The sequence below is a fragment of the Psychrobacter lutiphocae DSM 21542 genome, from assembly GCF_000382145.1.
GTDB classification, from domain to species: Bacteria; Pseudomonadota; Gammaproteobacteria; order Pseudomonadales; family Moraxellaceae; genus Psychrobacter; species Psychrobacter lutiphocae.
The window spans coordinates 113,359-171,029 of sequence record NZ_KB907622.1; the positions used below are offsets into that span (position 1 = coordinate 113,359).

The following is a 57,671-nucleotide window of genomic DNA, read 5'->3' on the forward strand; positions in this document are numbered from 1 at the left end:
AGCAGTTCAATGCTGCTCCCGTTATGGCTACAGATTTACGCGCCTCTATGTCGTTGGTGATGGCCGCTGCTGCCGCCCAAGGGCAGACAGTAATAGATCGTATTTATCATATTGATCGTGGTTATGAAAATGTTGAAGAAAAGCTGCGTGGTTTAGGGGTTAATATTGAGCGTATTAAGCCAAATGGATAGATCTCAATGTGGTTCTATTTACTTTAACTAGGATTGCAGGCGATTCAAGTTTAAGGTAATTAAGATATGATGTGATTAGGGTTTGATGTGATTAGAATTTAGGATATTTCTGACCTAACTGCTTGATAATTAAAACACTTGCTCCCACCTATAATATAAGAGCTACTATAATATAAGACTGACTTATTATGATTGATAATAACGAACTACTTAATCAAGCCGATAGCAACTTTAATGGGCTAACATTGGCATTATCAAAGGGTCGTATTCTAAAAGAGACTTTGCCACTGTTACAAGCGGCAGGAATTGAGCTGTTAGAAGATCCAGATAAATCACGCAAATTGATTTTTCCAACCTCTCATGAGCAAGTACGGGTATTGATATTGCGTGCCAGTGATGTACCGACTTATGTAGAGCATGGCGCAGCTGACTTTGGTGTGGCTGGCAAGGATGTCTTGCTTGAGTATGGTGCTAAGCATGTTTATGAGCTTCTAGATTTAAAGATTGCCCGATGTAAGCTGATGACAGCTGCTATTAAAGGAGCAACACTGCCCAATCGTCGCTTACGTATTGCGACCAAATATGCCAATGTTGCACGTGCTTATTTTGCAAGTCAAGGTCAACAAGTCGATATTATTAAGCTGTATGGCTCGATGGAGCTTGCTCCTTTGGTTGGTTTAGGTGATTTGATTGTGGATGTGGTTGATACTGGTAATACCTTACGTGCTAATGGGCTTGAGCCACGTGAGCATATTTGTGATGTGTCTTCACGCTTGATTGTCAATCAGGTCAGTTATAAACGTAAGTTTGATTTACTTGAGCCGATTTTAAATAGTTTTAAGCACAGCATTGAGCAGATTGAACATTAAGCCCGCTTGCAACTTGCAAGTTGGCTTTACCCTGATTCTACTCTATTTTAAGGATTATCCATGCGCACGTTAATCAGTACCGATGCTAATTTTGATCAACAACTCACTGAGCTACTTGCCTTTGAAACGGTCAATGACAAGCAGTTATTGGCCACAGTGGACGACATCATTCATCAAGTCCGACATCAGGGCGATGAGGCGGTATTAGCGCTTACCCAAAAGTTCGATGCACATCCAGCGCAAAGTATGCAAGATCTGGTGTTGAGCACTGAGCAGTTAAAACAAGCTTATGATGAGCTTGATATAAAAGTACAAGAGGCCTTGAACACAGCAGCTGCTCGTATCGAAAGCTTCCATGAGCGTCAGCAACAACCTTCATGGGATTACACGGATGAGCTGGGCAATCGCTTGGGTCAAAAGGTTACGCCATTAGATAGCGTTGGCATTTATGTGCCGGGTGGCTTGGCCTCTTATCCGTCTTCGGTATTGATGAATGCCCTTCCAGCAAAAGTGGCTGGTGTAAAAGAGATTATCATGGTAGTGCCAGCGCCAAAAGGTGAGCTAAATCCTTTGGTATTGGCCGCAGCTTATCTGGCAGGAGTAGAGCGGGTGTTTACTATTGGTGGCGCACAAGCGGTCGCTGCCTTGGCATATGGCACACAGACCATTCCACAAGTAGATAAAATCACAGGCCCAGGTAACAAATATGTTGCCGCTGCCAAGCGTGCCGTCTTCGGTCAGGTTGGCATTGATATGATTGCTGGCCCATCGGAAGTACTGGTCTATGCAGAAGGTGAGGCAGAAGACAATGCGGATTGGTTAGCGATGGATTTATTGTCGCAAGCTGAGCATGATACAGTGGCGCAGTCTATATTTGTGACTACCAGTGAAGCGCAATTAAAAGCAGTAGATGCAGCCATTAGCAAGGCGTTAAGCATCTTGCCTAAAGCAGATATTGCGCGTGAATCATTACAAAATCGTGGTGCATTAATTCTGGTTAAAGATCGCCAACAGGGACTCGAAGTAATTAACCGAGTCGCACCTGAACATTTAGAGTTGTCGTTAAATAATCCAGAAGCCTTGATTGACGACATTCGTCACGCTGGTGCGATTTTTATGGGTCGTCACACGCCAGAAGCTATTGGCGATTATTGTGCAGGACCGAATCATGTATTGCCAACTTCTGGAACGGCTCGTTTTTCTTCACCATTAGGGGTATATGATTTTCAGAAAAAATCATCTTTAATTTACTGTACGCAAGCAGGGTCTAAGCCACTAGCAAAAGTCGCTGATATCTTGGCAATGGAAGAAAACTTAGAGGCGCATGCTCGTTCAGCACGCTATCGCAGTGGTGATGCCTAGCTAGTTACTATAATCTTAGCAAAAACTTTTGGATCTTAGCTAAAACTGTTGGATATGTACATAACTAAGACTAAGAACGATACTAAGATTAAGACCGAGACCAAAGCTGAGATATGAATAGGATAGTCATAGATAGTCGTCAGTAGAACAATATAAAAGGTGAACCAAAATAAAATGACAAATGCTATGGAATTTAAACCAGATACAAGACTGTGGTCTAATAGAGCGCGCAATTTAAATCCTTATGTACCAGGTGAGCAGCCAAAACATGATAATTTGTGCAAGCTTAACACCAATGAAAATCCGTTCCCACCCTCACCAAAAGTCGCTGAAGCTATTGGTAAAGTATTGGTAGATCAAGCTCAAGCACTGCGTTTGTACCCAGCCCCTGAGTCGGATGACTTGCGTCAAGCATTGGCTGACGCATATGGATTGACAGTCAATCAAGTCTTTGTTGGTAATGGATCGGACGAAGTTTTGGCCTTGGTATTTGCCAGCTTCTTTATGAAAGAGCGCCCACTACTGGCACCAGATATCAGTTATAGCTTCTATCCAGTATATGCGGATACTTTTGGCATTGAGTTGGCTAATATTCCGTTGCGTGACGACTTTAGTATTGAAACCAATGACTATCGTCAGCCTTGTTCAGGAATTATTATCGCCAACCCCAATGCGCCCACTGGTATTTTATTGTCGTTAGAGTCTATTGATAAGCTAGCAAGTGAGCATCCTAATGTAGTGGTAGTGATTGATGAGGCTTATATTGATTTTGCTAAAACTGAAGAAGGAGCTCCTGCTTCTGCGGTAAGTTTAATTAACAAGCATGATAACTTGTTAGTGACTCAGACATTTTCAAAATCACGCTCATTGGCAGGCTTGCGAGTGGGAATGGCCTTTGGTAATCCGTCATTGATTGAAGCTTTAACTCGCATGAAAAACAGCTTTAATAGCTATCCATTAGATAGATTGGCGCAAGCAGGTGCATTGGGCAGTGTGCAAGACAGCGCATATTTTGAGCAAGTTTGTGAGCAGGTGATTGAGCTGCGTGAGCAGCTGACTGCGCAGTTGACCGAACTTGGTTTTGAGGTATTGCCATCGCAAGCGAACTTTGTGTTTGCCCGTCCAGAACAGGGCAATGCCAGCGAGATTGCCCAGCAGCTGCGAGAGCAGGGCATTATTGTGCGTTATTTTAGTCAGCCTCGTATTGATGAGTATTTGCGTATTACGGTAGGCACAGCTGAGCAAAATCAGCGGTTGATTACTGCATTGCAGCAGTTGCTAGATTAGTTTTAAAGTTTAAGTGCTCCTAGAAAGAACAAAGCCTCGCTTTGTTCTTTTTTTGTTTTATTAGCTTTGAGCTAATCATTACTCTCAGAATCCAAAATCGCCAGTAGATTGCCCACTTTATCCAAGCACTCTTGATATTCTAGGTCGCATTGAGAGCCGACGGTAATACCGCCGCCTGCCCAAAGTGCAACATCACCGTGAGCGTTGGCTTGCAGTGAGCGAATAAGCACATTCCATTGACCAGTCCCGTCAAAGTTCAAAAAGCCCAAGCTGCCACAGTAAGCACCACGTGGTGCGGCTTCAAGCTCACTGATGATTTCAACAGCGCGCTTTTTTGGCGTGCCAGTGATGGAGCCAGCAGGCAAGCTGTCAAACAATACGGTTAACGGGTGAATCTCCGGTCGTATGGTGGCTGTAATTGAGCTGACCATGTGATGCACATTGCTAAAGCTTTCAATAGCAAAAAGCTTTGGCACTTGTACGCTACCGGTAGTGGCATATTTACCCAAGTCATTACGCAATAAATCGACAATCATCACGTTTTCGGCTTGGTCTTTTTCACTATTGGCCAGTTGTTGTTTGAGTTGCTCATCTTGTTCAGGTGTTTTTCCGCGTGGTAGGGTGCCTTTGATTGGCTTAGTTAGGATGCGCTGTTCGTTGTTGATGGTTTTATCAAACATCACAAACAGCTCAGGTGAGCAGCTGAGCAGTTCAAAATCTAGGCTCTGGTTATGGGTGGATGTCTCATTTATGAGCTTCTGATTTGCTGTTTTATCGCTGGGTGTATTAATCGCCAAATAACCAGCAAAGGGTGCTTGCGTTTGTTGATGCAAATTCGGCAAATAGTTGAGCAGATACTGTGGGTTTGGTGCTTGGCTTAATTGACCGTGCCACTTTTGCGTTAGGTTAATTTGGTAACTGTCACCTTGATACAGATAATGCTGGGTTTGAGCAAATGCTGTTTGATAATCATGCTGTGTCCAAGCGGCTGTTAGAGGAAGCTGTGGCAAGCGTGAAAACGAGCAAGCGGTCTTCTGCTTCGGACATTGCAGTTGAGCCTCAAGCTGCTGCAATAGCTTAACCACCAAGGACTTGGCTGCCGCTGAGGTGTCCGCATGTGTTTGCAACTGCCAGCTTTGGGTTGCTGCAATGGGGGTCAAGTAGATATCATAATGACCCAAAAAGGCACAAGGCTGATCGGCAACAGCAATCGCTGAGTTAGGCGACAGCACTTTGGCACCGATATCATAGCCAATAAAGCCCATGAGCCCGTTATGGTAGCTTGGCTGTGCTGTTAATGTTGGCTGTGGCTGACTGTTTTGCTGCGTGTGGTTTTGCTGCGTGTGGTTTTGCTGATTACTGTTTTTGAATAGCGGCTGGCTTTGTGTGTCGGTTTTCGTTTGCGCTTGTGCATAGCCCACCAGCTCATTAATCCAGTCATGATAGTTTAAGATCTCGCAACTTTGCTGTAAGCTTATAGCACAGTCAGTATCGGCAGCGACTGAGTCTGAGTCTGAGTCTGAGTCTGAGTCTGAGTCTGATTTTGAGTCTGATTTTGAGCCTGAGCCTGAGCCTGAGCCTGAGCCTGAGCCTGAGCCTGATTTTGAGTCTTGACGCTGGGTATTCACTATTTCAAACTTTAAGTTGCCATCTTCTAAATCCACGACAGAAGTATTGGTTGCAGGGTAGACCGTCCAAGCCACTTTCGGCAATAAGCCGATAACTTGCTGGCCGTCATTATTTAGCCAACATACCTGCCACGGTAATGATGCTACTGCTGGTGATGAGTGGTTAATCAGATGAAATAGATGTGGCAGCAACTGATGGGCTGGCAAATTATCAAAGAAAAAATTATCAATACTCATTGTTGGCGCTTATTTATTTAGGTGTTGGTTTAATGAACGATTAATGAATGCATAGTGTATGGTTTAGTTGTCATACTATTTTACATTGTGCCAATCACTGATAACACTGTTTAAACTGATATATGGTCATAGTTTACATAAAATGGACTTAATTGAAGTTGGCGTTGATTTCGCTTAACCTTAACCCTGTAACTTGCTTAACCTTCTAACTAAATTATGCTAACTAGATTATGCTAACTAAACTGTGCTAACTTGGTTGTATTAACTTAGCACTTTATAGTTGTAACCGGTTTTATGGTTGTGACTTAATTTATAGTTTTGACTTAATTTATGGTTTCAACTCAATTTACGCTTTTCACTTGGTTTAAGCTTTTCACTGAAAAGGTGCGGTCATCGCTTTATTAGATTCGCTGTTGTATTGTTTAAATTAATAAACTCAATTTACTTAGGAAGTATCTATTATGGATAAAAAATCAAAAAGAAACAAAGCCAGTAAATTTGTCGTAAAAGGCTTAGATACAGCTGGGCTGGTGGCACGTAATAATTTGGAGCGTTTTGGCTCGTTATTAGACAATTTAAATGCAAAATCTGGCAAAGCAAATCAGTTTAAAGCAGTAGATCTGTCAAATTATAAAACTGGCAATGCTAGCAATCTACTAAGCCAACAAACGCTTAAAACCTCACAGCAACTGCTGGGTCCACGCTTTGCTACTTATGGTAAATATGCCAAAAAAGTGGTGCCAGATAGTTTGGCGCAAAAGGCGGCCGACAGCGTGTTTTCACAAGTGGCTAAATTGGCGGCCAGTTGGAGTCAGGTTGACTTGCCAAATGAGCAACGTTTTGCAGGTATTCAGGGTCTAAGTGATCAAGAACGAAATGCGCTGGCACGTGATATTGCGAATCAAAACCGTGCATTGGCAACTCTAGGCGGTGTCACGGGTTTAGCTGGCCTGCTTGGTATGTTGGCTGATACCTTGTGGTTACTATTGGTGTCACTGCGTACAGTGTATCAGTTGGCGACAGTCTATGATAAGCCGCTGACGGGTAAGCAAGGTGTCAAAATGGCCTATGCGGTCTTGTCACATGCTGACTTAAGTAAGATGCAAGAAAAACAAACCATTCTAGCGGCGTTAGGAGTTGTAAAAGGCTTGGTAGCAAATGCTGATAATAGTGGCTTGCGTAATGAGCTGATTAAAGGTGTGGGTATTGCGAGCAGTAATGTGCAGTTTTATGCGCAACAAGTTGATAAATTAGCTGAGCAGTTTAACTTTGATTTGGATAATATCAATCTAAGCTGGTTATCAAGAGTGTTGCCGCTGGTCTCTGTTGCGACCACCGTTCACTATAATAGCTTCTTAATTGATCAGGTCATTGGTGTTGCAAAAGCAACCTTTGGTCCAGAGCCTATCACAGCAAAAGAAGCCATAGCCGACAAAAGTAATGCCAAAGCCGATGACGCTGAGTCTAAATCAGAGACTGAAGCGAAAGAAACTAAAGCTGAAGCCAAACCAGAAGCTAAGTCAGAAGCAAAAGCTGAGCAAAAATCAGCAGAGAAGCCAGTAGAAGACAAAGCAGAAAAATCAGCTGAAAAAGAAGCAGCCGCAGAAAAGTCAGAGGCGGATAAATCAGAAGCAGATAAAAAAGCATCAGCAACATCTGAGTCTGAAAAGAAAGACACAGCTAAGGCAGAAACTGAGTCAGAAGCAAACAAAAGTACAGCAGACTCAAAAGCTAAATAAGAAGGCTAAATAACAAAGCTAAATAACAAAGCTAAATAACAAAGCTAAATAATAGGTAATAACAGACTAATGCGCCCAAAATAATGATGAATAATGAAGGTGCGCCCTGATTTTTTCATCATTAATGGCTTGCATCACTGCTCATTAGTCGGTAAAATTACCGCCTTAACTTCCCGCTGAGGAAGGCTAGAATTGCAAATGGTTGGTATTTTGTGCTGGAATAAGCCAGTGACACGGTGGCCAATCATCAGATGCGCTAGTGCCTCAGTTACGTACAGCCCAGCTGTATATCGGACACAGAGAGACTATATTATGCGTAAAGATATCCACCCAGAGTACAGAGAAGTATTGTTCCATGACACTAATGCGGACGTTTTCTTCTTAACCCGTTCAACAGCTAAAACTAAGACTACTCGTGAGTATGAAGGTCAAGAATATCCTTACTATCCACTAGATATCTCTAGTGCTTCACATCCTTTCTACACAGGCGAGCAGCGTAAAACGTCTAACGAAGGTCGTGTTGCAAGCTTCAACAAACGCTTTGGTGCGTTTGGTGGCCGTAGCAAGGCTAAGAAAACTGACGCTGAATAATTCTACTGATGTAGATTGTTCTGCTGTTTGTTTTCAGCATAAAAAACCACTGCGCTCTGATGAGTTGCAGTGGTTTTTTTATGTTTACAGTATCTATTCTGATTAAATGTATGGTTATACCTTTTCTGAAAAATAACCTATCTTTGTCAAACTCGCTAAACCTACTACTTGTAGCGTTTACACTCTTTTTCCTCGATATCTTAATTTTCAGATTTGGTATTAATTGTCTGTCATATCACCCACACCAAAAAGCCAGCAAATGCTGGCTTTTTATATAAACAATGCGTCGTTCTATTATAGATTAGCCATGTTTTAGCTGACGTGGTCTAAAGCCAGAGGCCAATAGTACAGCGCCGTAAACTACCGCCCCCAACGCACAAATCAATAGCAGCGCAATCACTCTATGTAATTGTGAAGAATGGGTCGGGAAGTATGGCAATACCAAATATAAGGCACCGACCATCACCGCACTGGCAGCCACAAATTGTGCCAACAGCTTTTTCCAGTGAGGGCCAAAGCGGAATAAGTTGCGCTTATGTAGCAGATAATATAACAAACCTGCGTTCACAAAAGAGGCGCCTGTGGTTGCCAAAGCTAAGCCACCATGCAATGGCAATTTGAAGTAATAAAAAATACCGACAAACAATAAGCTAAACACCATATTGGCAACAACCGTGACAATACCAATTTTCACTGGCGTTTTGGTATCCTGACGCGCAAAAAAGGCGGGCGCAAAAATCTTAATCAGCATAAAGCCCAAAATACCACCTGCCATACTACGCAGCGCAAAGCCACTCATATTGGCATCTTCTAGCATAAACTCACCACGCATGAATAAGGTTTGCATCAATACATCAGACAGCACAAATAAGGCACAAGCTGCTGGCATGCCGACCACGATAATCAAGCGTGCTGCCCAATCCAGCGTTTTGCGGAAAGTAACGTCATCTTTTTTGGCTTCACTGGTTGACAAACTTGGCAAGATGACAGTACCAATGGCGACCCCAATGAGTCCCAAAGGTAGCTCAGTTAAGCGTTCAGCAGCATATAACCAAGATACCGAGCCAGTAATCATCAGTGAGGCCAAGATGGTATTGAGCAGTAAGTTAATCTGGGTCACTGACACCCCAAAGATGGCAGGCAACATCAGCTTTAAGATACGGCGCACGCCTTCATGTTGAAAATCAATCTTAGGAGCGACCAACAGCTTTTGCAGATACAGCTGTGGCAGCTGAATGAAGAACTGCAACAGACCAGCGATGGCGACCGCATAACCCAGTGCCATAATTGGCTTGTCAAACATAGGCGCAAAGATTAGCGCACCAGCGATCATACATAAGTTGAGCAGTACGGGTGCGACCGCAGGCGCAGCAAAGCGTCCGTAGCTTTGTAGCACACTACCGGCAAAGGCGGTCATCGAGATGAATAACAAATAAGGGAAGGTCAGGCGCAGCAATTCACTGGCGGTATTAAACTTCTCAGGATCATCAGCAAAGCCAGGCGCAAATAGAGTAATTACCCAAGGTGACGCCAGCATCACCACTATGGTGAGCATGGTCAAGATAGACAGCAATGCGCCAGACGTGCGACTGATAAGAATCTGCACTTCTTGTAGAGTAAAGCGTTCTTTGTATTCAGATAATACAGGTACAAACGCTTGGCTAAAGGCACCTTCGGCAAATAAACGGCGTAAAAAGTTTGGAATCTTAAAGGCGACCAAAAAGGCGTCCATCAAGCCGCCAGCACCAAACACGCCCATCAGTACCATATCACGTACAAGGCCTAGAATACGTGATAGCATGGTCATTGAGCTGACGATCATCGTCGAGCGAAACAGTTTACTTTTTGCCATGTGATCTTAATGCCTGTTTTAATCTTGTTTTAATCTGTCAGAAAGTGAACCAGAAGTGTCAAATAGCGCAAATTATAGCATTATCTGACAAAAAGAATGGCGCTGACGCATGAAATTATAATGAAAGAGGGTTCTAGTCGGCAGTGTTGGCATCGCAAAGATGGTATTGACTGTTAAGTTTTTGCTACATTGATGGCGATAACAATTGGTAGAATGGGTCAAAGTCTATCCGTTGATAGTAGCTTCGTTAAGGTTAAAAATAAAGTTAAAAAAGATAGAGTAGCGCAAACGCAAGGATAACAGCGACAATGGAAAATAAATTTTCGTCAGAATTAGAACAAAAGTTAGAGTCAGGTTCTATGCTGGAATTGGCACCGCGCAGTTGGATTTTTGTACCCGCTATGCGTTCAGATCGCTTTATCAAAGCGTTAAATAGTGGTGCGGATGCGGTTATTATAGATCTTGAAGATGCGGTAGATTCTGCCGATAAGCAGCAAGCGCGAGACAATGTGTCCAGCTTTTTGCTAGGATTGGAGCAAGACAGTCAGCAGCTGTCTTTTTTGCCTCATATTTGGCTGCGTATTAATAATATCTCTGATGAGCCTAATAACAAAGGGGTTGCCAATAACGAAGAGGCTGCCACTGATAAATCAGAGCAACGCCAGGCTGATATTGCGCTGTGTCAGCAGTTATTGCACACCAGAAAACTGGCTGGTGTGATATTGCCAAAAGTCACCACTGCTAAGCAGGTGCATGAGGTTAGCGAGCTACTTAATTGTCCAGTCATTGCACAGATTGAGTCAGCACTTGGAATGAGTAACTTGGCAGATATTGTCAAAACTCCAGAGTTAAAAGCAATCAGCTATGGGCGCTTAGATATTGCCAATGAGTTAAATTTGCGAGCAGGTTCTCAAGCAGAACATGACTTTTTTGTGCAGCTGCGGATACAGATGTTATTAGCGAGTAAGGTGCAGCGGTTGTTGCCACCGATTGAAAGTATTTATGCCAATTTTAAAGACACAGACGGCATGATGGCAGCCGCCCGTTATGCATCGGACTTGGGATTTTCTGGCATGCTGTGTATTCATCCCAGTCAGGTGGCTGTGGTGAATCAGGCATTTAATGCGACACAAGCGCAGTTAGCGTTTGCCAAGCAAGTGATGACTCATTATAAGCAGACGGGCGAGAGTATCTTTGCCATTGATGGGGTGATGGTCGACTTACCAGTGATATTGCAGTGCCAACGTTTGTTAGAGTCTGCAACGCCAGCCTAGTCCATCAACGCCAGCTTAGCTCGTCAATGTGTGCTTAATTTTCAACGTTTGCTTAAGTGCTTTGGCACTTGCTCAAGACTGTTGATTTCCAATTTCTAGTTGGTTTAGTTTAATCAAAAGGCGATTTAAGTTGCGTCTAGATTGAGCTAAGTGGCTAACTAGCTAAGCAATTGGTTAACTTGGTAACGCAGTCTTGCCCAGTCAAAATGTGCACCTGGATCCGTCTTACGTTCCGGTGCAATGTCACTATGACCAGCTAGATGACGGCGAGTCTTGGGATAAGCTTGATACAAAGCGATAATGACTTGTGCTAATGAATCATACTGCTGATCAGTAAAAGGCTGATAATCGGATCCCTCTAGTTCAATACCAATGCTATAATCATTACATTCAGGTTGACCTAGATAACAAGAGCGACCCGCATGCCATGCTCTGTCTGCAAAATTGACCAGCTGCGTAACTTGCCCATCACGTTCGATAAATAGATGTGCTGATACCTCTATGCCTTCAATGGTTTTAAAATAGGGATGCGCATCCCAATCTAAGCGATTGGTAAATAAAGCTTTGACATAGTGCTGACCATTGGCATCGACTTGACCAAACTCATTGGGTGGCAAGCTGATATTATGGATTATAATAGCGCTAATATCGGTATTGTCTGGGCGTACGTTGAAGTTGGGTGAGGCGAGCCACTGTGCTTGGTTTAACCGACCATTGGTCACGCTCATGTTTTGTTGTATCTTGGGCTGTGTCATCTGGTATGGCTCCATAATATGACAGGTCGTCTGTGGCCTGGCTAATTTTATACAGATCCTAATATTAGCATAAAACTTACCTATCAACTTGATAATCAATAAGGGTGGCTATGTTTGCCTCAAAATTTGTTGTTTTTAAAGGATTGCCACAAAAGATGCTGGTATTGGCAGTGGCAACCGCAATAAGCAGTATCACAGTATCAGTACAAGCACAAAACACGTCAAGTGCAGTGTTAAAGAGCTCAGCGGTACAAGATGTCAGTCACAATAATACGAATCAAAGCAATTTAAATCAAAACAGCCCAAGCCAAAGCCGCTTGAACAGTGCTGAGCAACAAGCCGCCATCAAGGCATTAGTTGACATCGCCAATAAAAAGCAGTTAGCAACTCACCCAACATGGCTACGCCTGCATTTTTATCAACACAAAGGGCAGGGGGATGGTGGTGTTACTTATGATAGCAAGGTAGATAGTCCCTCATTTTTTGTGAGCACACAGGGCAAGCACAATCCGCAAGCTGAGCTAGAGGCCTTTATTGCTGCCACGGTAACTCAGGGCATTGATGGTGATGACAGTGTGGCGTGTCGCTTTCCGGCTCGTACTCATTGGTTAAAATCACAGTTGGGTATTGAAGAGATTGTGCCAACATGTCCAGAGTTTGACACTTGGCTGCACAAGCTTGACCCACAGCAGCTGTCTGTGGTGCACGCTGAAGAATATCCAGATCGTCTGGTATCTGCTTTTGGGCATACCTTATTGCTGATTGATTCCACAGCAAGTTTGGCAGATCCTGCTGCCATTGATAAGGCACACGCCTTAAATGACACAGTGGCAGGCAATCCAGATGATTCATTTGTGAAATACGCGATTAACTCGGCCTTTGGTGGTTATCATAATGACATCACGATTGAACCGTTTCCAGAAAAACTGGCCGAATACTTGCAACGTGACAGCCGTGATGTGTGGACCTATGTGTTAGATTTAAACGAAGAAGAAGTGCAGCAAATTATCCGTCATGTGTGGGAATCAAAAGACTTAGAGTTGCCGTATTATTTTACCTTAGATAACTGTGCTTCTGAGATTTTGCGTTATATTGACACCGTCCGCCCCGAAGGCAATTTGCTTGATGAGTTTAAGCTGGCTGTGGTGCCATCAGATGTGGTGCGACTGCTGCATAAAGAAGGCCTGCTAAAGCAAAAAAGATTTTTGCCAGCAGACAATACCTTAGCGCAAGCCAAACTCAATAACCCACAACTGGTGGCCAATTTACCAGACAGTAGTATTAGCTCAGAGCATAAGTTGGTGAGCACACAGTTGGTGCCAACAGACAATAATCCAATCGATGCGCATGAGCTACAACGGGTAATGATAGGTACTGGCTCAACCGATGCAACAGGTTATTTGAGCTTAGTCTTCCGAGGAGGCTTTCACAGTCCACTGGATAATCCAAGCGGTTATCCACAAAATTTTCATTTAGAAGCAGGCTCTGCTGAAGTACGAGTATATGCGGATGATGACAAGCGCAAAGGCAATCATAATCGTGTTGAGCTGCAGCAGTTAACCCTTGTTCGAGGTCGCTCGTTTAACCCGATTAATACGGCGCACAAGGGCGATTCTTTGTTATCAAGCTGGGGCATTAACGTGCAAGCCACTCAAGTCAAAGACGGCTCACAAGCATTTAAAACCAGAGATAACAGCAACAAAGATCGCCGTCATTTAGTCGGTAATTTAGGCTATGAAAAGGGCGTGTCCATGGCATTTGGCTCACCGACCGCTGGCTCAGGTCAGATGCCACCACATTTGTGTTATGCCTTGGGTACTGGGATGGCGCAAGTGGGTAAAGGTTTGTCTAAAGGCTATCGCCTAGGGGCTGGCGTGAATCTGGGTTGCCGTTATCAAATGGGATCGAATGCCCGTGTGGTCGGCGAGCTACAGTTGCCGTATTGGTATCATGGCAGCACCCATTCATCGCAAGTTAGAGGTCATTATTGGCAGCCAATTTTAACGCTCGGTGCTCAGTATGATTTGGGTCAAAATAAAGCGATTCGCTTACAGGGCAGTTATGAGTTGCAAGATAGAATTGAGGGGCGTGAGGATATTCAGCTGGCTTACGTGACTTATTTTTAGCAATTAGCTTGAGTTTAATAGCTAACTTGAGCCCAACACAAAGCTTGGATTTAACTATAAGCTTGGATTTAACTATAAGCTTGGATTTAACTACAAGTTTAGATTTAACTACAAGTTTGGATTTAACTACAAGTTTGGATTTAACTACAAGTTTGGATTTAACTACAAGTTTGGATTTTAATGACAAGCAACACAGGGATGTTAAATGACTATAAATTCAGCCAAACTCAGCCTTGATCCTGATTCTAGGGAGGCGTCTCAGCATCCGTCTGATACTTCACAATCAAAGCTGATAAAGCCGCTGTCACCCTTGTCACTCAGTGACTTTGTGGCTGGTATAAGCCAGCTGACTGTCATCGGGGTGATGGAAACTACTGATATTGTTGAGGCGATACACCGTGACATTGTGCTGCGGCCATTGGGGCTGCTCAATCATAGGTATGGAAAGCTTTGGCAACACGGCATCAGTCATCGTGTATACGGTGCGGTAAAGGGCATTACCTCTTTAGTAGGGCAAAGCCTGACGCTGGGCATAAATCAATACAGTCGTTTGGCTCGGCGTCTGCCTGCTCAGTCATTGTCGCCACAGCTGATGAGTGTGGTGAATGTCATGAATGGGGTCATGGGTGATCATCTGGTTACTCATAGCAACCCATTGGCACTGCCCATGACGCTTTATCAGCAGCAGCTAGATCCGCACGACCCATTACAAAACTTACAGCTGATGCCCCTATTAAGTTTGTCGAATGAGTTTACCGATAGTGCTTTAGCGGACAGCAGGGTAACCAATAAAATCAGTGGTAGCGTTGTCATTATGCTGCATGGGCTATGCATGGGGCATCTAAATTGGCAGCCAGAAAATCAGCACTCATTAGGGCATAGAATTTTACAACAGATGCCGGACGCAACGCTGTTATATCTAAACTACAATACTGGCCAGCGTATCTCAACCAATGGTCAACAGTTTGCCAAGTGGCTACACAGACTTACCAATCAGAATCCCGATATCACCCGTATAAATTTGATTGGGCACAGTATGGGTGGGTTGGTTTCTCGTAGTGCGCTTTATTATGGTGCTCAAGCTCACTATGAGTGGGTGGATAAGGTGAATAAATTAATTACTTTGGGCACGCCGCATCATGGTGCGGTGCTAGAGCGTATCGGTGATTTTGTACAACAAAGTATCGCTAAGCTGCCGTTTGCAGGCGCATTAGCTAAGCTCGGTGATATTCGCAGTGTGGGTATTATCGATTTGCGTCATGGCAGTGTTCGAGACGAGGATTGGCAGGCGCTACAATCACGCAGCGTATTGCCAGATGAGGCACGCCACTTTACGCCCTTGCCTGAGCATATTAGCTGTTATTTTTTAGCAGGGAGCTTAAGCGAGGAGGGCGATGAGTCTGATATGGGTCATTTATTGGGCGATGGATTGGTGAACATTCCATCTGCCTTGGGTGAGCATACTGATGAACACACGCTAGATGTACCTGATGCGCATAAAGCAGTATTTTATGAGGTAAGCCATCTTGCTTTATTGACTGATGAGCGTGTATTGAATCAGACGCTTGAGTGGTTGCAGGAAAGTCAGTTAGGTTAACAGGTTTTACTGGGTATTAACAGCAATCGTTATATCGTAATTCCCCGTATTGCTTAGGTTCATATTCTTTAAATCAACACGTGCGCCCACACCAAGCCAACAGTATTTAGGCAGTAAGAATCCCGTGTTAAAAAAAGCGTCTGCCACATTTTGATTGGCATGATATAAAGTTACATCAGCGATAATTTTTTGGGCTGGGTTATTTTGGTTAATGAGCTGCGCATTTTTAAATACTACAATATCTTGTGGCGAGCTGTTTACTCTTTGCGGAGCAGACGACTGTCCGATAAGTGTAAATATATTAGGGTTGTCTCGTAAATAGTTTTTTAGTAGCTCATACTGATTGCCACCTCTTGGCGCAGATAAACAGCTACTGACATAAGCGATCTTGGTATAAAAGTTAAATAGGCTTGGCGAGTTTTTATATCCGCCTGAGTTGGGAAATAAGGCGGATAAATTGCCAGTATTTAAGTTTATATTTAAATTGCTGGGGGTAAAGCCTTGAAGTTGAATACTGCTCTGAATCGGAAACGTCTGAACTGTACTACCCATACTAATAGATTGGCTACCGCCGGGTAGGATGGTGTTAGGATTCGGTTTGAAAGTTAGGTTGGTAGGCGCAAAGTTTTGTTTGCAAAAAAATACAGTTTCTGGATAGCTTCCAGGAATACTAACTCTACCGACATTATTTGCAGGGTCACTGGTAATATTAGGGCAGGCCAAAGCTGTCTGGCTACAAATCCCTGTAAGAATTAGGCCGGCTAGCTTTAAAGACCATTTATGGGCTGCTAACAGTTGAAAGTTACTATTTAATTGCATCATGTTCATAATAAAATTATCTCGGATATTTTACTTGTCTGTGTATGAGCCAGTTTAAGCAATGAACCTATCATGAGTCAGTCAGCCGGTAACTCAGTCGGTAATAAAAGGAATTGCATCACAAAATCATCATCAATCACAACTTTCTGTTCTTGATAATCTGCTGACTTTAAAGTGTAGGTCGCAGAAGGTAACCCAAATATTTGGAAGTAGCCAAAGTTACCTGAGGTAGCGGATTGTATTAATTGATTGCCCTGATAAACACCTATTTCAACACCGGCCTTACCGTCCATAAGCTTACCTGATATACCGTATGTCTTTTGCAGCGCAAGCGGAACAGAAGTGGGTGAGTAATTGCTAACACGGATGCGCGGTGTTGGTACTTCACTGGTGCTGTATTCCAACGGTAAGTTTTTAGCGTCCATCTTCAAGGTATAATCGCCAGCTTTGATATTGCTAATTAAGTATTGGCTGTGTGTGTCATTTGCGCCAAGCAGACTGGCGTCAACTTTTTGATCGTTTAAAGTAAAGCGCATAGAGTTGTTGTCAATGCTGGGCTCAGCAGGATGCGCAATATCGACTACCACACTGCCCAGGTTTTGACGTGGATAATTGCCCAACTGTAAGCGTCGTTTTGGCGCTTTAAACATATCAAACGATAACTTAGCGTACAAATAGTTATTCTGTTGCCAAGCAGGCAGTCTATTATCACCAATTAGCCCATCCGTTGTCACCAAGCCGTAAAGACGCTCAGTGGGTATCGAGTCGACATAACGGTGCTTGTATCCCAAGCTAAAGTTAACGCTATTACGATGGGTCAGCTGCCAGTCAGCCTGCCAGCCCAAGTGATTGTCATAAAGGCTATATCCGATACTGACTAGGTTATCCAAGCCATTCCAGCGAGATAGCTGGTTTGGATCATCAGCATGAATAAACCGATAACTCATATCGCCCTGATATAAGGGTTTACTGTTGTGATGGTGGTAACTGATCGATTGTCCTAAGCTAAGTTGCTCATTTAAGTAATGACGCAGCGAAAATGTATCACTGTCATTATCACCAGACAGTCCAAAAGTGTTGTGCGTGTTGGCTGAATTTCGAGGGGTTACAGATAGGTTTTTATCTTGCCATAAAAGACGATAATTGTAGCGATCGCCTCGGGTATCCCAGTTGATATTGGCGTTTAACGATGGACTAAACTGATGAGACACGCTGGCATAGGCATGATATCTATCAAATGCGGTTGGTCGTGCCAAATCATCATGTCGTGCCAAATCATCATAGTATTGGTTAAGACTGACGCTGGTTTTATTATTAGGACGATAATTCAATAGAAGCTGATGCCGCTCATCACGAAGTTTTTTATTGTTCAATAAGCCACTGTTTGAGGCATCAAATTGACGATAATTATATTGGTAATTGGCCCACAGTTTGCGGCGCTGATACTGTAACTGCGCTTGCCAAAGCTGTTGATTTGGCATGTGTGCATGGCTGACATCAAGATTGGTATAAACTGAAGGGGTATAGTTGAGTCCTGCATGCCAAGATAGGGCACTGCTATTTTGTCTTTGATTATATAAGTTGTGATTTAAGCCACCACGTATGGCCAAGCGATTAGTGACCCCGTATTCTGCGTACACATGGGCAGCAGTATCGTGATGCTCGTTGTTATCTTTGTTAAACAAGTTGCCAGAGCGACCAATACCGGCCTCTATCAATAGTTCATCTGTCGCAGTGTTGGTACGTCGTTTGCCCAAAAATATAGGGCGTACTTCTAACGGCTGGCGAGCCAATGGATGAGCGAATATGGCAATCTCAATCAAGGTATCAGCTAAGGTCACTTGGCTGACATCGAGATTTAAAAACTCATAACGACCATCAAGACCAATCTGCACCCGTGCCAACGCTCGACCATCAATACGTAGCTCAGCCACCCCGCCGGGCTCACCAGTACCACTAATGTGTTGATAATCTTGGCTGGTATTTTGTAATAGGCTGTGACTGGTGTCATCAAAAAAGCTTAAATGGCGTTCTATATCTCGATTGCTATAAGCAACTAACGCACCAGTAAATTCTGAACTGGAAGTCTGAACCCCTTGTCCAAGTGAATTTGGTCGGTTAACACCCACTCGAGTCGCTATCTGCTGCCCTGATTTTGCCCAATATACATTATCAAGTTGCCAATCATCCCACTCAGAGGGTAAATATGAAAAACCATCAAACGCAGTTTTGCTAAAGCGTTGAGACGGAGTGCGAGAGAGGTCATCTCGCTGTGTCTTTTGTTCACTATGGCTGTCTATGCCCAGCGCGCGTATGCCCCATACACCACCTAAGCCATAGCCAAAAGCGCCAATATCTGCATACATTTGCCGATTGGTTGAAGATGCTTGTTGCGCATTGCCCACATTTTCTGAGGCGGTCAGTGAGCTATTAAATGACAACCCTAACAATCCGAAGCGATTAGGATAATAATCTACCTGTTGCTGCTTAGCTTGTGTCTTATCATCCGCTGACAGTTTCTGTTTTATTTTGTCAGGTTGCCAGCCCATATTTAGACTGACTGCCAAATCAGCTTGATTATAGTCAGCAGTTATTCCTAACTTTTTCAGGTGACTGAGAGCAAGATAGCGTTGATCTTGATAGACGATCACTTGATCAGCCGTAAGATGTGTATCGCCAATAGGCGTGCTGACTGAATAGCTGCTGGTATTGCCATTGGCGGCATCATTAGTCGGAGGATTGGCGGATATCTCGACACCGGTTAAGCGTATCAAATCATCTAATGACAGATAATAAGCGTCATTTTGCTGCGTGGCTGTATTGGTATGTTTTGTTGTTAGCTCTGTTGTTAGTTCTGTTGTTAGTAATGAGGACTCTCTACCACTGTCATACAGCACTTCAAGGGCATCTACCTCTTGACCATTGACATAGATGCCAACCAGACTGGGCGTTAGATATGTTCGTTCATCAAAGATAGAGCTGTGCAGAGTAGAAGGTGCTGTCTGTACGGATGGCGATGCGCTTAGCGCTGCATGTGCCATCATGCCGTAACCGCCACCAATCCCTGGCAAAGAAGCAAATATCATCAAGCGTAAAGTCGTTTGATTGTTCATCCGTAGCTACTACTCGATATGAAAGGTAATGGGCAGACCATAGCGTGAGCCAATCTCGACAGTAACGCCTTGACCGTCGGCATCATAAGTCAGCGCTTTATCAACTTGCTGCTCAATCGATAGCATGGCGCTATGAGTACCTGTCGCAAACTGTACGGGTGGGCGCAGTGACAGGCGCACTGTCTGATAGCCACCAGGTGCAATGGTAAACTCGGTGGGGTTGATGAGCGTCCAAGGTTTGAGCGTATTCTCATTAGGTGCAATCGGCTTACCGGTCGCTGTGTCGATATCAATTAAGTTTAAGCGGATGCTCTTAGGCTTACTGCCATAGTTATATAAAGTTAATGATTGGTTTAAGCGTGCGGTGTTCTTATTATTCGTTAAAGAGACAGTTTCGTTAATGCGAGCTGGAGAGATGCCCAACTGTGCTGGCGGCAGCTGCTTTTGTTTATCTTGGTTGACCACCATACTGGTTCTACCGCTGTCATCCTTTGAGGTATGAATGATCAACTCTGCCTGTGCAGACTGAGCTAACAAACTGACGATTGGTAACAGTGCAAGGCCAGCTAGGCGGGCAGGTTTTTGATTCATAGTAAAGCGGCGTAATAAAATAAACATGACTTACCTTGATAATAGCATCTAATGCTTACTGAGTTATTGGTACTAACACGCTGACGTTTTAGCGAAAAGCTTTTTACGTTTGCAGTGAGATAAAAATACCAGCATGGCGCTGGTATTTTTAACGGTTACTTATCGAAAAATCAAAGCTAATTTACTGAGCCTTGCCTGTTAAAGTTAACAAGAAAGTATCTGTTGCTTCATCATTGGTAGTCGCTTTTCCAGCATTACCACGAGTATTATATTCACCCGAATAGTTGGCACCGGTTAAGTCTAAATCAAACTTAATATCACCCATAACAGGCTCCCAACCGCTAGGAATGGTCATTGATACTGAGTCGCTTCCAGTAACTCCTGTGGCCGCAGAAGCCAATACCGCATTTTTCGTCTCAATAGTAACGTTATTATCGGTGACGTTTTTTAAAGTAGAGTTGGGGTTGGTTAAAGCTAGCGTCACATCACCAGTTGATAGGCTACGCACGGCCCAAGAGTTTTTAAGGGTTACATTAACCACACCTGAGTCAAAATTTGTAATCGGTGATGGGGTTTTAACGTCATTGCCTTGGAATACGGCACTGGTTTGTTGCAAATCTATGCTTAAGTCACGTGTTGTCTCATCACTAATTTCACGTAGATCACTGTCGTTATCTGGTGTGGTGGTAACATCTGTTAGAGTAAGATGGGCATCGTCCCAGTGATATAGAACCAAAATCTCTGGTAAGGTGACACGGAAGTCAGTTGAGCCACTGATAGAGGCGGCAGAAGCAGCTGAGGCCACTGAAAGAGCGGCTGCAGCGATTGCTGTTTTGGTAAAAATATTCATATTTGAAGTCCTAATATAGGAAATCAACAACATAAAATATTAAACTTCAATTAAAGCGTCACAATCTTCTTATTGATATCACAGTGTCCACTAGAGTATAAAGGTGTGGCGTGGTTGTCTCGATGATTTGTTGTTTTTTCGATGGTTTATGGTTTTTTGCGGTGATTTATGATTCTTAGATTAAAAATTAGGGAAATTAGGAATGAGAAGTCGTCATGAGTGCTAGTGAATCTTTTAACCCCCTTATTATCGGTCAAGGCGCTATTGGTCTGGCGGTGACGAATACTTTAGCCAATAAAAGCGCTCAAGTCACTGGGCTGGCAAGAGGAGAGCGATCGCAATATGCGCTGGTCGACAGTGCCTATTTTATCCAAGCGGATGCCCGTCAATTAACCGCTAAGCAAATCGACAGTTTTACCCATATTGCTATCATCGTCACACCTGACAAAGCCAGCAGCAGTGGCCGTTATCAAGCAACCGATTATCAGCAGACTTATTTGGGTATTGCCGAGCATATCGCGAAGTTAGCGGACAATTTGCCTAAGCTTGAGCGGATAGTATTTATTTCATCCACTGGCGTATATGGACAGGATAATGGAGAGTGGATAGATGAAACCATCCTGCCAAAAACACCAAAGCGTAAGAGCTCTGGCTATATATTGCAAGCTGAGCAGGTGTTACAGTCGGCTTATGCTGAGCGTGCGATTATCATTCGTCCCAGTGGTATCTATGGCACACAGCGGTTGATGCGTATTCGTAAAGCCAGTGAGGACAACAAAACGCCGATGCCAAAATATGGATGGAGTAATCGCATTATGGACAGCGACTTGGTCAATATTATTGTGCAGGTTTTGACCCTACCTCAGTCGCAATTAAAACCCATCTATTTGGCAACCGATTATGCACCAGTTACTTCATTTGAGCTCACTACTTGGCTGGCAGATAAGCTCAACAGTGAAGCGCCCAAGCTGATAGGTGAAGAACAGCTACACTTAAGCCAAGCCACAGATTCAGCTGGGCATAAAAAGCTGGCACGGCACAGTATGAGTGGCAAGCGCTTGCACAGCAACATCCCACGTGCTTGGCTACAATATCCAGACTGGCAGGCAGGTTATGCGTATATTTTGCGCCAGCAGGATTTGTTACATAAATCATAACTTTGGAATTGCTTTACGGTTGGATAAAAAAATATAACCCTTCTTTAGTTGCTAATTAAAGCGGTTTTGATAGACTAAAGCCCTTATAATAACTATTAATAATTATTAGTCACTATTATTGGTCATTATGTCGTTAATTTGGTCGTTAAGCTTGGTAGGAGGGCGTATGTCATCAATGGGAAATTCGCACGACAATGCGCAAAATGGCTCGGAAGAGAGTAGCCATCTTAATCACAATAAACCCAATAACAAAAACTCTGATAACCCAAGTAACCCAATCAACCGCAGTAGCAACAATAACCACAATCATACCAAACATAGCCAACAAGGAGTTGGGCATATTGACAAAGACTTTAGTTCTATTGCAGCGTTAAATAAAAAGCTGAATCAACCCTTTGCTAAGTTGACACAGCAGTCAACAAGTCTGTCGCCAAGTACTCAAGGCTTATCTGGAACCAGTGCTCACGCAGTGGACGCTAAGCAGCAAGCAGTACAACAGGCTATAAAGCAAGTCCGAGCCAAACAAAAAAAACAACAGCGAGAAGAAGAATTAGCACGCCTATATAGTGAGCGTCAATTAACTGGCAGCAGCGTAAGACACCCTAATTTTTCAGATATGAATGTCAATAGCGATGCCTTTGATGTTGCTAATTTCAATGTCGCTGATCTTGCGCCAGATCCTGCTCGTGCGTTGACCGATATTCCTGAGCCTACCCCACGTTATCAAAGTGCGATACAGCATCTGTTAGCAGGTTCAGCAAGTGTTGCGTCTGCGATATATACTGAATCTGCTAAGACACCGACCTCAAAATCAAAGATCAGCCAATCAGACGCCAGTGTTCAGCATGACGACACCTCTATGTGGGGGCTGATTGCATCGCCAGAGCTGGCATCGCATTTAGAGTTATTACAATTGGGCGGGTTGATTAATTTGCCGGCACAGTTTTTTGAGCCTATTCCAGCACCTAGTAAGTCGCAAGCCATCAATGCTACCAAGGTTGCTAATGCCACCGATACAGAGTCTCAAGCCAGTGTCAATAATCAAGCAAGCGCAGACCATCAAGCCAGTCGTCCAAGCCATGACCAAGAGTGGTCATTGCTTGCGCCATTATCAGAGATGACACTGCTTGATTTAGCCGATATTCAGCAAGCTTGTCAGGCTTATCCAAGTTTGACCCGTTATGGCTTTGCAACAGATGACAATCCAGTAGATAATCAAGCAGACGCCAGTGCAAACAGTAAAACTAAAACCAACAGCAGTAAAACTAAAACCAAAAGCAATAAAGCGAAGGCTAAACAGGCACGCCACAAAGCGCAAGCCACTGCCTTGAGTTTGGCCGCCAGCATGCCAGAGATGATTAATGATGTGTTTGCGCCAAATTGGGAGTTGATTTTATATCCAGAACGCTTTGATAATGGTGTTGATAGCCTAGCAACAGATATATTAGATTGTAGTGTCGCTGTGCATATTCTCAAGCAGTGTCAAACCCGTCAGACCATTAATCGTCGCCTGACAGCGCAGCAAATCTGTCAGCACATGCGCAGTTATGTGTTGAGTCAATGCAATCGTCAGCCACAGTTTGAAAAGCAGTACCGTCAGATTCGACTGTTTGCCGGTCATGTGGTGGTCGCCGCTCATTATTTGGGATGGGATGTGCTTTATGCCAAGCATCATACCAGTCATTCTGTTACTGATTGTCAGGGTAAGACCAGCAGTAATTTAGGGCAGCCCATTTATTTTAATGTGTCGTCACGTTCTGCTTTATTTCATCGTTACCCTAATATCAGCAGCTATTATATTAATGGCTGGTCATAGATAATAGGTGTTAGATAGTAGATAAGATAGTAGATAGTAGATAGTAGATATCGAGTGCTATTGTTATTGCGCTTTATGCTTGTATGCGACAACTGGAATATAAATGCAAGTATGCAGTTGTCAGTTTGAAATTGTAAATGAGAGTTACACTACCCAGACTTGCTCACACTGTGGCGATATGTCTAGTAGTCCGAAAGGTAGAGCAGGTCTTGGAATAAGAGAATGGACTTGTGCCGAGTGTGGCACATGGCATGATAGAGATATCAACGCTGCTAAGAACATTCTTGCGGTCGGGCTTGATCGTCTAGATGTAGGAATCCCCTGTTAAGTGAGGGGAGGAAGTCAAAGCCTCACGTTTTTTTATTTTATAGGATTTTTCATGTCTTCATCTGTTTCTACCTCAAGTTTTAGCCGTCACGACTTTATTCAACTGGCACTGTCAAATGATGTGCTAAAGTTTGGTGAGTATGTTTTAAAATCCGGTCGTATCAGTCCTTATTTCTTCAATGCCGGTCTATTGGCAACGGGTGAAATGTTGTCTTTATTAGCCAATGGCTATGCCGATGTGTTGGCCGAGCAGGTAAAAGCGTCTGGTAATAATCAGTTGGTTATCTTCGGTGCTGCTTACAAGGGCATTCCTTTCGTGGCCGCTACCGCACAAGCTTTGTGGAATAATCATGGCATCAATGCGCAGTGGGGTTATAACCGCAAAGAAGTCAAAGATCACGGCGAAGGGGGCAACTTAGTCGGCGCTGATGTGAGTGGTAAAGCAGTGTGGGTATTGGATGATGTCATCACTGCCGGCACAGCGATGCGTGAAGTGGTCGATATTTTGGCGGCAGATGATGCCACAGTAGCGGGTATCATTGTCGCCTTAGACCGCAAAGAAAAAGGTCAAGATGAGCAATCTGCCATTCAAGAGCTATCATCAACATTGGCAGTGCCAGTTTTTGCCTTAGTGGATATGGATGACATTATTGACTATGTAGAAAGTCAGGGCGACAACACCCAATTGGCAAAAATGCGCCATTATCGTGAGCAATATGGTGTGTAATTGCCCAGTTCTAAGTTCTAAGTTCTAAGTTCTAAGTTCTAAGTTCTAAGTTCTAAGTTCGATAAATGCGCATGCAACTGCTTACTGTTAAAGGCTGCTGGTAACCTCTAAACACCACTGGCAACAAACTATTGGTAATAACCTACTGGAGTAAATCGTCATGAGCCAACAACTCGCTGAAAACCCACTTAATATCCTAATCGTTATGGATCCTATTGAGACGGTCAATTACAAAAAGGACTCGACTTTGGCCATGATGTGGGCGGCCAGTGACCGTGGTCATCGCTTGGGCTACTGTCAAATTCATGACTTGTGGCTGGATAAAGGGGCGTTAAAAGTAGACGCGCAAGCGGTAACGGTGCGCCGTGATCCAGAGGGTTTTTATAGCTTAGAGCAGAAGGTCACTCAGCCCATCACCGATTATGACGTGATTTTAATGCGTAAAGACCCTCCATTTAACATGCGCTTTTTATACAGCACCTATATGTTAGATCATGCTAAACAAGCTGGGGTTCTGGTTGTTAACGATCCGCAAGCGATTCGTGATTGTAATGAGAAGCTATTTGCCACTTGGTTCAGTGATTTGATGAGCCCAACCATAGTGACCAGTAAGCAGTCACATATCCGCCAGTTTATCCAAGATGAGCAAGACGTCATCGTCAAGCCGTTAGATGGTATGGGTGGCACGGGCATCTTTCGCTTGACCGCAGACAGTCCTAATATTGGCGCAACTCTTGAGATGTTAACTGAGCTTGAGACCTTGCCAATCATGGCGCAGCGTTACTTACCAGAGATTAAAGAGGGCGATAAGCGTATTTTAATCGTTGATGGTGAGATTGTGCCTTATAGCCTGGCACGTATCCCGACTAAAGGCGAAACACGCGGTAATTTGGCTGCAGGTGGGCAAGGGGTTGCGATGCCAGTGACAGAGACAGAAATGGCTGTGGCCAAGCAGGTGGCACCAATTGTTAAACAAAAAGGGCTGATGTTTGTTGGCTTAGATGTGATCGGTGGTAAAATCACAGAAATTAATGTCACCAGCCCAACTTGTATTCGTGAAATTAATGATCAATGCGGTACGGACATTGCGACTGATTTAATATTGGCGATAGAAAAAAAGTTGGTAAGTAGCTAATATAAACGAGCCCCTAAAGACTATCGATCATATACCATCCCTAATTTTAAAAATAAGCGTTTTTAATAGCGCTTATAGTTAATTAGTAATAATTGCGTCATATAAAGTTAACTTGTTTTACAAAATAATTGGACAGTTAGGCGTTGGGCTATTGATTTTTTATCTGACTCTTATATGATGATAGGGCAATTTTTAATTATTGTTCAAAACAAGGATGTCTTATGAATATGTTTGCAAAATCACTTTTATTATCAGCAGGTTTAGCGGTTAGCATGGTTGCAACAGCCGCCGATCAGCTTCACAATACCAAGTGGACGACTTATAACGATGAAGGTAAGCCAGATTCAGTGTTACAGTTTACCGAAAAAAATGGCAGAGTATCTGCTAAAATCGTTAAAGTACTAGATCCACGTGCCGCCGGAAAAACGGTTTGTGATACCTGTAAAGGCAAGTTTAAAGACAAGCCATTAACTGGTGCAACGGTACTTTGGGATTTAAGAGCAGATCCAAAAAACCCGAATAAATATATTGATGGTAAAGGTATTGAGCCTGAAAGTGGTATGACTTTTTCTGGCAAAGGCGAAATTAAAGGTGATACCTTTGAATTACGTGGTTACAAAGGTATTTCGTTGTTGGGTAAGACTCGTATCTTAAAGCGCGCTAGATAAGATACCACAAACAACGTCAAACAAAAAATCAGCCAAATTTAACTCATTTGTTATCGAGGTCTTAGGTATCGGTGTCTAATTAATTTTTTTAAAGCCAAGTAGCGAAACTGTCGCTACTTGGCTTTTTGTCTGTTTTTTAAGTGTTTATAAGATTGTTTGGAACACCGCTTTGTTTGGTTAGGAGCAGTTAGTATTGTCAGTGAACGACTAAGCGAACTACTAAATGCGGTGTTTCGCTGAGCCTACATGAGCCGTATTTGCACTCGGTTGCCTGGTAACTATTTTAGGTTTCTTTGATGATAGTGCTCATATATCAGCTTTGTACGGCCTTTGAGCCTGAGTGAATTGAGTTAAAATTAATTTGGGCTAAAATTGAAAACTGAATAAAACCTGTGCTCTAAAATTAATCCTATGTTTTAAAATATGGCTTTATGACAGTCATCCTAAAGTTATACAATAGGACCGTATAAAGTCTATTGACAGTAATTGATATTTTATTGAGGGTTGCCACAGCATCCCTTGTTTAGTTTAGCTATTTTCAGGAGAGCCTTTCGTGTCCGAAATGTCTGCTAGCAGCAGTAATCAACAAAATGTCGTCATACAAGAGAATAAACAGCCTAATGTATTGATGATGGCAGCCGGTACCGGTGGACATGTATTCCCTGCATTGGCGGTCGCTGAAGAGCTGAGCAAACGGGGCGCAAATATTCATTGGCTAGGGACACCGAAAGGGATGGAAAACGACTTGGTTCGTCCCGTTGGCTACACCTTCCATACCATTGATATGCAAGGGTTAAGAGGCAAAGGCATCGGTCGTATGTTAAAGATGCCATTTACCTTAACACAAGCAGTGTTGGCTAGTATTAGGATTATCAAAAGCAATAATATCGATGTGGTGGTTGGCTTCGGTGGTTATGTTAGTGCCCCAGGAGGCTTGGCTGCAAAAGCGACAGGCACCCCTTTGATTATTCATGAGCAAAATGCCATCGCTGGCATGAGTAACCGCTATCTGGCAAAAATTGCAGCCAAGGTGTTGCAAGCTTTTCCTAAGACCTTTGGTGATAGCGACAGTCCTGACAATCCGAAGCTTGAAACCGTAGGTAACCCTGTACGTCAGGCGATTTGTGATATAGCGCCACCAGAAGAGCGTTATGATATCGATGATGATAGTCCATTAAGATTGTTGATAGTGGGTGGCTCATTAGGTGCTGAAGCACTTAACAAGACTGTCCCCGCTGCTTTGGCACAAATTGATAAACCTTTTGCAGTATATCATCAGTGTGGCCGTAATAATTTGGAGGATACCAAGCGTTATTATCAGGCAGTTACTAACCTTGGTCATCAAGTAACAGTGATGCCGTTTATTGATGATATGGCGGCTGCTTATACTTGGGCAGATGTGATAGTTTGTCGAGCAGGGGCATTGACGGTAACTGAGATACAAAATGTGGGGTTGGCAGCGATATTTGTGCCTTTACCACACGCTGTTGATGACCATCAAACCGCTAATGCTCGCTCATTGGCGGTGGAGGGTGCTGCCTATTTGGTAGCACAAAGCAAGTTAAGTGCTGAGTATTTAGCTGAAATTTTATTGGATTTAGACCGTAGTAAATGCCAAGCAATGGCTCAAAAAGGGCGGGCACTTGCCAATCCTAAAGCGACTGTGGTGACCGCTGACTTGATTTGGTCACAGTTGCCTCCGCATTATCATTGCTGATAGCAGTACTAATAAATCAATTGTATATAATTCCTTAATTTAACACTTAAATTATTATTAAATAAAAAAAGAGAAGACTATGCCAAAAGCAGCCTTACCAAAACGACTGATTGAAATTCCAGAAATGCGCCGTATAAAATGCATTCACTTTATCGGGATTGGTGGGGCAGGAATGTGTGGTATTGCTGAGGTGATGAAGAACCAAGGTTATGATGTCAGTGGCTCTGATATCAAAGAAAGCTTGGTTACCAAGCGTCTAGCAGAGCTTGGTATTGAGATTTATATCGGTCATGATTCAAAAAATATTGCCAATGCTGATGTGGTGGTGGTGTCTTCTGCTATTAATCGTGAGAATCCAGAGATTCAAGCAGCGCTTAAGGCACAGTTGCCAGTTGTGCGTCGTGCTGATATGCTTGGTGAGCTTATGCGTTATCGTCATGGTATTGCTGTGGCAGGCGCACATGGTAAGACCACGACCACCAGTTTGTTAACTATGATGATGACTGAAGCAGGTCTAGATCCCACTTATGTTATTGGTGGTAAACTTAATGCCTCTGGTAAAAATGCCTCATTAGGTGAAAGTCGTTATTTGGTAGCAGAAGCGGATGAGTCAGATGCGTCTTTTTTAACGCTGCACCCTATGGCCGCTATTGTCACCAATATTGATCAAGACCATATGGAAACTTATGAGAATAGCTTTGATAAGTTAAAAGCGGCTTATATTCAGTTTTTGCAAAATATGCCGTTTTATGGTCTGGCAGTGGTATGTGGCGATGACAAAGAGCTGTTTGCGATGATTGATGACATAGGTCGTCCGGTACAAACTTATGGTTTTGAGCCACACAACAATGTACAAGCTACTGATGTACAAGTAGATGGTACTAAAACGCACTTCACGGTACTACGCAAAGATCATGATCCGCTTCGTCTAACACTGAACATCCCTGGACAACATAATGTGTTAAATGCGCTAGCGGCGATTACCATGGCGACTGATGAAGGCGTGGATGATAAAGCAATTAAGCGTGCATTGGAAAAGTTTGCTGGTGTCGGTCGCCGTTTTGAGCAGCAAGCTTGTGTCACCAAAGATAATGGTGATGTGTTGCTAATCGATGATTATGGTCATCACCCCGTTGAAGTAGCTGCAACTATTAAAGCGGCTCGAGAAAGCTATCCTGAACGCCGGCTAGTGATGCTATTTCAACCACACCGCTATACTCGTACCCGTGACTGCTTTGATGACTTTGTTGCTGTGTTGTCTCAGGTAGATGAGCTGTTACTGATGGATGTGTATAGTGCAGGTGAGTCTCCCATCGTTGGCGCTGATACCAAGACATTAGCACGTAGTATTCGACTGCGTGGCGAAGTTGAGCCAATGTTGGTAGATAAGGATGATCTTGCACCTGTGATGCGGCGTGTGCTAAAGGCGGGTGATATACTAATTACTCAAGGTGCAGGAAATGTGGGTCAAGTATGCCAAGAATTGGCTGCCAATAACCTGTACCTAACAGACTAGCGGGTTTATAATTCCCCGATTAACTTAGTAACAAATTTATTGATTTTATACCTAATACTTGACGTAAGATACGATGACTATGACTGATTCTGCCACACCTTCAACTACTGATATTTTAACTTCAACTCAAGCGAACATTGATCCTGCAAGCGTCAAAGATCCCAAGGTCTTTGGTAAAGTTGCTGTGGTTTGTGGCGGTAGCAGCAGTGAGCGTGCTGTTTCGTTACAAAGTGGTGCTGCTGTATTAAAAGCACTACAAGATCAAGGCGTTGATGTGACGCATTTTGACCCACAAGAGCAGGACATTAGTGAGTTAAAAGATTTTGATAGAGTCTTTAATGTGTTGCATGGCACATTTGGAGAAGATGGCGGTCTGCAAGGGGTGTTAGATGGTTTTAATATTCCCTATACAGGATGTGGTGTGCTTGCCAGTGCGATAGCAATGGATAAGTTTCGTAACCGTTTGCTATGGCAGGCATTAGATCTACCGAATGTTCCATATGTGGTACTAAATGATGACAGTGATTTTGCACAAGTTGAAGCACAGCTAGGATTCCCGTTATTCGTGAAGCCAGCTGCTGAAGGCAGTAGCGTTGGGGTGTTTATGATTGAAGCACCTGGTGAGTTGGCTAAAACTTACCCCTCATTGAAGCAATATCATGGGGCAATATTGGCTGAAAAGGCCATTACAGGCGGTGAATATGCTTGTTCTATTTTAGGTGATGAGGTATTACCAAGCATTCGCATTATTCCTAAAAATAAGTTCTATGATTATGAAGCCAAGTACTTGCGTGATGATACGGTCTATCAATGCCCCTCAGATTTGACAGAGGCACAAGAGACTGAGATGCATCTGTTGGCAAAACGTGCCTTTAATGCCATTGGTGCTAAAGGCTGGGCAAGGGTTGATTTTTTGAAAAGTGAAGATGGAAAGCTGTACTTATTAGAGATTAATACTGTACCAGGTATGACCAGTCATAGTTTGGTACCGATGGCAGCAAGAGCTAAGGGCATCGAATTTGAGCAACTGTGTTGGCATATTTTGGCGCAGACTTTATAATCCAACAATACATACAGAATATACAGATATTTTTATTATAATTAACCCAATATTTGACGCAGTATGACAAGATTTGGCTATTTGTCACCATTTGATTTAAGCGCAATTGACAGTTAAGGGTAATTGCAGGTATACCCTAGATTAATGAATATGCAATATATTTTGATAAGATAAATAGTCATAAAGCCTAGCTGTTATAGTTCTGTTATAAAGTTGTCATAAATTGATACATGCTTATTGAAGGTAGACGCTATCGCTAGCTTGACAAATGCGTTACAATTATAAGTTATTAACCAAAAATAGACATGATGGCTGCCTCAGTGAATAAAACGTCGCCGAATAATAGTAAATTTTTATCCGCAAAAGTATGGGTGACCATTGCAGTCTTTTTGTTTGTTACTGTATTTTTATTGGTTGCGAACCGAGTCTATCATTCACAACCGGCCAATGTTGTGGTAAACCCCAAAAACTTAGATGCCGCTGAATATCAAACTTTAATCGATTTGCTAGCTGAACAACAAGAAGGCAGCTTTTTTACAGTTAAGCTGCCACTATTGCAACGCCAAGTGTTACAGCAAGATTGGATTAGTCAAGTTGATATTGAGCGTAAGTGGGATGAAGGTATCGTTATTACCGTCTTACCACGTGAGCCGATAGCTCGCTTTGGTAGTGAGCACTTAATCGATGTTGAAGGTCAGGTATTTCGCCCAGTTAATGAGTCAGACTTGCAACAAGACAACCTGATAATGCTGCAAGGTGATACCGAACAATCTATATTGATTATGCAGCAAATGCAACAGATTAATCAGTGGTTTGCGCCGCTGAAAATGCAAGTTGCCGATATGGTTTTAACACCGAGAATGACTTGGATTATTCGTTTTGATAATAATCAACGGGTCATTGTTGATAATGAGCTAACTTCACAAAAGCTGATGAATTTAAGCCAGCTATTACAGTATCAGTTGGCAGATAAGCGAGATATGATTAGCGCCATAGATTTACGTTATAAAAATGGCTTTGTTATTGATTGGAAAAAAGAGCAGATAAGCCAAGCTGCTAGTGAAAACACAGCAGTAGAAAGTTAAAATAATAGCAGTAGAAAGTTAAAATCAAGCCAGAACCGTTAAACGAATACAAGATAAATTAAGATACAAATAAATGCCGCAGCTTTGTAAGCTAATGCAAGAGCAAGCAAAATAATAAAAACCCTCTTTAACCCAACTGTTTTAATAAGGATATACAGTATATTTTTATGCTATTAATCCCGTACAGTGCATATATATGTTCTAAACCCTATGAGTAAATCTGAGAATTTATTAGCCGTTATCCATCTTAGTGCCACCGCCGTTTATGTCGTTGTCGGTGATGTTGTTGCTGTTAATGATATTCGTATTAAAGGGGTTGGTCGGGTCAGTAATGAGGATTTTCAGCAGGGTCAGATAAAGCATTTTGATCGGTTAAAAAGTGCCATTCGCCAAGCCATTACCGAAGCAGAAGAAATGGCGAACTGTCGTATCCATAGTGCTTGGCTGACATTATCAACACCAGAATTAAAAAGCTATAATGTGTCAGGTGTGGTCGAGCTAGATCCATTGAATGATGAAGATACGGTTGAAATTCGTCATATCGTTAATGCATTGACCAAAGCCAAAGAAGGGGTATTACAAAGCACACATTATTTGATGCATCATTGTCAGCAAGGTATCCTTTTAGACGATCAAGCAAACATGGTTGATGATGCTATTGGAATGCATGCCTGCAAAGTCAATGTCATGTACCACCTTATGATGATGCCAGTTGCTAGCCGTCAAAATATCCAAAAACTGATTCAAGCCTGTGATGTTAGTATAGATCATGTGTTGTTTGATGCAGTGTCAATAGCAGAGTATGGCTTGAGTAAAGAAGATCGTCAGCAAGGAGTGTGTTTAATTGACATAGGTGCTAGTACTACCAGTGTTTGCATTTATTGTGATAATAAATTAGTTTTTACCTACTGTATAGAAGAAGGTGGCCATAAAGTAACCATGGATATTTCGGCTGAGCTTGGTATTACCATGGCAGCTGCTGAAAAATTGAAGATCGAACAAGGAACTGTTGATGTCAATAGTGCCGATCCTGGTCGCTTTTTTACTGCACCAAATACTGGCACTGATGAAGATGAGGGAGTAACGCTAAGCCCATTAGAGTTGGCACAAATTATTGAAGCACGTTATATTGAGCTTTATCGAATAATTTTTCAAAAGCTTAGCGATGAAGGCTTGATGGACTACTTGCAAGGCGGTGTGATACTCGCAGGTGGTGGTAGTCAAATCTCAGGCATGATTAGCTTTTCTAAGCGATTATTGAATATGCCAGTACACTTTATTACACCGCATGCTGCAATCACCGCTTATAACTACTTTGATGAAAACGATGATAAATTTAAAGCGCTCAATAGATGGGTGGCTAATCGCTCGTTACAAACGTCCTTCGGTGCTTTATTATATAGTCAAAGTGAGCAGTTTAAATATAGTGAAAAAGGCTCACCAGAAGCTTTAGAAGCAAATAAGTTAAGCATGTTTCAAGCATGGCGACTAAAAATAAGTAACTTTTTTAATAATATCTTATAACTTAAATTTTAATATTTGACAGTCGGTTTATTGCCTATGCTTTAGCTTGTTTCTGCCCTATCTGAGAGTTGATATCGTTGACAACAGTGTGTTATTGACAACAGTATGTTATTAGTAATATATGTTATTGGTAATAGATAGTGACAAGTTAAATATGCAATATACAGACCCCAAGGAGTGATAATGTCTAAATACACAATGGCTAGCAATGGCCAAGACTTAAATAATGGCCAAGCACGTTTTACAGTATTTGGTGTTGGTGGTGGTGGCGGTAATGCTGTTGAACACATGGTACAGCAAGGTGTTAAAGGTGTCACCTTTGTTTGTGCTAATACCGACAAACAAGCTTTAGATAGATTAACTGCTGAGCATAAGTTACAGTTGGGTGCAAATACCAACCGTGGTCTTGGTGCTGGTGCTAATCCTGAAGTGGGTCGTGAAGCTGCTGAGCAAGATGAAGAAGCCATTCGTAAGTTACTTGAAGATTCAGACATGGTTTTTATCACTGCTGGCATGGGTGGCGGCACAGGAACAGGGGCTGCGCCAGTAGTCGCCCGTATTGCTAAAGAAATGGAAATTTTGACTGTGGGTGTGGTAACAACTCCATTTAAGTTTGAAGGTGGTAAACGCATTAAGGCAGCCAAAGCAGGTATTGAGCAGCTGTCCAACTTCGTAGATTCTATTATTACTATCCCTAACGATAAGTTATTGCAAGTATATGGAAAAGTTACGATGCAAGAAGCTTTCAGAAAGGCTGATGATGTGTTGATGCATGCTGTACAAGGTATAGCACAGACCATCTCAAGTGAAGGTGTGATTAACATTGACTTTAACGATATCCGTACAGCCATGACCGCCAAAGGCCATGCTATGATGGGCATTGGCCGAGCCAGCGGTGAAGATCGGGCACGTCAAGCTACTGAAAAAGCAATTCGCTCACCTTTATTAGATAACTTATTATTAGAAAATGCCCAAGGCTTGATTGTTAACGTGGTATCGTCAGAGTCAGTGACGTTAGATGAGTTAAGTGAAATTACTGAAGTTGTGAATGATATTACTGATATCGAAGGTGCGAATATCTTTATCGGTACAGTGATTGATGATAAGTTAGGTGAAGATTTACACGTCACAGTAATTGCAACTGGCTTAACTTTAGATGAAAGCAAAGAGACACCAGACACTGCGGGCACTCCTTCTGTTAATAGTGATGAAAAAGTAGATCCAGAAAAACACCCAAGCGCATTGTCAACTCATCAAAGGGCACAGCAAGCGTCGCCAAAGACACCGTCAACCAATGCGTTTTCAGGGGGAAATACTACACATGCACCCTCTAGTAAGACCAATAGTATCCAAGACTATTTAAAGCGTCAGCAGAACCGTTAGTTTTGCAAAGATTAGCGAGACTCTGACCGTTTTCAAAATGAAGACACTCTCTAGTCAAAGCCATAGTTACTTAACGAAAAGCCAAGCCACGATGCTTGGTTTTTTTATTTTTTAAAAAGATTGAGTTTGAATAATTAGTGATCAGATAAATTGGTATGCCATTGTCACTGTGCTAAAATTGATTTAATTTTACCTAGCTAAATCTTGTCACACTGTGTTAAATAACGGGTTAATTATAATCGGCCTAATATGATGAAATTGCTGGGTAAAGTATCATTAAGGGTGTTAATAGTATGAAGCAACGGACTTTAAAACAGCCCATCACTGTGATCGGAGTAGGTCTTCACAGCGGGCAGGATGTCACACTCACCATAGAGCCTGCTGCTGTGAATAGTGGTATTCACTTTTTGCGAACCGATATAGAAAATGCACCATTGATAGCTGCTGATGCCTTTTTAGTGACAGATACTCTGATGTCATCAAACTTAGTCGTAGATGGGATTAAGATAGGTACGGTGGAGCACTTATTAAGTGCAGTAGCAGGGTTGGGTATAGATAACTTACTGATTAAAGTCTCAGATGCAGAGATACCAATTATGGATGGTAGCTCTGCGCAATATATTGAATTACTATTACAAGCAGGTATTCAAGAGCAAGAAGTTGCCAAGCAGTTTATGAAAATAACAAAGCCTGTGTCGGTAGCAGATGGTGATAAATGGGCACGACTTGAGCCTTATTCAGGTTTTCGAATTGAATTTGAAATTGATTTTGATCATCCTGGTATCCCCAAAGATACTCAGCGCTATGACTTTGAGTTCTCCTCTAAAGGTTATATAGAAGAGGTCGGAAAAGCACGTACCTTTGGGTTTATGAAAGATATTGAATATCTAAAAAGCAATAATTTGGCGCTTGGTGGCAGTTTGGATAATGCGATTGTGCTTGATGATGCTGGCATCTTAAATGCAGAGGGCTTGCGCTTTAAAGATGAGTTTGTTCGTCATAAGATTTTGGATGCCATCGGAGATTTATATTTAGCCAAATATAGCTTGATTGGTAAGTTTTGTGCGTATAAATCAGGGCATGCACTTAACAATCAGCTGATTAGAGCGGTATATGCAGACCCAACTGCCTTCGAAATTGTAACAAATTATGACACATCTAAAATCCCAATTGACTACAATTTATAAATTTCAAGTGGAATTTGCTTTTTTTTCAACTTTTTTTTAGTTTTCTAAGTCAATTTAAGCAACACTATGGAAAGATAGAAAAAGCGAAGCATAGGCCTCGCTTTTTTTTGTGAAAAAAATATGGATTTATACATAATGTAAACAGAGTCAATACTTACAGCGATTTTTAAATAAAAAATAGTGGTTAAAAGTAAACGGATTATTTAATTTTAAGCATAAAATGATTTTAGAAAAACGACCCATCACAGCAAGAATACGACTTTCAGTTACATAAAAAAATATTACAGTAAGCTTTTAGTTAGATTTTAGTAGCTGCTCTAAGGCTTTTTTCAGCTTGTCGTCTTTAATGACATGTTTTAAAGTGTGTGATATAGTTCTTTTCGTTGATTCGGTAAGGCCACGTTTATTATGGCTTACATCAGAATTACTGATTAAGTTTGATTTGTTTAAAGATGGTTTCGAGTAATCCTGACTTTCATTTAAATGAGCAATTGAAGCTGGATAAGTAACAATTACATCTATATTGTTTAGTAGGCTGAATGTAAGAGATTGTTCTTTTAGTATATGAATTAGGTTGTTAGCTTGATAGCGCAGATGGTTTGCCGCAGTTTGAGACTGTACAGAAAGCACCAAATGACCGTCTTCGTACTTGACAACCCAAAGTGTATTTAAGATCTCTTCGGGTAAGCCTGTGCAAAATAGCGCTTTTATCTCTTGCGTTAACTTATTTAGCTCAGTGAATTTATCTTGTATAGACTTAGGCAAGGATGACGCCGCAGACTTTTGATGATCTATCAGTTTTGCTAGGTGGTTTGGTTTTAATGGATGTTGCATAGCAAGCCTCAAACTAGATTACTTATTAAGTGAAGTGATTAAAAGTTAAGTATATAAGATAAGGTATCACGAACCCCACAGCTAGCATAAGGGTTGTTTTTGTTAATCGTTTCAAAATGAAATGTTTAACCTCAAATTAAGACACTATTGGTAATTACTACCAAACCTATTGCTAAAATGAAAGTTTAGAAGACTGTTTGACAGGTAAGTTGAATAGTATATTGCAAAGATTAATTCTGGGAGCGTTATGAAAAAGTCACTTATTATTTTGTCGTTAATGGGGCTAAGTGCCACTCAAGTAAATGCGTCGGTACAACATACTTATCAGCCAGCTAGCACCTCATTAGCTCCAGCGAGTAATACTTCATTTGCGCAAGCAGCAACACCTGTTAAACGACTATCGGTTGTTAATAACTATTCTAACATCCAGTCAGACCGCAATCAGCAAAGCGTACGCAGTATTGAAAGCTTGATTCAGCAACAACAACAGTCAGTAGATGCGTTAGGTTTATTAGCACAGCAGCAAGAAGGTAAGTTTACAGCGACTTCTTTTGCGACAACGGCGAATACCCCAGGATTTGGGACAAGCTCAGCACGCTTAGATAGTTCAGCGCCACCAGCGATTGCTGCTGCAAGGGCAGCGCGTGCCGCTCACTCTAGAACTATTGGTTTGTGTGCCCGTTATGTACGTCAAGCTCTACAAGCAGCTGGATATAGCTTTACACCAAACCCATCTGCTTATCAATATGCAACTCGTGGTACTTTAGCGCAAGCTGGTTTTGTAAAAATCAGCAATGATGCACCACCACAGGTTGGTGATGTGGTTGTTTACAATCGTTCATCTAGACACCCACATGGCCATATTCAGATTTATGATGGTTCTCAGTGGGTATCAGATTTCCGTCAGGCGAAAAAGAATCCTTACAGTCGTGAGTATTCTTATACCACATGGCGTGATGCACGCTACTTAAACGATGCCTCAAATCAAGGTATTTACCTAGCAATGGAGTAATTTTTATCGACTATCTACTAAAGTAAAGTCAATAAGATAAAGTAGAGTCAATAAAAGCGAAGCAAACAAGAACTCAGCACACCGCTGGGTTTTTTGTTTAAGACTTTGTGAGGTTCCGAGCTATCATTAAGAGTAAAAGCAGTTAGATAAGTGCTAAAGCTTATTGCTTTTTATTGGCAAATAAAAACAGGTCGCCTAAATAAGTGACCTGTTTTTTTAGATGTTATATACCTTTTCTAAAAATAACCTGTTTTTATCAAACTCGCTAAACCTGCTACTTGTGGCCTTAGCACTCGTTTTCCTCGATATCTTAATTTTTAGATTTGGTGTTATTTGATTTTAAACAAGCAAAGTTAGAACATTATTCGCTAAAACGGCTTAAATTAGATAATTTAGGGTTGGCGTTTGGATTACGGCGTAATAATAGTGCCATACGACCTATACTGTGAATCAGCTGCGCCCCAGTTTTTTGTGATAACTCAGCACAAAAAGCATCACGATCTTCTTTGCTGCCTGGCGGTGTTTTGATTTTGATCAATTCATGATCGTTTAAGGCACGCTCAAGCTCTTCAAGTACAGATTCACTCAAGCCTTTACTTCCTACGGTGACCACAGGCTTTAACTCGTGACCTATGCCTTTTAAGCGGCGTAATTCGGTATTATCTAACGTTGAACGTTTGTTATTTGTTGCACTCATAATGTCTCGATTTATTGATTTCAGTATTAATTATTAGGCCTAACTATACCAGCCGTGAAAATTCAACCTTGAGCAAGCGACGAAGGCTGACTCAAGCCGACCATTATAAAGAAAGTTTAAGTCTGTTGCATACTATTTGTCTTGTTGTCTCCAAATTAATGCTAGAATTGATAATCACTGATTTTAACCATATATTTTGCAGCGAATTATAGAAACTGAATTATAGAAACTGAATTATAGAAACAAAGGTAGAGAGGAACTTAGTGGCAACCCGTATTACTAAAAAAAACTTATCAAAAAGTAGCAAGGCTTGGATGAAAGAGCATCTTGATGATCACTATGTGCAATTGGCGCAAAAAGAAGGCTATCGTGCACGGGCTGCATATAAGCTGCTTGAAATTAATGAAAAAATGGGTCTAATAAAAAAGGGTATGACTGTTGTAGATCTAGGCAGTGCTCCAGGTAGCTGGTCTCAGGTAGCAGGTAGATTGGTTGGGGATGATGGGATTTTGATTGCCTCAGACATTCTGCCAATGGATGCCTTGGAAAACGTGACCTTTATCCAAGGCGACTTTCGCGAGCAAGAAGTTTTTGATCAATTAATGAATGAGGTAGGAGATAGGCAGGTGGATGTGGTGCTATCTGATATGGCACCCAATACTTCAGGTCATGCAGTTATTGATCAGCCACGTATGATGTATTTGTGCGAATTGGCAGTCGATTTTGCTCTAAAAGTTTTACCAAAAGATGGCAGTCTAGTCATGAAAGTATTCCAAGGTAAAGGTGAGCAAGAGTTGCGTAAAGATATGCAATCACAGTTCTCCAAAGTTCGAACCATTAAGCCAAGTGCTTCACGACCACGCTCAAAAGAAGTATTTTGGGTCGCTACCAAATAAGATTTATTGGTATTTATGTTGTTTTAACATACTGTTTGACATATTTAGGGCATAATAGTCATTTTTATGCTTGATAAATATCCTAGGTGACCTAATAAAGATAGTTATAGATATAAAAAGGCATAAAGGCATAAAAAGCGATCGTCATTAATTGATTTAGTTAATTGATAATTATTAGATTAATTGATATCTATTAGATAGCTTTTAAGAAATACTAGTAATAAATGCTGGTTAATACCCGTAACATCAAAAAATGGATAGAATGAAAGGGTTATTACTGACCTTAAATGACAGAAAGCTAACCAGGTGTATTAACTAGGTGACGAAAAGTGACGAGCGGTTTTTGTTTTTGTACCTCATGTTATAATTTGCTAACTAAAAAACAGTTCATAAACTGTCATTGTAATCATATTTGAGGACGAGTGCGCAGTAAATAAACCACAAATTTAATGACACATTTTTGAACACATTTATTTTTTGAAACAGAACTTTTTTGAATATATTAAGTTTTAAACCTTTTGAACAGGTCAACTTTTTTGAATACATCAACAAGTAAGGGATGGTATAGCTTGTGAGCGACATGGTAAAAAATACCTTATTGTGGCTAGTTGTTATCGGTATATTAGTGCTGATATTTAGCAACTTTGATAGTGGTAATGAGCCTGATACGCTCAATTACTCTGAGTTTGTAACTCAAGTCACAGAAAATCAGGTAAAAAGCATCAAGATTGACGGTGAGCAAATCACTGGCGAAAAAGTTAACGGCTCAGAATTTGAGACCGTTCTTCCTGCGGTGGCTGATGATGAGCTTATGCCAACATTGCGAGCGCATAATGTCGAAGTACAGGCAGCTGCGCCTGAGCGCCAAAGCATCATGATGCAGTTGTTAATTGCAAGCTTTCCTGTGCTATTGATCATCGGTATCTTCTTATTCTTCATGCGCAATATGCAAGGTGGTGCAGGTGGTAAAGCAGGTGGCCCGATGAGCTTTGGTAAATCTAAAGCCAAAATGCTCGGCGAAGATCAGATTAAAGTTAGTTTTAAAGATGTGGCTGGTGCCGAAGAAGCCAAAGAAGAAGTTGTTGAGGTTGTTGACTTTCTGAAAGATCCAGATAAGTTTACTCGCTTAGGTGCAACCATACCACGCGGCATCTTGATGGTAGGTCCACCTGGCACAGGTAAGACCTTACTTGCTAAGGCCATTGCTGGTGAAGCCAAAGTACCCTTCTTTTCAATTTCTGGTTCTGATTTTGTTGAGATGTTTGTTGGTGTGGGTGCCTCACGTGTGCGCGATATGTTCGAGCAAGCCAAGAAAAATGCGCCTTGTATTATCTTTATTGACGAAATCGATGCCGTTGGTCGTAGTCGTGGTACCGGTATGGGTGGCGGTAATGATGAGCGTGAGCAGACGTTGAACCAGTTGCTTGTTGAAATGGACGGTTTTGAGGGTAATGACGGTATTATCGTGATTGCAGCGACCAACCGTGCTGATGTGCTTGATAAAGCCTTATTGCGTCCAGGTCGTTTTGACCGTCAAGTACATGTTGGCTTACCTGATATCAAAGGCCGTGAAGAGATCTTAAAAGTTCACTTACGTAAGCTACCTTCAACTGTTGGTGTTGACGTAAATGCGCTTGCACGTGGGACCCCTGGCTTTAGTGGTGCACAGCTGGCTAACCTAGTTAACGAAGCAGCTTTGTTTGCGGCCCGCCGTAATAAGACCAGTGTCGATATGAATGACTTTGAGGATGCCAAAGACAAGCTATTTATGGGTCCTGAGCGTAAGTCTATGGTATTGCGTGAAGAAGAGCGCCGTGCAACTGCTTATCACGAAGCAGGACATGCGTTGGTTGCCGAAATGTTACCAGGCACAGATCCTGTGCATAAAGTAACCATTATGCCACGTGGCTGGGCGCTAGGGGTTACTTGGCAGTTACCTGAATTTGACCAAACTAGCTTGGATAAAGCAAAAATGCTGAACGATATTGCCATCTTATTTGGTGGTCGTATCGCAGAAGAAGTGTTTGTGAATCAAAAAACAACAGGTGCTTCAAACGACTTTGAGCGTGCCACGAAAATGGCACGTGCGATGGTCACTAAATATGGTATGTCTGATGCGCTTGGGGTGATGGTCTATGAAGACGAAGAAGCTCAAGGCTACTTTGGTGCAGCAGCACGTACCATCTCTGAAGCAACGCAGCAAAAAGTGGATGATGAGATTCGTCGCATCTTAGAAGAGCAGTATGATATTGCACGTGAAATTATTGAAGCTAACAAAGATAAAATGCATGCCATGGTCGATGCGCTGATGAAGTGGGAGACTATTGATAGAGATCAATTGCAAGATATCTTAGCAGGAAATGAGCCACGTGAGCCACGTGTCTATCAAGATGAAAAAGATGTGACTCCACCAAAAGATGAGGTAGAAACAGGCACATCATCTGGACCAACACCACCGCCATTACCAGCGATGTAGTATGGTCTCGTTAATTTGATCGAATCCTAGTTATTATCAATCCCTTTCAGTTATCAAGCCCTTTCAGTATGGTTGAAAGGGCTTTTTTACGATGAGCATACAACCTTAGGGTAGAATAACACCGTCTTATTAGTCGATATCTGTTAGAATACTCGATATTTATTGTTTTAAATTTTATATTGGTACCTCGCTCTCAACTCTTTGTGTAGGCTGTGGCTTTAGCCCAGCATATTTGGTTAAAAATACGTGTCGCTGGGCTAAAAGTACCAGCCTACATTGGGTTGTAATAAGTGAAGAATGGGGTATTGGTTTTACTCATTACAAGATAAGCTATCCTAAGATACAGTCATGCAATTACACAATCTACCTCAACATCAACTCACGACAACAACTTTGAGTGGTACTCAAAAGCAGTTAGACTTGTCTAAGCCCCATATTATGGGTATCTTAAATGTTACCCCTGACTCTTTTTCTGATGGTGGCCAGTATAATACAGTACAAGCAGCGCTAGCCCGTTGTGAGCAAATGCTCAATGAGGGAGCGACCATCATAGATATTGGTGGTGAGTCTACTAGACCAAACGCCAGTGCAGTGAGTAGCGAAGATGAGTGCGCGCGCGTGGTGCCAGTGGTAGAGGCTATTCGGCAGCGGTTTGGTGAGCAGCTTTGGATCTCAATTGATACCAGCTCACCAATAGTTATCGAGCAGGCAGTGCAGGCAGGTGCTGATATTTGGAATGATGTCCGCGCACTAAGGCGTCAGGGTGCACAGCAGATGGCGGCCAAGCTTGATATCCCAGTAATCTTGATGCATATGCGCGGCGAACCAACTACCATGAATATGCAGGCACAATACCAAGATGTATTGGTTGAGGTTATCTCAGAGCTAACGGTAGCTATTGATCAAGCTGAGCAAGCAGGGATAAAGCGTAGTAATATTGTGATAGATCCAGGCTTTGGATTTGCCAAAAATTATGATCATCATATACTACTCTTAAATCAACTTACTCAGTTACATAAGTTGCAGCTACCTATTTTATTTGGTGTTTCACGCAAGCGTTTTTTGGGTGAGGTGCTGACCAATACTAAGTTGCCAGCCTTTGCTGAACACCAAGTCATCGATAGAGATGGGGTCGGTATGGCAGCGGCTTTATTAGCGTACCAGCAAGGGGTAAGTATTGTGCGTACTCATAATGTGGGATTGACCATGCAAGGGCTGGCACTGTGGCAGCAGTTAAATACTGCCAGTCACTAAAGACCATCAGTTACTAAATACTAGAAGTCACTAAATACTAGAAGTCACTAAAGACTGTGTTAGGTTGCAAATTTAAAGACATATCAGCAACATATTGAGCTTAACGAATGTAGCTTTAAACGAAATAAGTTTAACAAAGTTGCGAGTGAAGAAATCTTGTTATAGGAGAAGTTGTGTGAGCACTCAACCTGAACCAACCAATGAGCAAAGAAGAGTCATCTATCAAGCACGCAGAGGGTTAAAAGAGTTAGATTTTTATATAGACCCTTACGTTAAGCAACACTATTTGACTGCTGATACTGATGAGCAGGCCACTTTCGCTAAGTTGTTGACCTATGAAGATCCTGATTTATTAAACTTCTTTATGAATCAAGATACCCCAGAAGATACTAAAGTTGCAGAATTAATTGTGAAATTAAAGAGTTTACAGTATGACTAGTGGTGAATGCCTGTTATCCATACGCTAGTGCGTATTATTAATAAGGAAAATCTAGCACTTTATCTGCTCAAGACAGGATAGAACATACAGGCATATATATAACTACGATGATAGAGCAGAAAACTGGAAAAATCAGGAAGATTAGGCGATGAGTAGGAAATTGGCCACCGATATCAAGCGCTTTAGTATTTTCCAACATATATATGGAATGATGCTTTTGTTATTGAGCTTAGGTGTCTTATTTACCCTTGATGTCAGCTGGATTTGGATGGTTTCTGTTAGTCTAATCAGTGTGATGCTTTATATACTGGTAGTGATGCGAATGCGTAATCAACCACTGCATATGACTTTGGTTGATGTCAATGCCAGTCGTGGTGAGTGGCAACTTTTGTATCCTGGATATGATAAGCCTATCTTATGGCAAGCGCAAATGCTGGCAATTCAAAGTATGCGCTATTGCGTGTTGCTGACATTTCAAACTCAATATCCTAGCGCACGTAAAAAAATGGTTGTTATCTGGCAAGATCAAGTATCAGCTGACGTTTGGCGATGTCTAAAAGTGCTTAGCCGTTGAGTTGAGTTTGTGTTGATAGGTTAAAGTTGATTAGGGTTTGTTGAATATTCAGTATATGCGCTCAATAGCAGTCAGGTTTACAAGCAGTCAGGTTTACAAGCAGTCAGGTTTACAAGCAGTTAGGTTTAAAAGCAGTCAGGTTTAAAAGTAGTCTGGGTTTAAAAAATAATTTTCGTGTAAAAAACAGGCCAAATTTTCCTACGAAGATGAATGTTTAGCAGCCCTTAGTGAAAGTTAATAAAAAATGGAGAAGTCATGAGCTTATTAGGAAATTTAATTACCCAAGTTGCCCGTCAAGCACTAGATCCAGAAGACAGTAAGCGTAATCCGGTAAACCAGCGCATTGAACCTCGTGCCACAGGTGGCCTAGGTGACATTCTAGGTAGCGTGCTTGGTGGTGCAAATAACACTACTCAAAGTCAGCAAAATACTCAAAGCGGTGGCTTTGATATGGATGATGTGCTAGGTAGTATTATAAATAGTCAACTGGGCGGAAAAGCTAGCAGTACTGGTGGTCTTGGTGATATCTTAGGCAGTGTATTAGGGAATACCAATACGGCACGTTCTGGAGGCGGTGGAAAAGCGATGTTGGTAGCTAGCCTACTGCCCATTGTGCTTAATTGGATTCAGCGTAATGGTGGTTTGTCTGGCGCTTTGTCAAAAATACAGCAAATGGGCTTTGCAGACCAAGCTCAGTCTTGGTTGAGCACAGACACCGAAAATCAAAATCTTGACCCCAATCAAATCAACAAGCTGTTTGACGACAAAGAGATTGAGCATGTGTGTCAACATACTGGAGCAGATGAAACTGAAGTACGTCAAGGTTTGGCTGAGCTACTGCCCGAAATTGTCAATCAATTGACGCCAACTGGAGGTCTGGATCAAGAACAACAAGCCAATAGTGAAATTAGTGATATTTTAAGTCAGATTTCAGCAGTATTGCCTAAATAGCCAGCGTTTAGCTTCCGTATTAATAGTTTTATATTAAAAATAATCATAGCAAAGAGGCCATCATGTTTTTGGCAGTAGATACCGTTTTTGATCAGTGCTCAGTGGCAATCGTCAATGAGCAATTGCAGACTTTAAGTTGCCATACTCAAACTGGGAAACGTGAGCAAACTCAGCAAATACTGCCAATGATTGATGCGGCTTTACAGCAAGCACGCATTAAGCTTGCTGATTTAACTGCGTTAATTTTTAATCGTGGTCCAGGTCCTTTTAGTGGTATTCGTATCAATACTGCGGTGGTACAGGCATTAGCTGTGGCTCATGATTTACCTTGTGTTGGTGTGTCGAGTTTGGCGGCTATTGCACAAGCTGCGCATGACCAATACGGCGTTGAGCGAGTGTATACAGCGTTAGATGCACGTATGAATCAAGTTTATTTTGCAGAGTATCAACTGCAATACTGCGAGAAAAATGATATCAATATAGCAGAAGGAATAAAGGCGCAGGCGGTCATGAGCCTAGTTGATGAAACACCAGAACAATTAATGGATTATCAGCAGACAACCGCCAAACACTTAGCAATCGCGGGCAATGGCGCATCGTTGCTGACTGCTCATGATGGACAACGTCTATATCCAGATGTCTATCCAGATGCGTTAAGCTTGGCAAAGCTTGGTATTGCTCATTATCACCGTTTTGGCGGTGTTCCAGCAGAGCAGGCTTTGCCAGTATACTTGCGTAATGACGCCTGGAAAACCTTGAAACAGCAGGGAAAAGCTTGATTTTTATCATATAAACTTCTTATCTTAGTTATCAAACCTTTATAGTGAGCATTTATTTTGGATTTATTACTCATCTTGCAAGCCATTATCATGGGTATCGTTGAGGGTATTACTGAATTTTTACCCATATCCAGTACTGGCTACTTAATTCTTTCTGCTGATATTATGGGGTTTTGGACGAAAGATAAAGCAGACTTGTTTATTGTTGTGATTCAGCTTGGTGCTATCTTGGCTGTCATTTATGAGTATTGGGGACGGCTATGGCATGCTTTAATGGGACTAATTACTGGTAAGTCTGAAGGTGCAAATACACTGACCAACCCACGTCAATTAGGATTGAGTCTAATTGTAGCCACCATTCCAGTTATGATTGTTGGCTTCACGATGGCAGATCAAATCAAGCAATATTTGTTCAATCCCTATACGGTTGCCATGATGCTTATCATTGGGGGATTACTGATATTTTATGTTGAACGCAAGCAGATTGACCTTATTGCTAAAGAGGCTGAAGACGTCACTTTAAAAACAGCATTAATGATTGGTCTGTTTCAATGCTTAGCACTGATTCCAGGTACTTCACGTTCAGGCTCAACCATTATTGGTGCACTTTGGCTGGGTGTCTCTCGTAAGGCAGCGGCTGAATTTTCTTTCTTTTTAGGGATACCTGTTATTGTTGGTGCTGGTCTATTAGATCTATTAAAGCATAAAGATGTTTTGAGCAGTGGCCAAGATTGGTTGGTATTAGCAGTAGGTATCGTGGTGTCTTTTGTGATTGCGCTACTGTGTATCCGCTGGTTGGTGGATTGGGTCAGTCGCCGTGATTTTACGATTTTTGCTTGGTTACGCATTGTGACAGGTGTGCTGGTATTAATGGTGTCTTGGCTATTTGGCTATAACATTGAGGGTTAGTTTGTCACAAAAAGGTAGCACTTGTCAGATGACGAATACAACTACAAACAGGCATGCGAATGTCCCTTTAATTTATCCAATAACGCTATCAAAACAAAGAGTCGATAGCCTTTTAGCACTGATAGCTAAGGCAAACATACCGCTTACCTTAACGCCAGTTGCCGTTGAGCAAAAAATCAATCAAAAATTACGTAAACAGCTTTGTGCTGAGTATAAGCAGCCTATGCTTATGTTTGATGCCAAAGGACAGCTGTCATTATTAACTGGGCAGATGAGCGTTGCACCTGCTTGGCATAGCTTACAGCGACGTGTGGTCAGTGCTGGACGCAAGTCTGAGTTGTTATTGCAAGCGTGTAAGCTCAATGAAGGTCAGCGAGTATTGGATGCCACTGCTGGCTTTGGTCATGACAGTTTAATCTTAGCTAGTACTGGAGCGCAGGTGGTAATGCTTGAGCGCAATCCCATTATGGCATTATTATTACTGTATGAACAACAGTCGATGGCAATAGAACCTAACTGGAAAAAGCTGATGCAACGGCTTGAAATATATTGTGCTGATGCGGTAGATTATATGCAACAGCTGTCACAAGCTTCAATAGCTACTTCACTTTCAACGCCAACATCGTTATCAACTGTGTTTGATGTGGTGTATTTAGATCCTATGTTTCCAGATAATAGTTATACTCATGCTAGAAAAGATAAAGTGGATCATGCTAATACAAGTAGTAGCAACCATAAAAAAAATAAAAAAAATAAAGAAGGTAATAGTAAAGGCGCAAAAGTAGGTAAGCATATGCAGGCGCTGCATAAGATTGCCTTACCACCTAATAGCGAAGAAGAGCAAACTTTGCTTCAGCTAGCATTAGCTAGTGTTGGGGCTATCGATGGTTTAACAAAAGCAGGGAGGGTAGTGGTTAAGCGGCCAGTAGCAGCGCCACTTTTTGCCAATATAAAAGCAGATGAGCAATGGCAAAATGATGTGCTACGCTTTGATGCATATTTTGCTCATATTTAGCCTTGTTTGGCTAGAGGCTTACTAATTAATGTGATTAATGCTAAGCTAGCCATCACTTAAATGCTGTTTGAAACTTATTATGACTCAACTATCTCCACAGCCAAATCAAAAGTCAAATCAAGAAGCAAGCATCTTTAACTTGCCAAACAATCTGACCATTGCCCGTATTGCAATGATCCCCTTGTTTGTGGCAATTGCTTATTGGCCGCCTGCTTTAGGTATAGGCGTGCCTATGATTTCTGATAATGCTATTGCCAATATTGGTATGAACATGGCCGCTTTTAGTGACAGTATGTTACGTCATTTGATTTTGACCTTATTGTTTGTATTGGCGGCTATTACTGATTGGCTTGATGGCTACTTGGCTCGTAAAATGAATATTGTCTCTGCATTTGGTCGCTTTTTAGACCCTGTCGCTGATAAGCTCATGGTAGCAGTAGCTTTGATTGTCTTGGTGCAGTGGCATCCGAATATCATTATGGCGATTGCTGCTATTGTGATTATCTCACGTGAAATTGCGGTATCCGCATTGCGTGAATGGATGGCGGAGCTTGGCGCACGTACCAGTGTGGCGGTGTCTTATGTGGGCAAATTAAAAACCACGTTTCAGATGATATCTATCACAGTGTTATTATTAAACATTGAGTCATTAGAAACCATCGGCTATGTGTTGATGGTAGCGGCTGTGGTACTAACCTTATGGTCGATGATGATTTATATGCGTGCTGCTTGGCCTTATTTAAAACAAAATTAGCGTTAACAAATAGACTAAACTAAACAGTCTAAGCCAAACAATCCAAGCCAATTTGATAGCACTCATTTTAATCAAAATAATCAAAATCAATCAAACCAATCTCACGCTCTAATTTGCTTTAGGGCGTTTTGTTGTTTTATGCACAGAATACAGAGTTACTTGCATTAGCGGATACTTTCTCACACGATATAGTCACAGCCATATAAAAGAGTTACAGCGTTAACCTCGTTTAGCCTACTTCAGTAGTAATTGCACTCGGTTGCCTTGTAACTCATTTATCTGACTACAACTATAATGTGCCACGTTTATCTTAATATCTTGTTATAATAGACCCTAAAACTCCCTAATTACTTTATCCCACTTATTACCCATTTAGATACTGCGGAAATTGCCTTATGATGATCCTTGCTGGACACCGTTTTTTAACCGAATTTAAAACCAATCAACTGATTGAACAGTTAAATAGCCAAGCGGCATTGAATGTAACAGGCATCAACACCCAACAAGTGTACGTCCTGTCACGTGAGCTTAATCAAGCCGAGCGCAGTAAAGCGTTAGATTTGCTTAATCAAGGTAAAGATGTTGACTTAATCACGCCAGAAGCGGATCAGTGCCAAGTTGTGGTTAGTCCTCGTTTTGGAACGATTTCTCCTTGGTCTAGTAAAGCAACGGATATCTTTAACAACTGTGAGTTGGATATTGAGCGTATTGAGCGGGTTATTGTATTTACTTTAACAGGCGACAATTTACCTGAAAAATTGCCAGCTGTAGCTGAGCGGATTTTGCACGATCGCATGACTCAAAGCTTGGTTTATGATCTTAACAAGCTGGCGCAGTTATTTGATGACCACACGCCTGAGCGTCTCAAACATATTGATATTATCGGTGAAGGTCGTGAAGCATTAGAGAAAGCCAACCGTCAATTTGGTTTTGCGTTATCATCAGAAGATATTGACTATCTAATGAACGCTTATGTTGATGAGTTAAAACGCAATCCAACCGATGTTGAGTTGATGATGTTTGCGCAAGCCAACTCAGAGCATTGCCGTCACAAAATCTTTAACTCAGAGTGGACGATTGATGGTGAGGTGCAGCCAAACTCGCTGTTCCAGATGATTAAAAATACCCACAAAGTCAGTCCAGAAGGTATTTTGTCAGCCTATAAAGACAATGCTGCTGTGATGGAAGGCTTTAAAGAACAGCGTTTTTATCCGTTGCCACAGACACAGTTAAGTGATGAGTTACTATCGACAGAGATGCATCAATATGGCTTCCATGAAGAAAATATTGATATCTTAATGAAGGTCGAAACCCACAACCACCCAACTGCAATCGCTCCGTATGCGGGTGCGTCAACGGGTGCTGGCGGTGAAATTCGTGATGAAGGTGCGACCGGTCGTGGTGGTAAGCCAAAAGCTGGATTAACGGGCTTTAACGTTTCACACCTACATCTGCCAGATTTACCAGAAAAGTGGGAGCTGTCAGGTCAGGTCAATAGCAAAGACTATGGCAAGCCAGACCGTATGGCGTCAAGCTTAGAGATTATGACCGAAGCGCCATTAGGTTCAGCCAACTTCTCCAATGAGTTTGGTCGTCCAAACTTGTGTGGTTATTTCCGCTCATTCCAGCTAGACACCAGCGCTGCCAAAGACGGTAGCGAAATGCGTGGTTATCATAAGCCAATGATGGTGGCAGGTGGTTACGGGAACATCAAACGTAACTTAGTTGAAAAAAATGTCATCCAAGAAGGCGATTTACTAATCGTACTTGGTGGCCCTGCGATGCAAATCGGTCTGGGTGGCGGTGCCGCATCTTCAGTGGACAGTGGTGAGCTTGATGAAGGCTTGGACTTTGCATCAGTTCAGCGTGATAACGCAGAAATGGAGCGCCGCTGTCAGGAAGTTATCGACCGCTGCTGGGCACTGGCCGGTGATGATATTGAAGCGAGCAATGCTGGCAAAGATGGTAACCCAATTGTCTCAATCCATGATGTTGGTGCTGGCGGCTTATCAAATGCGATGCCAGAGCTGGTCGATGACCACGAGATGGGCGCACATTTGAACCTACGCCGTATTCCGTCACTAGAGGCGGGCATGTCACCGATGGCTATCTGGTCGAATGAAGCGCAAGAGCGTTATGTACTTGCGATTCGTCCTGAGAGCCAAGAGTTATTCGATGCCATTTGTAAGCGTGAGCGCTGCCCGTATGCCATCTTAGGAACAGCCACTAAGATTCGTCAATTGCAAGTTGATGATGCGTTATTAGAGGATCAGCCAGTTGATATGCCAATGCAAGTGTTGCTTGGTGGTACGCCGCAGATGAAGCGTGAGTTTGAGCGTAAAGACACAGCGCTTGCCTCTTTACAGCTTGATGATGTTGCAATCAATGAGGCGGTACATGATGTACTACGTCATCCAACCGTTGCTAGCAAGTCATTCTTAATTAGCATTGGTGACCGTTCGATTACTGGTATGGTGACTCAGGATCAGTATGTAGGTCGTTACCAAGTACCAGTGGCAGACTGTGCAGTAACCAGCTCAGGCTTGCTGTCTAATACTGGTGAAGCAATGAGTATGGGTGAGCGTCCACCAGTGGCGTTAATTAGTCCAGCGGCTTCAGCACGTTTGGCGGTAGCAGAAGCCATTACCAATATTGCTGGTGCCCGTATTGACAAAATTTCAGATATTACCTTATCTGCCAACTGGATGGCGGCTTGTGGTGATGACAGTGAAGATGCCGCACTTTATGATGCCGTCTATGCGGTAGGTAAAGAGCTGTGCCCAGCGTTAGGCATTGCCATTCCAGTAGGTAAAGACTCACTATCAATGCGTGCCAACTGGCAAGATGAGGGTGAGGAAAAATCAGTCGTTAGCCCAATGAGCTTAGTCATCTCTGCATTTGCACCAGTACAAGATGTGAATAAAACGCTAACTCCTGAGCTAAAAAATGCAGACGCAGGCTTATATCGCTTAGACTTATCACGTGGTAAGTTGCGCCTTGGTGGTTCAATCTTAGCGCAAACTCAAAGCCAACTTGGTAATGAATGCCCAGATCTAGAAGATCCACAAGATTTAGTGAGTTTCTTTAACTTTATCCAAGCTGCGAATAAACAGGGTGTCATCAGTGCTTATCACGATATTGGTGATGGTGGTTTATTGGCAACGGTCGCTGAAATGCAGTTCACCAACCGTTTGGCGATCAATCTAAATTTAAATGATGATAATTTTCTAGGTCATTTATTTGCTGAAGAGTTGGGTGCAGTGATTCAGGTATTGCCTGAGCATATTGAGGCTGTAACAGCATTGGCTGAAGAATACCAGGTGTCAGCGATGTTAAGCTTAATTGGTCAAACTTTTGCAACCCCAATTGGTGGTGCTAATCAAGACCAGCTAACTATTATAACGCCGCAGCATCAAGCTGATAATGCCCTTGTATTTAGCCGCAGTGACTTACAACAAACTTGGTCGCTAGTAAGCTATCATATCGCTAAGCGCCGTGATAACCCAGCCTGTGTACAGCAAGAGTTTGACTTGATTGCAGACCCCACTCATTATGGCTTGATTGCTCAAGCCAACTTTGATTTAAATCAAAAAGTGGAAGTGCCATATTTAAACAGCCGTCCAAGCAAGCCAAAAGTCGCTATCTTACGCGAGCAAGGGGTGAACGGTCAGTTAGAAATGGCAGCAGGCTTTGTCCGTGCAGGCTTTGATGCGGTAGATGTTCACATGAGTGACTTGCTGGCAGGTCGCATTGACTTACGCGACTTCAACGGTCTGGTCGCTTGTGGTGGCTTTAGTTATGGTGACGTATTGGGTGCTGGCTCTGGCTGGGCAAACTCAATCTTATTCCATGATGAGCTACGCATGCAGTTTGTGCGTTTCTTTACTCGCCCTGATACCTTCAGCTTGGGCGTGTGTAACGGTTGTCAGATGATGGCGCAGCTAAAAGACTTAATTCCAGGTGCGGAAAACTTCCCACGCTTTACCTATAATAAGTCAGCCCGCTTTGAGGCTCGTACTGTGAATGTCAAGATTGAGCGTACCAAGTCAGTCTTGTTAAAAGGTATGCAAGACAGCATTTTACCTATCGCTGTGGCGCATGGTGAAGGTTTTGCCACCTTAAATCAGACGGATATTGATGGCATGGCAAATCATGGTCAAGTTGCGATGCGTTATGTTGATAGTCAAGGTAACCCAACCGAAACTTATCCACTGAACCCGAACGGTTCACTTGGTGGTGTGACAGGTATTTGTAGCACTGACGGTCGTGTGACATTAATGATGCCACACCCTGAGCGTACGCTACGTGCGGTCAACCACAGCTGGAAGCCAGACGAGTGGGCAGATGACGGTGCGTGGATGCGTATGTTCCGCAACGCGAGAGCTTGGTTACGCTAGTTTAAGCCTCTGAATAGATTCTACTCCCTCCTTTTACAAAGGAGGGCTGGGGTGGATTATAAAAGGTGAGTCATTGAGTGGCTCACCTTTTTTATGGCTTATTTTTAATTCTAAATATCACAAGTTAAGCCAACCTTTCATTGCTATGAGCTATATTACATGGATTATTCATACCCATATTACAAAATCGACAAAGAACTCTACTTTTAACTTACCATCAAAACTTGTATCTTAATGACATAAATTTTGATTAACCGTATGGTAACTAAGGGCAACTATGATTATTATTGAATTGGTCGAAGGAGAAGAGACGCTTGAGGATATCGAGCGGATTTGTCGGCATTTCTTAGAGCGTGAAGATATCCAAACACTGGTTACTGATGATCAGCTTAAAGAGATTAAGGCTATCTTAGAACCAACGTTAAGAGAAGATGGTAATGAATCTAAAAAAAGAGCGCTATGGAAAGACTTATTAGATAATCTGGTTATGACTGACCATCATGGCGCTAAGCTACATTTTTTTAGAGATAAAAAGCACAACAGACTATACTTTGGAAATCAGGAAGGTTATGAAACCATTACTGAATTATCAGAAAACGAAGACTCAATAACCTCATCTAACGAACGCTTATAAAATTAGGTTGAAGATAAAAGGTGAGCCAGAAATGGCTCACCTTTTTTAAATATTAACAACCTATTTTAATTCCATATCATAGGCTCATAGGGGTAAATCTTAGCCTTTTTTTCCCAGTATTCTAATTGATTAGACACATCGTTTAGTTCTCTATAATAATTAATAAGATTATGTATAGCAGTAGGATTGCTGTTATCACCTAATTCTTCGATTATTTTTAATAAGCTGTCAGAGCATGATGGGTCTGATTGTATTAAGTCTCGTGTTAATAGACTGGACTTAACGCTTTCTGAGCCAGCGTGTAGAAGAAGTGCTTCCAAAATCAAGCCATATTCGTCAGAAGCTATATTAGGTGATGACTTGGTGATGCTTTCAGGGTATCCAAATGGTGCCATAAGTAAAGCATATATGTATTCTTCAAATCTATCAGGATAATAATGTTGGTGAAACTCGTTGAGCTTTCTTAAATACATAATGGACTTATACTCATCTCTAGGTATATATTTTCCTGTTAAGTTATGGATATAAAGCTCATATAGTATACTTATAGCGTCTTCTTGAGCTAAAGTTTGAACAGTGTCATGTTTATTAGAGTCATCTAAGGCATCCAACTCAGAATAGGTTGGAAAGCTTTGAACGTTTTTGAACATGATACGTTCGTCAGCAAATTTACTGAGCATCTTTAGCCTATGTAATTCTTCCTGATCATTGATAACAGGTTTTTCTGCCTTAATAGGTTGATAGTGCGAAGCTTGAATAGGTTGATAGTGCAAAGCTTGCTGATAATTAAAATCACAAAGATTAGTAAGGAGTGGTGATATTAGCCCCATACTTTGTAAATTGTTATCGGGATTAACTATGTCTATCATTGAGTGACTAGGCACTGATGAAAGTATTGTTGAGATAAGCAGCAGTAGTGGCTTTATATGTTTCATCATGTGTGTATTCCAAAGTCATTTATGATTAAGCTTTTTGTAATAAAAGCGAAGCCAATTATTTCTCTGAATTACTGCCTTTACTCTTCGCTTGCGCCTTGGCAATCAGCTCTTTCACTCGTGCGCTTTCTTTTAATACACAAGCTTCATAAGCAGACAGATCTTCAGCTTCTCGCTTAGCTTGTTGTTGCGCCAGCTTTTCTTGCTCGGCTTTACGTTTAAAGTAGGCTTCTAGCTCTTTAGGTTGTGAGTAGTCTGGTTGTGAAGGACTCATGAGGGGCTCCTAGCTTATTTGATTAAGAATAAACTGTCATGCCGCTTATTCTAGCATTATGTGCTTGGCTAAGGGCAAAGCACAAAACGTGAAGTGTGGATAATAAGGGTATATTCATAGTAACTATATAGTAACTATGGGTATAATATGAAACCTTTGCTCTTATTACAGAATATAGAATCGACCATATGAAGTTTAGAACAGATATTAACGGCCTAAGAGCTGTTGCAGTGATAGCGGTTGTGCTATTTCACTTTCATGCTGCATGGATGCCAGGCGGTTTTGCAGGTGTGGATGTATTTTTTGTCATCTCAGGGTTTTTGATGACAGGCATTATTTTTCGTGGTTTTGAAAATAATAATTTTTCATTAGCACAGTTTTACTTGGCACGTACCAATCGTATTATTCCAGCCTTGGCTGCTTTGTGTTTTGTGATGATGTTATTTGGTTGGTTTTATTTGATGCCACTAGATTACAAGGCACTTGGTAAGCATGCTTTAAGCAGTGTTGCTTTTATTTCTAACTTTATTTATCTCAATGAGTCAGGTTATTTTGCTGCTGACTCTCATGAAAAATGGCTGCTACATACTTGGTCGTTGTCTGTTGAGTGGCAGTTTTATTTGCTATATCCACTGGTACTAATGGCGTTACATCGCTTGTTTTCGCTTGAAAAATTAAAGGTTGTTTTAATTTTCAGTGCACTGCTGAGCTTTGTTGTTGGTATTTGGACCTCAATTAATGCGCCAGAGGCTGCTTATTTTTTATTGTTCCCTCGCGCATGGGAAATGATGGTAGGTGGTATTGCTTATGTGTATCCGTTAAAGTTAGGACAGGGTAAAAAGCGTTATTTAGAAGCATTGGGCTTGCTAATGATTGTCGGCTCTTATGCTTTTATTTCTGCAGAGGATGCGTGGCCAGGATATTTGGCTCTGTTTCCTGTGCTTGGTACGTATCTGGTTATTCAGGCACAGAACGATAGTAGCTTTATTACTGGCAATGCGGTGTTTCAAAAGCTGGGTGCATGGTCGTATTCTATATATCTGTGGCATTGGCCGATTGTCGTGGCTATCTTTTATTTTGCGTGGCCGAGCTACTATGCTTACCCTGGGATGCTGTTGTCAGTACTACTAGGCTATTTGAGTTATAAGTATATTGAGCGATTTAAGTTTAGGCGCGATTATAGTCGATTGATTGAGATTGTTAAAATTAAGCCTTTATATCTGGCATTAGCGATGATTATTGTTGGCCGTGTAGTGTATAAAACTGATGGGTTTGATACCCAAATACGGGCAGGGGCCACTTCTGAAAAAGCACAATTTTTAAACCATTATGCCAATGAACATCGGCAATTAGACGAAGCTTATTGGTTAAAGTGTGATACTTATGATGCGTTAGATAACCGCGGCACCTATGAGACAGACCCAAGCTGTGTGACAAAACAAGGCGATGGGGGCGTATTTTTATGGGGTGATTCACATGCAGAAGCGCTATCGCTTGGACTGCGCCAATTATTGCAGCCACAAGATATACCGTTTTATCAAAAAACTTCCGCAGGTTGTAGTCCATCCTTAACTGCTATGGAAGGTTCTGCTAGTATCGCAAAACAAGCCTGTGATTATTCAAATAAGTTAGCGATTGCAAGTATTGGTGAGGTGAACCCAACCTTAGTGGTAATGACTCAGGCCAAAAACCATGATACTCAAGACTGGATAAGCATTAGTAATAAAATTCAACAAATATCTGATGCTACTGTGGTGGTGGTCGGACCTGTACCTCAGTGGGAGCCATCCTTACCAAAAGTGATGACTAAACCAAGACACTGGAAAAAAGATGAGCGGATGATTGTTGATGAAGGTTTGGACTTGAAAGTTATAGCTACTGAGCAGGCAATGATGAAAAAACAACCCACTGAAGAATATCATTATCTATCATTGGTGCAAGATTTGTGTACGGTAGCAGAGGGTGTTTATGCTTGTCGCGTGCGTGGTTATGATGACACTTTATTACAGGTCGATTATGGTCATTTAAGTCAGCAAGGCTCTATATATGTTGTCAACGAAGTTTTAGGCCAACCAATTCTGGATTTGTATCAAGCAGCGGTGCATTAGAGCCCTGTTGACCCCATAGCATTTTTGATGAGTGCTACTGGGTAAACCATATCGTATCTATATTGAGTTAGCCTATGAAGTTTAGAACAGATATTAACGGTCTAAGGGCTGTTGCAGTGATAGCGGTTGTGCTATTTCACTTTCATGCTGCATGGATGCCAGGCGGTTTTGCAGGTGTGGATGTATTTTTTGTCATCTCAGGGTTTTTGATGACAGGCATTATTTTTCGTGGAATAAAGAGTGACAATTTTTTACTGTCTAAATTTTATATGGCACGAGCCAATCGGATAGTACCAGCATTAGCCGTATTGTGCATTAGCTTGCTTTTATTTGGTTGGTTTTACCTAATTCCGTTAGATTACAAGATGCTAGGTCGCCATGTTGCCAGTAGCATGGGATTTTTCTCCAACTTTAACTACAACAATGAAGCGGGCTACTTTGACACCGCCTCGCATCAAAAGTGGCTACTACACAGCTGGTCACTGTCTGTTGAATGGCAATTTTATATTATTTATCCGTTAATCTTAGTGCTGCTGCGTAAGCTATTTAG

At 42.1% G+C, this 57,671-nt stretch carries 47 protein-coding genes and 1 pseudogene (2 of these 48 only partly in view); 37 read left to right on the forward strand and 11 right to left on the reverse strand.

Features of this window, described 5'->3' with window-relative positions:
• The 4 genes from murA to hisC form a co-directional block, all read left to right on the forward strand.
• Positions 1-191 carry the final stretch of a UDP-N-acetylglucosamine 1-carboxyvinyltransferase gene (gene murA, locus H140_RS0100585; protein WP_019671709.1) on the forward strand. Its footprint begins 1,078 nt before the window's first position, so only the last 191 of its 1,269 coding nucleotides appear in the window; its start codon lies off the left edge, out of view; it ends in the stop codon at positions 189-191.
• A gap of 188 nt (positions 192-379) precedes the next feature.
• Positions 380-1,060 carry an ATP phosphoribosyltransferase gene (hisG, locus tag H140_RS0100590; RefSeq protein ID WP_019671710.1) on the forward strand — a complete coding sequence of 227 codons (681 nt, stop codon included), beginning with the start codon at positions 380-382 and terminating at the stop codon, positions 1,058-1,060.
• Between the two features lie 60 nt (positions 1,061-1,120).
• The gene (gene hisD, locus H140_RS0100595) at positions 1,121-2,422 is read left to right on the forward strand and encodes a histidinol dehydrogenase (RefSeq protein ID WP_019671711.1); all 1,302 of its coding nucleotides are present in this window, start codon (positions 1,121-1,123) and stop codon (positions 2,420-2,422) included.
• Positions 2,423-2,596: 174 nt separating this feature from the next.
• The gene (hisC, locus tag H140_RS0100600) at positions 2,597-3,709 is read left to right on the forward strand and encodes a histidinol-phosphate transaminase (RefSeq protein WP_019671712.1); all 1,113 of its coding nucleotides are present in this window, start codon (positions 2,597-2,599) and stop codon (positions 3,707-3,709) included.
• Between the two features lie 71 nt (positions 3,710-3,780).
• Here the strand turns inward: hisC and H140_RS0100605 are convergent, their stop codons facing one another.
• On the reverse strand, positions 3,781-5,574 hold the full coding sequence (locus H140_RS0100605) for an anthranilate synthase component I family protein (protein ID WP_019671713.1): 1,794 nt from the start codon (positions 5,572-5,574) through the stop codon (positions 3,781-3,783).
• 461 nt (positions 5,575-6,035) lie between these two features.
• On the opposite strand from H140_RS0100605, the gene H140_RS0100610 reads away from it, so the two are divergent.
• Complete coding sequence (locus H140_RS0100610; protein ID WP_019671714.1) at positions 6,036-7,313, forward strand: EcsC family protein; 1,278 nt, start codon at positions 6,036-6,038, stop codon at positions 7,311-7,313.
• A 312-nt stretch (positions 7,314-7,625) separates the two neighbouring features.
• Positions 7,626-7,904, forward strand: coding sequence for a type B 50S ribosomal protein L31 (locus H140_RS0100615; protein ID WP_019671715.1), 279 nt, complete (start codon positions 7,626-7,628; stop codon positions 7,902-7,904).
• A gap of 301 nt (positions 7,905-8,205) precedes the next feature.
• Here H140_RS0100615 and murJ read toward each other — a convergent pair whose 3' ends face one another.
• Positions 8,206-9,756 (reverse strand): murein biosynthesis integral membrane protein MurJ, encoded by a 1,551-nt coding sequence (murJ, locus tag H140_RS0100620; protein ID WP_019671716.1) that lies wholly within the window; start codon positions 9,754-9,756, stop codon positions 8,206-8,208.
• Between the two features lie 308 nt (positions 9,757-10,064).
• Here murJ and H140_RS0100625 point away from each other — a divergent pair, with 308 nt between their 5' ends.
• Positions 10,065-11,030, forward strand: a complete 966-nt coding sequence (locus H140_RS0100625) for an HpcH/HpaI aldolase/citrate lyase family protein (protein ID WP_019671717.1) — start codon at positions 10,065-10,067, stop codon at positions 11,028-11,030.
• A gap of 158 nt (positions 11,031-11,188) precedes the next feature.
• On the opposite strand, the gene ampD is transcribed toward H140_RS0100625, so the two are convergent.
• Positions 11,189-11,785, reverse strand: a complete 597-nt coding sequence (gene ampD / locus H140_RS0100630) for a 1,6-anhydro-N-acetylmuramyl-L-alanine amidase AmpD (protein ID WP_019671718.1) — start codon at positions 11,783-11,785, stop codon at positions 11,189-11,191.
• 110 nt (positions 11,786-11,895) lie between these two features.
• On the opposite strand from ampD, the gene H140_RS0100635 reads away from it, so the two are divergent.
• Together H140_RS0100635 and H140_RS0100640 are read left to right on the forward strand one after the other, a co-directional pair.
• On the forward strand, positions 11,896-13,911 hold the full coding sequence (locus H140_RS0100635; protein ID WP_019671719.1) for an Lnb N-terminal periplasmic domain-containing protein: 2,016 nt from the start codon (positions 11,896-11,898) through the stop codon (positions 13,909-13,911).
• A gap of 205 nt (positions 13,912-14,116) precedes the next feature.
• Positions 14,117-15,508, forward strand: coding sequence for an esterase/lipase family protein (locus H140_RS0100640; RefSeq protein WP_019671720.1), 1,392 nt, complete (start codon positions 14,117-14,119; stop codon positions 15,506-15,508).
• A 6-nt stretch (positions 15,509-15,514) separates the two neighbouring features.
• Here H140_RS0100640 and H140_RS0100645 read toward each other — a convergent pair whose 3' ends face one another.
• From H140_RS0100645 to H140_RS0100660, 4 genes are all read right to left on the reverse strand, one after another.
• Positions 15,515-16,336, reverse strand: a complete 822-nt coding sequence (locus H140_RS0100645; RefSeq protein ID WP_156819034.1) for a hypothetical protein — start codon at positions 16,334-16,336, stop codon at positions 15,515-15,517.
• Positions 16,337-16,404: 68 nt separating this feature from the next.
• Complete coding sequence (locus tag H140_RS0100650; RefSeq protein WP_019671722.1) at positions 16,405-19,440, reverse strand: TonB-dependent receptor; 3,036 nt, start codon at positions 19,438-19,440, stop codon at positions 16,405-16,407.
• A 9-nt stretch (positions 19,441-19,449) separates the two neighbouring features.
• Positions 19,450-20,058, reverse strand: coding sequence for a hypothetical protein (locus tag H140_RS0100655; RefSeq protein ID WP_019671723.1), 609 nt, complete (start codon positions 20,056-20,058; stop codon positions 19,450-19,452).
• 154 nt (positions 20,059-20,212) lie between these two features.
• The gene (locus H140_RS0100660; protein ID WP_019671724.1) at positions 20,213-20,881 is read right to left on the reverse strand and encodes a hypothetical protein; all 669 of its coding nucleotides are present in this window, start codon (positions 20,879-20,881) and stop codon (positions 20,213-20,215) included.
• Positions 20,882-21,096: 215 nt separating this feature from the next.
• On the opposite strand from H140_RS0100660, the gene H140_RS0100665 reads away from it, so the two are divergent.
• From H140_RS0100665 to lpxC, 13 genes and pseudogenes are all read left to right on the forward strand, one after another.
• A complete protein-coding gene (locus tag H140_RS0100665) occupies positions 21,097-22,038 on the forward strand; it encodes an NAD-dependent epimerase/dehydratase family protein (RefSeq protein ID WP_019671725.1) in 942 nt (313 codons plus the stop codon).
• A 166-nt stretch (positions 22,039-22,204) separates the two neighbouring features.
• Complete coding sequence (locus tag H140_RS0100670; protein ID WP_019671726.1) at positions 22,205-23,854, forward strand: hypothetical protein; 1,650 nt, start codon at positions 22,205-22,207, stop codon at positions 23,852-23,854.
• A gap of 86 nt (positions 23,855-23,940) precedes the next feature.
• Positions 23,941-24,182, forward strand: a pseudogene (locus tag H140_RS15335) (zinc ribbon domain-containing protein); the annotation flags it as partial.
• A 51-nt stretch (positions 24,183-24,233) separates the two neighbouring features.
• On the forward strand, positions 24,234-24,908 hold the full coding sequence (pyrE, locus tag H140_RS0100675) for an orotate phosphoribosyltransferase (protein ID WP_019671727.1): 675 nt from the start codon (positions 24,234-24,236) through the stop codon (positions 24,906-24,908).
• A 160-nt stretch (positions 24,909-25,068) separates the two neighbouring features.
• Complete coding sequence (gene gshB, locus H140_RS0100680) at positions 25,069-26,043, forward strand: glutathione synthase (protein ID WP_019671728.1); 975 nt, start codon at positions 25,069-25,071, stop codon at positions 26,041-26,043.
• Positions 26,044-26,264: 221 nt separating this feature from the next.
• Complete coding sequence (locus H140_RS0100685; RefSeq protein WP_019671729.1) at positions 26,265-26,711, forward strand: DUF2147 domain-containing protein; 447 nt, start codon at positions 26,265-26,267, stop codon at positions 26,709-26,711.
• 562 nt (positions 26,712-27,273) lie between these two features.
• Entirely contained in the window at positions 27,274-28,428 is a 1,155-nt protein-coding gene (gene murG, locus H140_RS0100690) for an undecaprenyldiphospho-muramoylpentapeptide beta-N-acetylglucosaminyltransferase (RefSeq protein WP_019671730.1), read from the forward strand.
• Positions 28,429-28,507: 79 nt separating this feature from the next.
• The gene (murC, locus tag H140_RS0100695) at positions 28,508-29,944 is read left to right on the forward strand and encodes a UDP-N-acetylmuramate--L-alanine ligase (RefSeq protein ID WP_019671731.1); all 1,437 of its coding nucleotides are present in this window, start codon (positions 28,508-28,510) and stop codon (positions 29,942-29,944) included.
• Between the two features lie 79 nt (positions 29,945-30,023).
• Positions 30,024-31,004, forward strand: coding sequence for a D-alanine--D-alanine ligase (locus H140_RS0100700; RefSeq protein ID WP_019671732.1), 981 nt, complete (start codon positions 30,024-30,026; stop codon positions 31,002-31,004).
• A 320-nt stretch (positions 31,005-31,324) separates the two neighbouring features.
• Positions 31,325-32,089, forward strand: coding sequence for a cell division protein FtsQ/DivIB (locus H140_RS0100705; protein ID WP_227672896.1), 765 nt, complete (start codon positions 31,325-31,327; stop codon positions 32,087-32,089).
• Positions 32,090-32,299: 210 nt separating this feature from the next.
• The gene (gene ftsA, locus H140_RS0100710; RefSeq protein ID WP_019671734.1) at positions 32,300-33,613 is read left to right on the forward strand and encodes a cell division protein FtsA; all 1,314 of its coding nucleotides are present in this window, start codon (positions 32,300-32,302) and stop codon (positions 33,611-33,613) included.
• A gap of 183 nt (positions 33,614-33,796) precedes the next feature.
• Positions 33,797-34,996 (forward strand): cell division protein FtsZ, encoded by a 1,200-nt coding sequence (gene ftsZ / locus H140_RS0100715; protein WP_019671735.1) that lies wholly within the window; start codon positions 33,797-33,799, stop codon positions 34,994-34,996.
• A gap of 293 nt (positions 34,997-35,289) precedes the next feature.
• Positions 35,290-36,183, forward strand: a complete 894-nt coding sequence (gene lpxC, locus H140_RS0100720; protein WP_019671736.1) for a UDP-3-O-acyl-N-acetylglucosamine deacetylase — start codon at positions 35,290-35,292, stop codon at positions 36,181-36,183.
• Positions 36,184-36,477: 294 nt separating this feature from the next.
• Here lpxC and H140_RS0100725 read toward each other — a convergent pair whose 3' ends face one another.
• Entirely contained in the window at positions 36,478-37,017 is a 540-nt protein-coding gene (locus H140_RS0100725; protein WP_019671737.1) for a DciA family protein, read from the reverse strand.
• A gap of 247 nt (positions 37,018-37,264) precedes the next feature.
• On the opposite strand from H140_RS0100725, the gene H140_RS0100730 reads away from it, so the two are divergent.
• Entirely contained in the window at positions 37,265-38,029 is a 765-nt protein-coding gene (locus H140_RS0100730) for a CHAP domain-containing protein (protein WP_019671738.1), read from the forward strand.
• A gap of 361 nt (positions 38,030-38,390) precedes the next feature.
• On the opposite strand, the gene H140_RS0100735 is transcribed toward H140_RS0100730, so the two are convergent.
• Positions 38,391-38,726: a YhbY family RNA-binding protein gene (locus H140_RS0100735; protein WP_019671739.1), complete on the reverse strand. Its 336-nt coding sequence runs from the start codon at positions 38,724-38,726 to the stop codon at positions 38,391-38,393.
• Between the two features lie 263 nt (positions 38,727-38,989).
• On the opposite strand from H140_RS0100735, the gene H140_RS0100740 reads away from it, so the two are divergent.
• From H140_RS0100740 to H140_RS13640, 12 genes are all read left to right on the forward strand, one after another.
• Positions 38,990-39,622, forward strand: coding sequence for an RlmE family RNA methyltransferase (locus H140_RS0100740; RefSeq protein ID WP_019671740.1), 633 nt, complete (start codon positions 38,990-38,992; stop codon positions 39,620-39,622).
• Between the two features lie 580 nt (positions 39,623-40,202).
• The gene (ftsH, locus tag H140_RS0100745; RefSeq protein ID WP_019671741.1) at positions 40,203-42,098 is read left to right on the forward strand and encodes an ATP-dependent zinc metalloprotease FtsH; all 1,896 of its coding nucleotides are present in this window, start codon (positions 40,203-40,205) and stop codon (positions 42,096-42,098) included.
• Positions 42,099-42,446: 348 nt separating this feature from the next.
• Positions 42,447-43,352 (forward strand): dihydropteroate synthase, encoded by a 906-nt coding sequence (gene folP / locus H140_RS0100750; protein WP_019671742.1) that lies wholly within the window; start codon positions 42,447-42,449, stop codon positions 43,350-43,352.
• A gap of 175 nt (positions 43,353-43,527) precedes the next feature.
• Positions 43,528-43,791, forward strand: coding sequence for an FAD assembly factor SdhE (locus H140_RS0100755; RefSeq protein ID WP_019671743.1), 264 nt, complete (start codon positions 43,528-43,530; stop codon positions 43,789-43,791).
• A gap of 148 nt (positions 43,792-43,939) precedes the next feature.
• On the forward strand, positions 43,940-44,365 hold the full coding sequence (locus H140_RS0100760; RefSeq protein ID WP_019671744.1) for a protein YgfX: 426 nt from the start codon (positions 43,940-43,942) through the stop codon (positions 44,363-44,365).
• 255 nt (positions 44,366-44,620) lie between these two features.
• Positions 44,621-45,316 (forward strand): YidB family protein, encoded by a 696-nt coding sequence (locus H140_RS0100765; RefSeq protein WP_019671745.1) that lies wholly within the window; start codon positions 44,621-44,623, stop codon positions 45,314-45,316.
• Between the two features lie 62 nt (positions 45,317-45,378).
• Positions 45,379-46,095: a tRNA (adenosine(37)-N6)-threonylcarbamoyltransferase complex dimerization subunit type 1 TsaB gene (tsaB, locus tag H140_RS0100770; protein WP_019671746.1), complete on the forward strand. Its 717-nt coding sequence runs from the start codon at positions 45,379-45,381 to the stop codon at positions 46,093-46,095.
• Positions 46,096-46,152: 57 nt separating this feature from the next.
• Positions 46,153-47,004 (forward strand): undecaprenyl-diphosphate phosphatase, encoded by an 852-nt coding sequence (locus H140_RS0100775; RefSeq protein ID WP_019671747.1) that lies wholly within the window; start codon positions 46,153-46,155, stop codon positions 47,002-47,004.
• A 28-nt stretch (positions 47,005-47,032) separates the two neighbouring features.
• Complete coding sequence (locus H140_RS0100780) at positions 47,033-48,019, forward strand: class I SAM-dependent methyltransferase (protein ID WP_019671748.1); 987 nt, start codon at positions 47,033-47,035, stop codon at positions 48,017-48,019.
• Between the two features lie 79 nt (positions 48,020-48,098).
• Positions 48,099-48,773, forward strand: a complete 675-nt coding sequence (gene pgsA / locus H140_RS0100785) for a CDP-diacylglycerol--glycerol-3-phosphate 3-phosphatidyltransferase (RefSeq protein WP_019671749.1) — start codon at positions 48,099-48,101, stop codon at positions 48,771-48,773.
• Positions 48,774-49,168: 395 nt separating this feature from the next.
• Entirely contained in the window at positions 49,169-53,170 is a 4,002-nt protein-coding gene (purL, locus tag H140_RS0100790; protein ID WP_019671750.1) for a phosphoribosylformylglycinamidine synthase, read from the forward strand.
• Positions 53,171-53,447: 277 nt separating this feature from the next.
• Complete coding sequence (locus H140_RS13640; protein ID WP_019671751.1) at positions 53,448-53,804, forward strand: hypothetical protein; 357 nt, start codon at positions 53,448-53,450, stop codon at positions 53,802-53,804.
• Positions 53,805-53,869: 65 nt separating this feature from the next.
• Here the strand turns inward: H140_RS13640 and H140_RS0100800 are convergent, their stop codons facing one another.
• Positions 53,870-54,742: a hypothetical protein gene (locus tag H140_RS0100800; protein ID WP_019671752.1), complete on the reverse strand. Its 873-nt coding sequence runs from the start codon at positions 54,740-54,742 to the stop codon at positions 53,870-53,872.
• 55 nt (positions 54,743-54,797) lie between these two features.
• Positions 54,798-55,013: a hypothetical protein gene (locus H140_RS0100805; protein ID WP_019671753.1), complete on the reverse strand. Its 216-nt coding sequence runs from the start codon at positions 55,011-55,013 to the stop codon at positions 54,798-54,800.
• Positions 55,014-55,201: 188 nt separating this feature from the next.
• On the opposite strand from H140_RS0100805, the gene H140_RS0100810 reads away from it, so the two are divergent.
• Positions 55,202-57,121, forward strand: coding sequence for an acyltransferase family protein (locus H140_RS0100810; protein ID WP_019671754.1), 1,920 nt, complete (start codon positions 55,202-55,204; stop codon positions 57,119-57,121).
• Positions 57,122-57,195: 74 nt separating this feature from the next.
• Positions 57,196-57,671 carry the 5' portion of an acyltransferase family protein gene (locus tag H140_RS0100815; protein WP_019671755.1) on the forward strand. Its footprint extends 1,432 nt past the window's final position, so 476 of the gene's 1,908 nt are visible here — the first part of the coding sequence; it begins with the start codon at positions 57,196-57,198; its stop codon lies beyond the right edge, outside the window.

Bases quoted from the DNA above. Each gene is read 5' to 3' on its own strand.
- hisG (WP_019671710.1), top strand. From the start codon at position 380: ATGATTGATAATAACGAACTACTTAATCAAGCCGATAGCAACTTTAAT.
- hisD (WP_019671711.1), top strand. From the start codon at position 1,121: ATGCGCACGTTAATCAGTACCGATGCTAATTTTGATCAACAACTCACT.
- hisC (WP_019671712.1), top strand. From the start codon at position 2,597: ATGACAAATGCTATGGAATTTAAACCAGATACAAGACTGTGGTCTAAT.
- H140_RS0100605 (WP_019671713.1), bottom strand. From the start codon at position 5,574: ATGAGTATTGATAATTTTTTCTTTGATAATTTGCCAGCCCATCAGTTG.
- H140_RS0100610 (WP_019671714.1), top strand. From the start codon at position 6,036: ATGGATAAAAAATCAAAAAGAAACAAAGCCAGTAAATTTGTCGTAAAA.
- H140_RS0100615 (WP_019671715.1), top strand. From the start codon at position 7,626: ATGCGTAAAGATATCCACCCAGAGTACAGAGAAGTATTGTTCCATGAC.
- murJ (WP_019671716.1), bottom strand. From the start codon at position 9,756: ATGGCAAAAAGTAAACTGTTTCGCTCGACGATGATCGTCAGCTCAATG.
- H140_RS0100625 (WP_019671717.1), top strand. From the start codon at position 10,065: ATGGAAAATAAATTTTCGTCAGAATTAGAACAAAAGTTAGAGTCAGGT.
- ampD (WP_019671718.1), bottom strand. From the start codon at position 11,785: ATGACACAGCCCAAGATACAACAAAACATGAGCGTGACCAATGGTCGG.
- H140_RS0100635 (WP_019671719.1), top strand. From the start codon at position 11,896: ATGTTTGCCTCAAAATTTGTTGTTTTTAAAGGATTGCCACAAAAGATG.
- H140_RS0100640 (WP_019671720.1), top strand. From the start codon at position 14,117: ATGACTATAAATTCAGCCAAACTCAGCCTTGATCCTGATTCTAGGGAG.
- H140_RS0100645 (WP_156819034.1), bottom strand. From the start codon at position 16,336: ATGAACATGATGCAATTAAATAGTAACTTTCAACTGTTAGCAGCCCAT.
- H140_RS0100650 (WP_019671722.1), bottom strand. From the start codon at position 19,440: ATGAACAATCAAACGACTTTACGCTTGATGATATTTGCTTCTTTGCCA.
- H140_RS0100655 (WP_019671723.1), bottom strand. From the start codon at position 20,058: ATGTTTATTTTATTACGCCGCTTTACTATGAATCAAAAACCTGCCCGC.
- H140_RS0100660 (WP_019671724.1), bottom strand. From the start codon at position 20,881: ATGAATATTTTTACCAAAACAGCAATCGCTGCAGCCGCTCTTTCAGTG.
- H140_RS0100665 (WP_019671725.1), top strand. From the start codon at position 21,097: ATGAGTGCTAGTGAATCTTTTAACCCCCTTATTATCGGTCAAGGCGCT.
- H140_RS0100670 (WP_019671726.1), top strand. From the start codon at position 22,205: ATGTCATCAATGGGAAATTCGCACGACAATGCGCAAAATGGCTCGGAA.
- pyrE (WP_019671727.1), top strand. From the start codon at position 24,234: ATGTCTTCATCTGTTTCTACCTCAAGTTTTAGCCGTCACGACTTTATT.
- gshB (WP_019671728.1), top strand. From the start codon at position 25,069: ATGAGCCAACAACTCGCTGAAAACCCACTTAATATCCTAATCGTTATG.
- H140_RS0100685 (WP_019671729.1), top strand. From the start codon at position 26,265: ATGAATATGTTTGCAAAATCACTTTTATTATCAGCAGGTTTAGCGGTT.
- murG (WP_019671730.1), top strand. From the start codon at position 27,274: ATGTCTGCTAGCAGCAGTAATCAACAAAATGTCGTCATACAAGAGAAT.
- murC (WP_019671731.1), top strand. From the start codon at position 28,508: ATGCCAAAAGCAGCCTTACCAAAACGACTGATTGAAATTCCAGAAATG.
- H140_RS0100700 (WP_019671732.1), top strand. From the start codon at position 30,024: ATGACTGATTCTGCCACACCTTCAACTACTGATATTTTAACTTCAACT.
- ftsA (WP_019671734.1), top strand. From the start codon at position 32,300: ATGAGTAAATCTGAGAATTTATTAGCCGTTATCCATCTTAGTGCCACC.
- ftsZ (WP_019671735.1), top strand. From the start codon at position 33,797: ATGTCTAAATACACAATGGCTAGCAATGGCCAAGACTTAAATAATGGC.
- lpxC (WP_019671736.1), top strand. From the start codon at position 35,290: ATGAAGCAACGGACTTTAAAACAGCCCATCACTGTGATCGGAGTAGGT.
- H140_RS0100725 (WP_019671737.1), bottom strand. From the start codon at position 37,017: ATGCAACATCCATTAAAACCAAACCACCTAGCAAAACTGATAGATCAT.
- H140_RS0100730 (WP_019671738.1), top strand. From the start codon at position 37,265: ATGAAAAAGTCACTTATTATTTTGTCGTTAATGGGGCTAAGTGCCACT.
- H140_RS0100735 (WP_019671739.1), bottom strand. From the start codon at position 38,726: ATGAGTGCAACAAATAACAAACGTTCAACGTTAGATAATACCGAATTA.
- ftsH (WP_019671741.1), top strand. From the start codon at position 40,203: ATGGTAAAAAATACCTTATTGTGGCTAGTTGTTATCGGTATATTAGTG.
- folP (WP_019671742.1), top strand. From the start codon at position 42,447: ATGCAATTACACAATCTACCTCAACATCAACTCACGACAACAACTTTG.
- H140_RS0100760 (WP_019671744.1), top strand. From the start codon at position 43,940: ATGAGTAGGAAATTGGCCACCGATATCAAGCGCTTTAGTATTTTCCAA.
- H140_RS0100765 (WP_019671745.1), top strand. From the start codon at position 44,621: ATGAGCTTATTAGGAAATTTAATTACCCAAGTTGCCCGTCAAGCACTA.
- tsaB (WP_019671746.1), top strand. From the start codon at position 45,379: ATGTTTTTGGCAGTAGATACCGTTTTTGATCAGTGCTCAGTGGCAATC.
- H140_RS0100780 (WP_019671748.1), top strand. From the start codon at position 47,033: ATGACGAATACAACTACAAACAGGCATGCGAATGTCCCTTTAATTTAT.
- pgsA (WP_019671749.1), top strand. From the start codon at position 48,099: ATGACTCAACTATCTCCACAGCCAAATCAAAAGTCAAATCAAGAAGCA.
- purL (WP_019671750.1), top strand. From the start codon at position 49,169: ATGATGATCCTTGCTGGACACCGTTTTTTAACCGAATTTAAAACCAAT.
- H140_RS13640 (WP_019671751.1), top strand. From the start codon at position 53,448: ATGATTATTATTGAATTGGTCGAAGGAGAAGAGACGCTTGAGGATATC.
- H140_RS0100800 (WP_019671752.1), bottom strand. From the start codon at position 54,742: ATGATGAAACATATAAAGCCACTACTGCTGCTTATCTCAACAATACTT.
- H140_RS0100805 (WP_019671753.1), bottom strand. From the start codon at position 55,013: ATGAGTCCTTCACAACCAGACTACTCACAACCTAAAGAGCTAGAAGCC.
- H140_RS0100810 (WP_019671754.1), top strand. From the start codon at position 55,202: ATGAAGTTTAGAACAGATATTAACGGCCTAAGAGCTGTTGCAGTGATA.